Genomic DNA, 52,038 nt, shown 5'->3' with positions numbered 1-52,038 from the left:
GACAAATTGCATAAAAATCAACCGATCAATCCTTTCGAATTACAGCAGTTAGAACAATACCTCGTAGCAGAGGCACTGGGGTCCAAGGAAGAGTTTATAAAAGAATTTGGTGATCAGCCGCTAGGAACTTTTATTCGGTCCATTATCGGCTTGGATCAAGAGGCTATACAGGCTCATTTCACAAATTTTATTGGTGAAGCTAACCTTTCGGCCAAGCAGATCAAGTTTATGGACACTGTAATACGTTATTTCGTAACCAACGGTTATCTAGAAACCGTCGATCTCATGGAACCTCCTTTTACGGAGCTAGATGACAGCGGGGTTATCGGATTATTTGACGAAAACAATGTTGTCAAACTCATGAGCTTAATCAAGCAAGTTAACCAAAATGCAGATATCGGGGCCTAGATGAACATTATTCATCTACTCCCCCTGTGCATTGATTTTGTCCAATATATTCGTTAATTCATCCATCATCGCAGGACGGTACCTGTAGATCATTTTCCAGTGAAGCATTTGGGCCAAGAGTGTTTCCCTACCGGAAGGTATATCTTTAAATATAGCGAATACGATGTCCATCAATCGTTGGTACGCATTACGTTTATTGGCAGACTCAGCATGTTGATCCAATAGGAATGAGTACAATTTCATAAGTTCCGCAGGATACAATTTATATAAATGCTCATGATAGTTTAGTATGGTTTCCAGATCGGTCTGCCGTTGCACAAGTGCAAGTAATTGGTCGAACATATTCTCTTCAATATAGATAGGACCTATTTCGTTCAAAAGCCAGTAGTCTTGGTGTTTCGAATAGGAACTCTTTTCTCCGGTTGATTTTGCGCGAATCGAGTTGATTTTGTCGTTAATGACACTTCTCCATTCTTCTGAGGTATAGGTGTTTTTCCACTGGTTGTAATAGTGGCTGCTAAAAGAGTAACCTATAGCGAATTTTTCTGTAAAAGAGCGCACCATTGGAATGTCATTTTGCAGAACGGCAATATGCAAAAGGGTTTCTTCCCAGTCCCTTATTACACGAGGATGCTGTGCTTCTTCCGCTAGTCGTATTCCTTCAACCAGCAATTCCTTGGCCTCTTCAAAGCGCTCGTTTTCAATAGCTTTTTCGACCTGAACCTTCCTCATTTGTGGCAAATGGATTTGTTGTTCTATCAATTGCTGTACCTCTTCTGTCCTGTTTCCTTTTTGAAGGATGGAGGCTTTAATCTGTATAAAAAAACTACTACGGTAATCATAACGGTCTAAACGAGCTTTATGAATAGCCACATCGGCAAAGTGCAGAAAATCATCTATTTTACTTAAATCCAGACATAGCTGCGCATAAAGATCTGTCATATCATATCCGAAATCGCCATAGTCAAAGTACAGATCCTGTTGCAGCTCTTTATTCAAATACACAGCAATCTTTTCTTTCAAATCGACGGGGGACTGCACCGCAATATCTGTCAATAAGGATATACCACTATCGATAGCATCTCCTATAGATCCATTGCTATCGTCGGCGTAAGTAATCACTGGCATGACTTCCTGTATATACGCCATGCATAACAAGCTACCGTTTAGGATGTTATTTTTGGATAGATAATATTGACCTTGCATCAGAATTTTTTGTAATTCCCGTGCTAGCTTACCACTTGAACCATAATCGATAAATTCGTGTTTGCTGTAGGTCTTGATCGCTTTCCTAATCTGATCCTTTATTTGCTTTTCTATGTCAAAGTTTTCATCTTTTTCTGCAAAGAATAGTTCCAAATCAGATTTAAAGCTACTGTCCTTTTTGCTGTACTGGACAATAAATGCTTTCAGCTCGTCGCTACTGATATTGTCCAGTAGTTTTTGAAAGGATAGTTTTGTTTTTTTCTTGGTAGTTTTAGGTACATCCTCAGGAGCAATCGCTTTTTCATCCCGTATAGCATACAAGACAGCAACCACGTGCTTGCACAAATCGCCATCGTAGGGACAGTCACATCCATAATCTCCTACTGATCCTTTTTTGCTAATTTCAATCTCTACAAAATAATCGTCCGACCCTGCTACCACTGCAACCCATACACCATCTTCTGTTTCTCCAAGAGATTCAACCTGTCCTTTTTGGTAGTAGACTTTACCTCGCTGTAAAATCGTACTATTGATCTGTTTTTCAAAAGATGATAGTTCCATTTCCATGTTTTTTTAAAAATAGTAATTTATGTGTCGATAGAACAATTGATTTTCTAAAAAATTATCCTCACTGTACCAGCCGACAGATCTTTTATCAAATTACTTGGCGAGAACCAAGTTGTCGACTTCACGAGTAGCAGCAGGCACGTTAACCAAAATGCTTAAGCATACCATCGGATAGATTTATTGTTATAATTTCGTATCTTAATCGACTAAATCGAAATACATATGGCAACACTAGAAATAGGACAGAAAGCACCGGATTTTAGTGCAAAAAATCAACATGGTGAAACGGTACATCTTTCGGATTTCAAAGGGAAAAAAGTTATTTTATATTTTTATCCAAAAGACAATACACCAGGCTGCACCACGGAAGCCTGTAATTTCAGAGACAATTATCAGTCTTTGAAAAAAGATGGTTTTGAAATCATCGGCGTAAGTGTGGACAGCGAAGCATCGCACCAAAAATTCATCAGCAAACATGAGCTTCCTTTTCAGCTGCTTGTAGATGAAGACAAGAGCCTTGTAGAGGCCTATGGTGTATGGGTCGAAAAGAACATGTATGGCAAAAAGTATATGGGCACAGCACGTACCACTTTTGTGATTGATGCAGATGGCATTATCCAACATATCATCAAAAAAGTAGATAACAAAAATGCGTCCCAGCAGATCCGTGATTTAGGCATTTAAAGAATACCTCTTATCAAGAATCTTATATCTAAAATCTAAAACTAATATCTATATTTGCCACTTATGAGCAAACAGACAGACGACTTTTTCAAAAGTGTAGTATCACACGCGAAGGAATACGGTTTTGTATTTCAATCGAGCGAAATATATGACGGATTAAGTGCCGTCTACGATTACGGTCAATTAGGTTCGGAATTAAAAAACAACCTAAAGACTTATTGGTGGAAATCCATGGTGCAATTGCACGAAAACATTGTTGGTATTGATGCCGCAATTTTCATGCACCCAACAACATGGAAAGCCTCTGGTCACGTTGATGGTTTTAACGACCCAATGATCGACAATAAGGATTCAAAAAAACGTTACCGTGCCGATCAATTGATCGAAGATAAGATTGCACGTTATGAAGCAGATGGTAAGACAGCTGAAGCTGCTGCCCTATTAGACGCTTTGAATACCGCATTGAATGCAGACGATTTAGCTGGACTGAAAACCATCATTGAAGAACATAATATCGTATGTCCGGTTTCAGGTACCAAAAATTGGACTGAAGTACGTCAATTTAATTTGATGTTTGCAACCCAAATGGGTGCTATGGCAGATGGAGCTGATCAGGTTTACCTTCGTCCTGAAACTGCACAAGGTATTTTCGTCAACTTCCTGAACGTTCAAAAGACAGGACGTATGAAAATTCCTTTTGGTATTGCACAAATTGGTAAAGCTTTCCGTAACGAAGTAATTGCACGTCAGTTTATCATGCGTATGCGTGAATTCGAGCAAATGGAAATGCAATTTTTCTGCCGCCCGGGTACTGAATTGGAATGGTATAACAAATGGAAAGAAACACGTTTGAAATGGCATTTGGCATTGGGCTTCGATCCATCAAACTACCGTTACCACGACCACGATAAATTAGCGCATTACGCAAATGCTGCAGTTGATATTGAATTCAACTTCCCATTCGGATTCAAAGAAGTTGAAGGTATCCACTCCCGTACAGATTTTGACTTGAAACAACATCAGGAATTTTCTAAAAAGAAAATGCAATATTTTGATCCGGAGATCAATCAAAACTACATTCCATATGTCATTGAAACTTCAATCGGATTGGACCGCCTTTTCTTAACTGTATTATGTAACTCTTTGGTAACAGAAGATCTTTCTACAGCAGAAAAACAAGATTCGCGCGTTGTATTGAAATTTCCACCAGCATTGGCACCGGTAAAAGCTGCAATTTTACCATTGACCAAAAAAGATGGTTTACCAGAAAAAGCACGTGAGATCCTAAATACACTAAAATTGGATTACAACGTTCAATATGACGAAAAAGATGCCATTGGAAAACGTTACCGTCGTCAAGATGCAATCGGAACACCAATCTGTATCACAGTCGATTACGATTCATTGGAAGACAACACCGTAACCATCCGTCACCGTGATACGATGGCACAGGAACGTGTTGCCATTGCCGATCTTGAAAAAATATTGAATGACTTGGCTGGTTGGAATACCTTGCTAAAAAAATTGATATAGCCAATATGCTATCACAGAAAAGGTGTCCATTGCTGGACACCTTTTTGTTTTAATAGATGTAGGGCGGCTAGATGCTAAGTACAATAACTGTGCTAGTATTCTATCACAATATGATCGTCCCACTGTTCATTCTTCACGATCTGAAAACCCAAATTCCCATTGGCAGTCTCCAGCAATTTGCCCTTAAACTGTATTTGAACATTATTTCGGATTTCGCTTTCCAGTTCAAATGTACGCAGCAATTTACCTTCCTTGAAAACTTGGAACTGATATTTAATAGCGGTATTGTTGAGATAATAGCCCATAAATTGGTTGAACGAAAAACTTTGATCAGCTGCCGTAAAATGTGGGATAACCGTCAAAAGACTTTCATCAACCTGGTCGTTACTATGCGTCATAAAAGGATAATAATGAAACACAGGATGAAGCTGCTTCACCTGAATACTATCAATTGCGCTCAGATCTTCGCTGTCTGTAAAAGTCAACTTGACCTCACTGTAGATCCGACTTAAGTTTAGGACCCGTTCCATAGCCCCTTTAACCTCAAAGGTATCCCGGCTAGCAAATAACTCTGCAGATTGTTCTGAAAAAGCATTCGTCGCATAAAAGTGCTCAAAATCCACCGCCCCTGCCAGGATCAGCGGCAATGTCGAATTTTTAGCAATCAGACTTAGGTAATAGGTTCCGTTCGGCAATTCAACATCGAAAGCTTCCTGCGAGTTAAGTACGCCCGATTTGATCATAGCCTTCGATTTTGCATCAAACACATGATAGTAAAATTTGCTGGGCAAAGCGGCCGGGTTGACTTGTCCGTAAACCATCAAGTTATCCATCTTGAATGTACCAGTCGTTGGGCTGTAGCCCGCTCCTCCGTCCCTGCTACCGGCAAATAATGAAATTTTCAACCAGAGCTCCTTGCTGTTGCCAAGCGAAATATCTGCCAATGATGCACTCACAGGGATTTTGGCTGAAAGTGACACATTCGATGGATAATTGATTGTATCCGAGAGCATCAAAAAACTATTCCCCTTATCCAGGGAATAACTCAAAAGCAGTGCCCTTGGTCCTGTACTCGAACTATTGCAATCAAAGGTCCAGCTACCCAGCGAATGAATACCTGTGGCAGGGATTTTGACTAGGATCTCTTTACCACCTTTGAAACTAATGGCTTTTCCCGTTGCAGGCCAACCGCCTAAAAAATCATAGTCTGTCTTTCCATTGTTGTAATCGATCACAACGGCATCATCAAGTGCATTTTCGGGAACAACATCGCTGTTATCAAAGGTCCAATGATACAGCAATTCGTTTTCGGAAGAAGCTCCGCTCAGCGCAGCTCGTTTTGCCGTGGTTGATTGTTTTTTTAGAGGAGTAACAATCGCTTCAAAATCCTTGACTTTGAATTTTACCGCATGAATTGTTTCATCGTTTTCATCGGGAAGTTTTGCATGCTTTTTGCACGAAGGCATTGCGGCTAAAACCAGGATGAATACACATGAAAGAATTCCCCAAGTTGACTTGGATTTTCTTTTCATAAATATAAATGATTTATAAGTTAATTAACCGGCAGATTAAAATTAACTTATAAATCATTTCACTCCAATAGTATAACTAAAAAGTTACAATCCTTTTCTCACTTTTGCAAGTGGTCTCTTTATCTATTTTTTGAACGTATATCTTTCCAGAAGAGGTTGTTAATTTCATTTTGAGCACATTATTCACCCCTGTTGGACGTACATACTCGCCATTAAATTAGTCCCATTCATAAATCGGATTACCATCTTCATTCAACCAGATATAGTTATAATGCGCATCGACTTTATCTTTTACCGTCAACTGTACTGTGTTTTTCTTCTTGTCTATTTTAACCTGAATATTCTTTGGCTAATCAATTTTGTCCAAATACCAACTCCGTCTTTTCCAAGCCAGCATTTCCAGTGGACCTGCTTTGCATCTGCCGATTGCGAGCGGTTTACACACTCAATAGCATATGGATTACCAGTCCAATACTCATCGGAAAGCTGGGCAAAGGAATGTCCAATTTCGCGCATCGCGATGTCATTGCTCTTAAAATTAACAGAGACGAGTCTTTTTTCGATATTGTCAACAAAACCATTATTCCGATTTCCGCGGAGGGGAGCATACCAAAAATCAACGGTATGAGGATCCAGCTATAGCTCGGAAATCTCCATAGACTATTCCATTAAACGGCATAGTAACATCCGCCAAACAACCTAGTCGCGCATACGATGTTCCTGTACATATTCACTCGGCGACAGTTTGGTTATTTTCTTGAACACCCGATTGAAATTGACAACATTGTTAAACCCTGTTTTAAAAGCGATATTAGAAACACTTTCCGAAGATTCGTCAATCAACATTTTACAGGCGCGTTCAATCCGGATTTCATTGAGGAAGGTAACATAGGTTTTCCGGGTATGTTTCTTAAAATACTTGCAAAATGCGTGTGGTGTCATGTGTGCTACCGCTGCTATATCTTCCAAGGAAATCTTGTCTCCAAAATGCTGGAAAGTATATTGGAATATTTCATTGATTCGCAATCCTTCGGCATCTGAGAACTTCTTTTGTGGAATACCTGTATACAGCGAAGTCCATTGATCTACTTTTTTACTTAAAAAATTAATCAGCTTCACAAACGAGAGGAGACGATCTATGCCCGCGCTCACGTTAATCTGTACAAACTTTTCTTTTAACGCGACGGAATGCTCCGCATCCAATTTTTTACTGACGTTGATATGTTCCAGAAAATACTTAACATCATCAAATTCAGGGAAATCCAGAAAGGGTTTAAAATGCTCGTAGTCGAAAAAAATATGGATGGCATGAATGCCATCCTTTATATCCTCCCCTGTTTTGAACATATGCGGTTCATCCGCATCAACGATATAGATCTCGTCCTCTTCAAAATTGTGGGTAAAGTTGCCAATCATAAAGGTTCCCCTCCCCTTCAAAATGTAGGTCAGCTGGATTTCCTTGTGTCGGTGGTAGTTGCTATAGAATGAAGGCAGAATATCTTCCTGCACACAAATAGATCCTTGGTAAACAACCGGAACTGTAAATTGAACAACTTTCATTACGTATTGAAATAACAAATATTAAACAGTTAATTCAAATGTAAGATTTTTTAAGACAATAACCGTTAATTTTTAGCAAGAAATACCTTTACCTTCCCTAAAAACTGTGGCATCGCTGGATCCTCACCACTCAAGGATAAAATTTGGAAGGTCTGCGGATTTATCCATAAATAACTTGGCGTACGATCTATACCAAAATCATTTTCCATCGTTGCTTGGTCGTTATAATTCAAAAAATAGCTCTGCTTACCTAGGGCGAGATCCTTACTTGATTTGATCCATTTATCCAGATCCTTATCCAGTGAAAAATAGATAACACGTACTCCCATAGCGTTCAACTGAGATTCTTTTTTCCGTAACATCCCCATATCGGCCTTGCTATTTGTATTGGAAGCTCTCCAAAATGCGGCGATCAGCATTTTAGCCTTTGAAATATCCTTTAAATTCAAGCTATCCCGTTCTACATTCATGGGGCTAATAGCAGGAAATACTGGCATATTTTCATAGAAGTCTTTCACCCTATCGACCTTTTCTCGGGCAAATTTAAAATAAGGATGCTTCTGCAAATCTGCATTAAAACTCAACAATGCGGCATCGAATTTTTCATAATTCGTCTGATCCAAGGAGATGTATTTAAAAAAATAAGGCAATACCAAGGATGAGCGGTGGGTACTATCGAGAATAAAATCGGCATATAATGTACGTGGATTAAATGCGGCATTACCGCTTAAGCGCTGTATTTCATCCACTGCTTTTTCATAGGAACCATCCTTTCTTGCAGCCATCGAAGGCAACTGGCTCTCCAACTGCCTTATCCGTTGGCTTTTATTTGCCGTTTTATTTTTTTCCTCCTGTTCACGCTTTTGGTAGGCTGCATTGAACTGCACAAAATCGTTTGCATTCTGCGAAGAGGTTGTCAAGGTAAACTTGCCCTGATTTTCACTCAAATCATAGTCACTCCCCCCTTCGACAAATAACCTATAGGGCTCCATACCCTTTATCTGAATATCATAAAATCCGGCCATAGCCAATTCGCCTTCCAAAACAAATTGTCCATCGGCAACCTGAGTTTTTATAAATTGCTGCAATTTATTATCGTGATCGACGAGGCTCACCTGAGTTCCGTTTGCGGCAGTGGTTTTTCCGGTTATCTTATAGCTAAAGCTATTCAACAAGGCGGCTGTCTTCGCCGATTCGGACTTTTGGGTACAAGCTGTCGTCCCCAAGGCCAGCACGGAGATCAAACACAAATAGTTAACGAACCTCATAATCTCTATAGTTTCCGTTTTCAAATAGACGAATCTTTCCTTTTTTACCTTTAATCTGCAAATCGGAAACTTTTCCATTTTCCCATTTGATGTCTACGGTGTAGTTTCCGCGGGTTTTAAGCCCTTTAACTTCGCCCTTTGACCAGGCTTTGGGTAGAGCAGGTAATAGATGGATATAACCGTTATGACTCTGTATCAACATCTCGGCAATTCCGGCTGCACCACCAAAGTTTCCATCAATCTGAAAAGGCGGATGCGCACAGAATAAATTAGGGTAGGTACCTGCCCCGGCTCCTTGATACGTTGTTTCATTGGTAAAAGCGGGTTTAAGCAATTGCCTTAAAATTTCGAGTGCATGATCACCATCCTGTAATCTGGCCCAAAACAATATTTTCCATGCTATCGACCAGCCCGTTCCTTCATCGCCGCGCACAGCTAAAGTTTTACGTGCAGCTTCAGCCCATTCAGGTGTCGTCTGTGGCGAGATAAATGCCGCAGGATACAAACCATATAAATGCGATACATGTCGGTGTTTAGGTTCAACTTCCTGATAGTCTTCGAGCCATTCCATGACACGCCCGGATGGGCTAACGACTACAGGCGGAGGGATATCCTTCAGCTTTGTTTTCAAGGTACCGGCAAAACTATCGTTCATCGCCAGGATAGAATCTGCTTGAATTACTGCCTGATACAACTCCCGTACGATCTGATTGTCAATGGTAGGTCCCATCACAACTGCAGCAACTTTTCCATTGGCCATTCGGAAAGTATTTTCCGGCGACACCGACGGTGAAGTGACCCACCATCCTGTCTTAGGGTCCTGCACGAGCGTATGATCGTAGAACTCTGCCGCTCCTTTGAGTATCGGATAAATCTCTTTGAGGTAATTTTTATCCCCGGTAAACAGATAATGTTCCCAGAGATGGTTACATAGCCAGCCTGAGGCCGTACTCGCTCCCCAGGAAGCCTGCTCACCCGGAGCGGAATACCCCCAGATATTCGTCATCATATAGACCACCCAACCCGGTGCGTTATAGTAAGCCTTTGCTGTCTGCTCGCCAGTTTTTGCAATCCGCTTTATCATTTCAATAAAAGGCTTATGATATTCGCTCAGGTTATTGACCTCCACGCCCCAATGATTCATCTGTGCATTGATATTGAGATGATAGTCACCATTCCAAGGTGTATTGATCTGATTAGCCCATAGTCCCTGCAGATTTGGCGGCAGAGAATTTGTATTTTTAGGAGCAGCACTTGAAATATTCAAATACCTTCCATACTGATAATAAATCGTGGCCAGATCAGGGTCCTGAACTGCATTTTTATAGAAATTGGCAATCCGTTCATTGGTAGGGATAGCGCTATTCGCCGGATTTCCAAACAGATTAAGACTTACCCGATTAAAGATTTTTTGATAGGCAGCAAGATGGTTTTTATATATTTTCTGTTCTTCAACAGTTTTTGCTGCTGCAACAGCCGCTTTGACAACAGGCAAAGGATCCTTCCCATAATAGGAAGTACTTGCTGAGAAATAGACCGTGAGACCGCCTTTTGCAGACACCTCTAAGGTTTTATCCTTTTTGCTGATTTGCAGATTTTTACCTTTAACCTGAATTAATCCAACGAATTTCAGATTTTTACCTCCTTTTCCATCAGGCAAAAATCCCTCGATCAGAATCCCATCGTCCAACAAGGTGTAACGGTCAATATTTTCCTGGCGCTGGAATGATATGCCTAACTGCTGTACCTCATCATTATGTTGACTCAATTGGATAACACCTACATTATTGTCAAAAGAAGTATAATAACGACGTTGGACCTGTTGTCCGTTGATCTTAAATGAGGTTTGTGCCGAGGCAGTCGCTAAGTCCAAGGAACGCTTGTAATCTTCGATCGTTCCCGCGGGCAATTTATAATCCAGCAAAAGGTCACCGAATAACTGATAACAGCCATAGGGAACCTTTGCACCATTACCAAAACCAGACCCCTTGCCTTTGGTCACAAAAGTTTCATTGACCAGTTTTTCGGCTTCATCATTTTTACCAGCTTTAAGCAGTGCCTGAATAGCTTCAACATTTTTGTAGGCTTCATAATTATTGGGATCTTCTGGACTGCCCGACCACATACTGATCTCGTTGAGCACGATCTTTTCCTGACTAGGATTTCCATCTGGCATCATGCCGATGAGTCCATTTCCCAATGGCAGAGTTTCTTCCCAAACCTTCGCGGGCTTATTATACCAAAGTACGAGTGGATTTTGTTGGGCAAAAAGCAACGTGGTATGACATATACATACCACGATAAACATTAAGAATTTATTTGCCATACAATTCAAATTCCGCTATGGCCAATTCATTGCCGTCGATAAATTGTTTTGGTTCAAATTTGATAAACTTGGTTGCACTGTTCGTATCAAAAAACACCTGTTGCAAAATTGGATTTGCCTTAATATTGGAAAACTCGCCCTCTTTAACAAGGGTCCATGTTTTTCCGTCGGTACTGGTTGATATTTTATAATGTGTTGGTGTCCCTATGTTCTTTCCATCCTGACGAGGAAGGAAGCCGATACCAGAAACAGGTTTATCTGTAGCGACAACGATTACACCTTGATCAGCAACAGTCGCAAAAGTACCTGGTTTTCCGTCAGATATATAAGCATTATTATTGGATCTACCTGTCGAAATCTTAAATCCAGTCAGCTTTTTCACCTCTTTGGTATTAAATGCAAAAGGCTCGTTATACTCCTTGAACAATCCAAAATCACTGAGCGTAATCGCTACAGGAGCATAAACATGAAGACGTAATTTACTTGCAGTTTGAGGTTGCTCGAGTTTGATGAGGCGGTTTGCGCCGATACTTGTTGCTTTGGCCAAAGGCTTCCAGCTGTTATTTTCCCAACGTTCAATCGAAACACTATCGATACGTTGTCCCAACTTAATATTTTCTCTCAACTGAATAAGGTCGAACTTCGCTGGGGATTTTAATTTTATTTCCAATGTAGCCGATGTTTTGGAATCGTCTGTTGCCCAATAACTATAGCGGTCGTTATCGGTAATAAATGAAGTACCATAGGATTTTGAATCACCGTTACGGACATTGGATGCCGTGATGGTCGCTCCTTTGGCTAAATTGGTACGGAAAGTTTCCTTCACTTTTTTCCCAAAAGCCTGCAGCGACTTCACATCATTCTCATGTAATGTACCAGAAGGCATCGGTGCTAAGCCAAGATTCATGCATGCTCCTCTTCCAACGGATTTTAAATAGATCTCAAACAGCTGATTTGGTGTTTTTACACGGCTATCTTGTTCTTCATGATAAAACCATCCCGGACGTTGTGGCACGTCACATTCAGCAGGTATCCAATATTTACCATTACGGTCACCTGTTTCGGCATTATGTGATTCTGTCGCTCCGGGTACAGCGACTTTTCCGTTTAAGCCAATCGGCGTAAATGTTGCCCATGAAGTTTCAGCAGCAAATCCTTTTTCATTACCCACCCAACGCATATCGGGACCGATATCTGAGAAAATAACCGCTTCAGGCTGTAATTTTCGTACAATTGGCCAGGTTTTTTCATGCCACTCATAGTAAGTTGTTCGATCGATGATACGCTTTCCTTCATGGCCACCATAAAAGCCATCACCACCATTTGCTCCATCATGCCAGGATGTAAACAAAGGGCCATAATTGCTCATCAATTCAGTCAGCTGCTGTCTGTAGGCTTCAGCATAGGCCGGAGTACCGTAACGTTCATCGTGACGATCCCAAGCAGAAAGATATACACCAAATTTCATCCCATTTCGATGGGTCGCTTGCATAAAATCTTTGACCATATCACCTTTTCCATTTTCCCATGGCGAAGAAGCGATACTATAGGATGTTGTCTTGGTTGGCCACAAACAGAATCCATCATGGTGCTTTGCCACACTAATTAAGCCCCTGAAACCACCCGCTGCCGCTGCCTTAGCAATTTGATTTGCATCAAAAGCCGAAGGATTAAACAATGAGGGCTGTGCATCACCATAACCCCACTCCTTATTTTGGAAAGTTGTCGGCGTATAATGAATCAAACAATACGTTTCCATCTCTTGCCACTTTAATTGACGCTCGGTTGGCAGAGCCCCGTAAGCTTTTAAAGTATCTGATTTGGCTACAGGCCCGCTGGAAAGTAAAATGGAGGATAACAAGATTGTCAACATAGTCTATATTTATGTGCTAGAAAATTAGGTTGTAAAGCCCTAAGATAAGAAGTTTTGCAAAATGCTGTATGTAACATTTGCGTACAAAACCGATCGATGCTCAGCTCCAACAGAATTTATCCCTAGGTCAAATCGTATTCTTTGTTTTAATCAATCGATTGATTAAAATATGCAAAACATGAATGCTGTAATAATACTTGGCACTAGTAGAACAATTGTTCAGCACATGTGGCCCGGCCAGTTTGAACCCGCTCGCCAGTTTCAGAAATCGAAACTGTATTTTTTCTTAAATAATTGTTTGTCGACAAGGCTCGGGGGAGAAACTCTTCCAGCACTATAACTCCTTTGATCTCATTAGGCTTGGCATCATAGTCACTAAATATCTGAACAGTTTTAAAAGCTGAATTAGGATAACTTACAACGAGGCTATCTAGGTTCTTCGCTGAATTAAAATAGAACGTTTTTTAGGACCTGAGTTGCTCGTCGACGTAGCTGTACTCCCCTTTTAGCAAATCACCTATGTATTGATAAGTTCGACAATTTTCCCGCCCTCAAATAATAACTTCTGTCTGTCTGAAAATATAAGTTCCTTATTAAAACTCTTTTTTTCAAGTATCATCCGATTTCCGTTTACACGAACGTCCCAGTACACCTTATCCGTAAAAAAGGGGGCAAATCCGTTCGTGGTAGGTATCTCTAAAAATCCTCCTATAATGCGATCCAATTGTTTCCCACGATAACTCAATTTCATTTCGTTCACGTTAGACATAAATAATTCAGCGGTAGATGACTCTAGATACAAGATCGGAATTTGCATTGGTCTTTGTCAAAAGTTCCTTCCTCATCCTTTGAACAGGAAAAGCAAAGCACTAGGAATATAGTACAAGGCAAAAGCCATATTTTTTTCATAAGATGGGTTATTTCATTGCTAATTATACGAATATAAAAATTTCATCTCGTAACTTTACCCATCATGAAACAAGATCAATCTAAAATCATACGTGAACAGGTCGATCGTTCAGCACTTCGCGAACATTCGACTCCTTTATACCTTACATCAAGTTTTATCTTCGACAGCGCTGAACAAGGTCGGGCGGTCTTTGCTGGCGAAGAGGATGCAATGATTTACTCCCGCTATGCCAATCCAAATACTTCAGAATTCATCAACAAAGTTTGTATTCTTGAAGGTGCAGAAGCAGGATTGTCTTTTGCATCAGGTATGGCAGCAGTATTTGCCTCATTTGCAGGAATTATCGAAAGTGGAGACCATATCGTTTCTTCACGTGCAATATTCGGCTCTACACATCAGTTATTTACGGAACTCTTCCCACGTTGGGGTGTGACCACGACTTACGTAGACGCAGCTAATCCGGAAGAATGGGAAAAAGCGATTCAGCCAAATACGAAAATCATCTTTTTGGAATCGCCATCCAATCCTGGTCTGGAATTGGTTGATTTGGAATGGTTGGGTAAATTTAAGGAGAAATATCCCCATATCATTCTGTCGATTGACAACTGCTTTGCCACACCTTATCTTCAGAAACCGATTCAATATGGATTTGACCTGGTTATCCATTCGGCGACCAAATATATGGATGGACAGGGTCGTGTTTTGGGCGGTATTGTTGTCGGAAAACAAGAGCTTATCGATAAATTGATGTTCTTTATCCGTCATACAGGCCCCGCATTATCGCCTTTCAATGCCTGGATCATATCAAAAAGTTTAGACACGTTGGGCATCCGTATGGACCGCCATTGTTCTAACGCATTGGCTTTGGCCGAGGCATTGGAAAATCATGCGGAAATTGAGGATGTAAAATATCCATTTTTACCAAGCCATCCACAATATGAGCTGGCCAAGAAACAAATGAAAGCTGGTGGCGGTATTGTAACCTTTGTTGTCAAAGGTGGTTTTGAGCGAGCAAAAGCCTTTGTAGATCATTTGGAAATGATTTTATATACCTCTAATTTAGGAGATTCAAGATCAATCGCAACGCATCCAGCCTCCACCACACACTCAAAATTGTCGGAAGATGAGCGCTTAAACTTAGGCATCAAACCGGGCAGTATCCGCCTGTCTGTGGGTCTGGAAGATCAACAAGATATCATCAACGATATCTTGCAGGCTTTAGAGAAAACGAAATAAACATTCGCTTTGTTATAGTTAGCGAATATACATCAACTAAAAAAGCCTTTGCATAAGCAAAGGCTTTTTTATTCACTCACATCCTACTTAATTCAACGATGCGATCGCTGCAGCATAATTTGGCTCATCAGCAATTTCTGCGACTTGCTCTTCGTACAATACTTTTCCATTTTCATCCAATGTGATGACAACACGGCTTAATAAACCTGCCAAAGGTCCATCAGCGATAGCCAATTGATAAGCATCTGAAAAGTTTGAATCTTTATACTCTGATAATGTCACTACGTTATTTAGCCCCTCTGCTGCACAAAAGCGTCCTTGTGCAAAAGGCAAATCTTTCGATATACATAACACAACGGTGTTATCCAACTGAGAAGCCTCTTTATTAAATGCACGTACGGAAGCAGCACACGTTCCGGTATCTACACTAGGAAAAATATTTAATACAATTTTTTTTCCTTTGAAATCTGTAAGAGACTTATCGGAAAGATCGCCTGCAGTTAATTTAAAATCAGGGGCTTGCTCGCCAACCTGTGGTAAACTGCCTTTTGTGTTTACTGGATTGCCTTTAAAAGTGATTGTAGCCATATAATATGATCGTTTAATTTTTAGTATCCTTGCACTTAAAGGTACGAGCAAAAAAAATATTACACAACATTTATTAATTTTAGTCAAACATTTATTATGTTAGCATTGTATTTGAAAGAGGAATGTTAACCAAAAATAAACACTAGTATGAAGAAACTGCTATTTTCAATACTTTGTGCAAGTCCGTCACTCCTGTTTGCACAAGGATCTCAAGTGAATCTACAAAGTCCCAAAGCTGTGGGAATGGGGGGAGCAGGTTCTGCTTACTTTTTAGATGAGTCTTCCATTTTTTATAGTCCGGGTGCTTTAGCAAAAATGGACCATAACGCTATTTCAGTTGCCGGTAATGCCGTGATGTACAAATCTGGCTTTCAAGAGGTCGGCAGTACAGTTGTTTATCATACTAGAAATCAGATTTCAACTCCTTTTTCATTATTTGCTGCATTCGGCCCTAAAAACTCCTGGTGGAAAGCCGGTATTGGAGTATACACACCTTACGGTGGAGCCGTCGATTGGGGGAAAGATTGGGTAGGTAAATTCAGTTTGGTCAGCCTTTCGCTACGTGCAATCTATATTCAGCCCACATTGAGTTTCAAACTGACTGAAAATTTTAGTGTTGGGGGTGGTTTTGTATACAACATTGGTACCGTAGACCTCGAAAATTCTGTTCCGGTATTCTATCCAGACGGTCACGCCGGACTGGCAACCCTAAAAGGAACTGGAACTGGAACGGGGTATAACGTGGGTATTCATTATAACTTAGAAGACGACTTCGCTATATCGGTAAGTTACCGCTCTAAAGTCGTCACCAAACTTAAAAATGGAGATGCAAATTTTGACGTGCCTGAATCGGTAGCAAGCAACTTCCCTGCGGGCAACAAATTCAGTGCTGAATTACCGCTACCATCCACATTTGCCGCGGGCGTTGCCTTCCCTATTTCGGAGAAATTGAAGATGGCTCTTGATGCAACAATCATCAATTATGACATCTATAAGGCGCTAGATTTCGATTACAAAGAAAATACGCCGGTATTGCAAGATACGCATTCTCCAAAAAAATACGATAAAGCAGGATCCGTCAAAGCAGGATTGGAATATATTGCTTCCGACCGCTTGCAATTACGTATAGGTGGCGGTGTGATCGCAACTCCAGTACAGCAGAGTGCTTATGTTTATCCGGAGACACCAGATAACACCAGGTATTTGATATCAGGAGGTTTTACAATAAAACCATCACCAAAATTTGACGTCACAGGTTCCTTTGCATACCAACGCATCGTGGCTCGCCAATCAACCAATGTGGAGAGTCATCTTTCCGGGACTTATGCGACAAATATTTTTGCTCCTGGTATTGGTGTAAGCTATAAATGGTAATTAACAGCCAAATTTGACTAAGATGAAAAAAAACAAACTTTATATAGCTGCGGCGTTAGCACTTTTAGCGATCGCCTCATGTAAACCTACCTTGGACGAATATACGCCTTCGGCTGGATCGCTTAATTTTTCAAAATATGTTGCCATCGGAAATTCATTGACAGCAGGTTATGCCGATGGCGGACTCTACTTGGAGGGCCAAAAGGTGGCTTACCCCAATTTAATTGCGGAGCAATTGAAACAAGTGGGTGGAGGTGAGTTCAAATCGCCATTTTTCAGTGAAGATCAAGCCAATGGTTCTGGCTATATTACGCTTACAGCACTTGTCAATGGCCAGCCTGTTACTGCCCAGGTAACTGATAAATTGGCCTATCGCTCGGCTTCACCAAAATTGTTGACCAAATATACCGACCCGATTAACAACCTTGGTGTACCGGGTATGCGTATGGATATGGCCTTTGCTGCTGGCGTGGGATCCCAAGCTGGAAACATGTATTTCGAACGCTTACTACCTGACGCGGATGCGATGAAAACATATTTTGCCTATTCCACCACGCAAAACCACACCTTCTTTAGTTTTGCTTTAGGCAATAACGATGCTTTAGGCTGGGCGACTAACGGTGGTGTAGAAGATGGACCAACATCAACATTGACCTCTACTGCGCTCTTCACGTCTTTATTGGGCAACTATGTAACGACATTAACAGCAGGAGGTCAAAAAGGCGTACTGGCCACAATTCCTGATGTAACAGCAACACCTTATTTTACGACGGTAACCCGTGCCGCTTTATTGGCAGCCGTGAATGCAACAAATCCGCCGACACCGGTAACAAATATCTACATTGCCACAAAGTCAGGTCCTCGTGCAGCTACTGATCAAGATTATTTTGTTCTCCCTTTCTCTTCAACAGGATTATTGGGGAAACCAAATGCGGCACAAATTCCGTACGGCTTACACCCACTGAATCCTGTGGAAGACAAATACGTGCTTGATGTAAGCGAAACGGCAACAGTTGTACAACGTATCAACGAGTATAATACGGCCATCAAAGCTGCTGCAAACTCAAAAGGCCTGGCCTTGGCGGATGTACATGAGTTCTTGAATAATGTAAAAGATGGTGTTCGTATCAACGGATTAGCGGTTAGTGCCAAATATATTACTGGAAATGCCTTCTCTTTGGATGGTATCCACCTAACGCCAATTGGAAATGCCCTAATGGCCAATATCTTTATCAGTGCGATCAATTCAAAATATGGATCGAAGATCCCACAAGTTGACGTAGCAAAATATCGCGGTGTTAAACTACCTGATACTGTTTCAAAATAAACAGGGATCAATATACTGACAAAAGGCAGACGAATAATCGTCTGCCTTTTTTGTATATTTCCTCTATAAATAAGTTCCTCAATAGGCAGAGGAGAGATCGATAAATTACTTTTATATACTACGCAATTATATTGCATATAAAAGGTAATTTATCTAAGTTTGTTTAGTATAGATTGAACAGAAAAAACTCGTTTAGGCTGTAGAAAGGGTGACTTACTGTCTCACGTTCCACAGCCTAAACGAGCAAAAAAAGAATAAAATAAGATGAAAATCAAATTAAACCGTGTCAACCAAGCTGTGCATTTCGAAGCCAGCAGTGAATTATCCCCTGTCAAAGTCAACATTGATGGCTCGGAAGCTATCGGCGGTGAAGGAAAAGGTGTGCGTCCAATGGAATTGGTTTTAATGGCACTGGGTTCTTGCAGCGTCTTTGACCTCCATAGCATATTGGTAAAACAACGCCAACAAATTGACGATATCCAGGTCGAAGTAGAAGGTAAACGCCGGGAAGAAATTCCACAAGTATTTACAGATATACACATTAATTTTTTCCTAAAAGGTGAAATTGATGAGGTAAAAGCAGCCAAAGCGGCTGAATTAGCCGTTAAAAAATATTGCTCAGTACACGATATGCTTGCCGCTGGTGGTATCAATATCACGTATTCTTTGAAAATAAACTAAGAAAATACTTTCTTAGCATCTGATAATCCTCCACATGCGATGTGGAGGATTATTGTTTTTAATGAATGCTACATCCATTTCCTTTACCAATGTATTATGAATAAAATAGATACAGGGAATCGGAAGGATTTCACTTTACTAGGGTTAACTGATTTACAAACGATTCTGCTCTTCTGTTCTAGTGGGTTGATTACTGCTTTTGACTTTCTGATTTCCAAAATGATATCGCAGCGTCAGATTTACTTTTCTAGTATCCCGATAGTCCCTATAAAAATTATTTTGATCGCCGTACTTGGATGATATCGTCATTTTCTCTGTTTTGAAAATATCCATAAATGATAGATTTACTTCAAATTTCTTTTTAAAGAATTTTCGATTTGTCATCACATAGGTACTTGAATACCCTGTAATATGAAATGGCCCCTGTATCGTGGGCGATGTAAATGTATTACCCAGTTCAAGGTTCCAACCGGCATCCTTATTCAGCACATAGTTGGTGCTTACGTTTCCGTTGCCGATATACACATCATTCTTGTGCAATATGTCATCAGTACCCATAAAGTAATTCTGGTTATACATCCCCTCTAGCTGCAGATTCAATCCCCAGCGGCCGGTCAGCTGAAAACTCTTTCCTAAGTCTATCCCTGCCCCTTGTCCTTTCTTGATATTGGTATATTGGAAAATAAGTTGGTGATTGTTGTTATCTTGGCGGGAAATTTCCATATTGGGCCACTTTTCAAATCGGTAGAAGAGATCGATATTCCAGTTGTTTTTTGTCCAGGTCAGATTCAGGTTATGAACGATCGTCGCCCTTAAACGTGGGTCTCCCTGAAAATAAGAAAAACGATTGTAATAGGATTTTGCGGGATTAAGCCAAGAGTAAGAAGGTCGGCTGATACGCTTCCCATAGGAAAAACCAAACTGCTGATCGTCAGTCAAGGCATATTGCATGTAAAATGTCGGAAAGAGCACAAAATAATCACGCTTATTGATATCAGTTGGTTCGGATACAATACCTTCCAAATCGGTATATTCTCCCCTTAAACCTGCTTTCCAGCTCCATTTTTTCCAGGCATAGTCCAATGAGCCATACAAAGCCACATTACGTTCTTTGTAATCAAACACACTACTCTTATCAGGCCTTTGCTCGAGCTCTCCTGATTCATCATCAAAGAAAGCAAGGGTACTCGTCGTTTTCACATCGCTAAATTTCCCACCAAACTCCATCCCCAGCTTCCTTATTTTTCCGGTGAAATCTATCTGGGAAGAAAAAAGCCGATTTTTATTTCCATTATTACTAATAAATCGGGTATCTGTCGGTTCCTCCCCCTTAAATCGCAGCGCTGTCAGTACATCCTGATCATTTGTCGAATGATTGTCAGTGAAGTAGGATGACCAATTTATGCTCCACCTGGAATTAAGCTTCTTTGTTACCTGAAGGTAGAGGTTATTCGTTTTTGTCGATCGTTGATGGTCATTGGTGGTAAAATAACTAGACTCCTGTACATGATTTTTATCGTATATAATGGTGGGCACCTCATAAGTACCATAGGTTTTCGGTCCGTAATATCCATTTAGTCCAGCATTAACCGTCCAGGTTGTATCGGGTGTATAGTCTATCGAAAACACATAGCTGTTCTGACTGTTATTGGTATCAAATCGATCCATGACACCTTCCCATGAGGTTTGCTCATTCGGATAATAAACATAATTCGTTTCATAGCGTGCGTAAGTCCCTCGTCCGAAATTATAAGTACCTCGAAGATTGAATTTTTCATTTTTATAATACTGGGTCAGTCCAAACAGTTGCTTCCAGGTACTGCTTTTTTCGGCCAATGCAACCACCGTGCCTCTATAGCCATATAGGTTGGATTTGGAAAGTTTAATATTGATAATCGTGCTTCCCTCAGCTTCATATTTTGCAGGTGGATTGGTAATAACCTCTATCGATTGCACGTCGCTACCTGCTGTATTCTCCAGATAGATTTTCAGTTCGTCCCCCGTGAGCATTACTTTTCGATCATTAATGAGGACAACAATATTTTTGTTCCCCCGGACCATTAAATCCGCACCATTCACCATCACCAATGGCGTACGCTTCAAAATATCCCAGCTATTGAGTGCTGAAAGATTGGAATTCTGAACGTTGAACTCTAAGCGATCCAACTTGCGGATCAATCGGGGAGCTCGACCCACGACCTGTGCTTCTTCGAGTACCTTTGCTTCGGGAAGGAGCTCAAGTAACAAAGGGCGTGAAATGGTATCGCTGCGAAAAAAAAGTTCCTGAGACTTGAAGTTCAGATAGGTTGTCCGTAGATAGTATCCACTCGGATGATCCAGCGTAACTACAAATTTTCCAAAATGGTCAGTCTTCACTTCACGGATCTCTTGATAGTTGCTATCCAATAGCATAACGGTCGCACCCGCCAGCACAATTTTGTTTGCATCCTGTACTTGTCCCCCGATTTGTTTAGTCTGCGCCGAAAGCAACAGGGGGAAAGTCAGAAAAAATAGGATCAATTTCATGTACAAATAATTAGTCTTTTAATTCTAGTATAGCTTATCCGCATTATTCTATTTGACAATCGCGGCCATTTCATACTGATATGCTATGCTTCAAAAGTGTCTATAGTGACGGCAAATAATGGTTAATAAAGGGTTAATACTGGGTTAAGGTATATTATCTTAGCCCTCAGCAGTTATATTTGTATATGGAATTGAAGCCCAAAAGTTATATCGTTCTCTTTACATTATTTTTTGCCGTTCTTATCGGCATACAGAGCTATCAATTACACAACACCTATCAGCTCAAACAACGCGATATTTTTACCACGGTGAAAAATAAGCTGAGCAAGCTCCATGAAAATGATAGGCTTTTTGATGATGATTTAATGAGCAAAGACATTGCAAGAGATTACTACATCAAATTGGTTAAACATGAGATAACGGCCGAAAAACTAAAAGAGCTATACCGCACAAACGCCCATAAAACATCCCAAAAGCTTACACGATACGTCGACAGCTTATTTAAACCCTTGGGAATGGATGTTATCCTGAAAAAGGAAATTTTGGGTATCTACTTTAAGAACCTAGAAAAACAGATTGCGGCTGGTCCAATCACGGTTTACATAACGAATGGGACATTTCGTCAGCCTGTAGAACTCTCTTCAAGCGAGTGGATAACAGAAAAAACGGAAACACAGAAAGTCAAAGACAGTATCCAAAGCAGGGAGATCTTGTACACCTTTTTTGTTCACCGGAAGACTTCCTTTGAGGTGACAAATCTCAACTGGATATTGTTCAGGGAACTCACTTCGCTTCTACTGAGCACCCTATTTATTCTGGCCGCTTTTCTTTGGCTTTTTTATAGAACCATTCAGAATCTCAGAAAACAGCAGAAACAGATCACTGTACTGCACGATGTCGTCGACAATATTTCACATGAACTCAAAACACCTATTGCAACCCTGAAAATTGCTGCTAAAACACTTCGGAAATCAACAGACGAAAGCATTATAACCGTCATTGAACGACAAGTAAATCGCTTGGAACAAACCCTTGATCCACTTAACGAAAATCTTCAAACTATTGATCAGCCTCCTGTTAAAAGCACAGAACTACAAGCTATTTTCGACGATTTTCAACTGACCAACTCCGCTATTGCATTCCAATTAAGTCTCTTGCCTGACGGCAAACTATGCCTGAGCCCAAATGATGCGACAACACTATTTCAGAACCTGATGAACAATGCCGTAAAATATGGTGCAACTTGGATTAATATCTCTTTTGAGGATCAGAAAGGCAAACTCTCGGTTTATATACAGGATAACGGTTACGGCATGGAGGAGTCCGAGCTACCCTATATTTTCGACAAGTTTTACCGCATACAAAAAGACAATGTTCACGACACCAAAGGCCTGGGAATAGGTCTTTTCCTTGTAAAAAAAATCGTCGATCGTTATCACGGACAACTTACTGTAACCAGCGAACCCAATGTCGGGACTACGTTTAAAATCCAGCTGCCGCATGCGCTTGTCCCATCATCGGAAATATGACCAAAAACAAGGATAAGCTGTGAAAAGACAATAGACGGCCATAGACTAAAGTATTTATATTAACTCAACTACTGAAAACAAAAATGAATAAAATATTACTCGTTGAAGACGATCCCGATTTTGGTTTTATGCTCAAGCAATACCTTGAGCTATCCACATTTAACATAGACTGGATAGCGCAGCCCAATGATCTTACGGAAAATTTCCAGCAGCTAGCCGATTACGATCTGGTTATACTGGATGTTATGCTTCCTCAAATTAGTGGTTTTAGCCTGGCTAAAGAAATCAACGCCCTATACCCCACGTTGCCATTTATCTTTTTAACAGCCAAGGAGCAAAAAATAGATAAGCTCACGGGACTAAAAATCGGTGCCGATGATTATATCACCAAACCCTGTGATCCTGAAGAACTGTTACTTCGCATACAGAATATATTAAAGCGAAATCAGAAAAATAGTACCCCAAAATCGATTGCCATAGGTACGTATATTTTCTATCCCGAACAGTTATTATTAAGCCATGCTTCGAAACAATATAAGCTTACTGAACGTGAATCGCAACTTCTCCTATTTCTGTCGCAACACAATGGTCAACTTGTCACACGCGAAGAAATCCTTGAAAAGGTATGGGGAAACGCAGATTTCTTTACCGGAAGGAGTATGGATGTCTTTATTACCCGAATCCGAAAATACTTAAGCCTAGATCCCAAGCTTAGTATCAGTTCACATAGAGCAGTCGGATTTACGATTCAATTTTAAGGATTATCCGGCAATCTCTTCTTTCCGCTTGTTCCATAATTTCTCTGCCCAACGGCCGACAAACCAAAAGGACACGGCCAAAATTAAAAAGAACACTGCTCTATTGATATTATCCCAGAGATACTCGACATAGCGGGTATAGATATTGAGCACTAAAAATACAAAGCCTACTTCTCTGCTGACGTTATCTTTCGCTTTTAAGCCGTAGACAACCAGGAATACCGACACGGCAGTGGATAAAATACCCCAGTAGAACATATGGTATTGACGTACAGTCGTCCATTCATAGAAATCAGCATAATTTCCAAAAATAGAAAGGGTCCACAAGGATACCATCAGATAGATCAATCCCACAATATAACTGATGGGCTGAAAGATTTGTAGCCTTTCAAACCTGGGTTGAACCCAAACAGCCAACGCGGTTATCAGTGCCCCAAAAATGGTAAAACGCAGCGGATAGTTCATCCCCCAAAACTTAAATCCCCAATTGCTATGGTAGGCGGTCTCGGTCGCAAACCATACGCCCAAGGCCAAAAGCATAAACGTCCAAATCAGCTTACTCTCGAGCTTGACGGCAAGAAAGCCATAAATCGCCACGGAGAGTAAAAATAACAGGGAATAGTGCATCGTATCTTTATCCAATACTTTACCCATAAACCCGATACAGGCCGCAGTTCCGAAAACTCCAATCAGCATCATGGTTTCCGTGGATAGATTTTTATAAGGATAGCGTTTCTTATACCGAAAACCCAGCGTATAGAATAATACAGCCACGGCAGCGAAAAAGAAGCAAAATAGGATATTAGGTGCTTCGTAGAGTGTATCCACAAAGGCCAAGAATGATGCATCTGTAAACAACGAAAAGACAGCGAAGACCAGAGATGCCAAGGCAATCCAAAAGGCATATCTAGCCAGTTGTCCCCAATCAAAACTTTTCACGTCTAAACTATCCATCAGCTCGTTCGCTTTTTGCTCATCTAATAAGTTCTCTTTCTTCCAAAATTGGACAATATCGTCGATCGATTGTTTCTCTTGTTTGCTGACGTCGTATTTTCGCATAAATTTAGATTTACTGTGCAAGGTACATTATTTTTTTAAATCACTTGTATATCACATTTTGTTCCAAAAGTCAGAAAGGCTCGCATAATTCCTTTAAAATCTGTAATTTTGCATGTTTTGCATTTAATCCCTCACACGGGACCTTAAGGAGTTTTCATGGCAGTAAAAAGAAGCCCAGATTTGGGCGAACAAAGTGAAGTTCAGGTATTTGGAGCGCGTGCGCATAATCTAAAAAATATAGATGTTTCTTTTCCGAGAAATGAATTGGTTGTTATCACAGGTTTAAGTGGCAGCGGAAAGTCTTCCTTGGCTTTTGACACCATTTATGCCGAAGGACAACGTCGGTATATGGAGACATTCAGTGCCTACAGCCGTCAGTTTTTGGGAGGCATGGAACGTCCGGATGTGGACAAGATATCGGGCTTAAGTCCAGTGATCTCCATTGAACAGAAAACCACCAGCAAAAACCCGAGGTCCACTGTTGGAACCATTACTGAGGTGTATGACTTTATGCGTCTACTATTTGCCCGAGCAGGAGAAGCTTTCTCCTATGTGACCGGGAAGAAAATGGAGCGTATGTCGGACGATCAGGTTATCGAACGGATTTTGACTGAGTTTGAAGGACAGGCCCTGAACATCCTGGCACCAGTGGTTAAGGGGCGTAAAGGCCACTACCGTGAGTTGTTTGAACAAATCCGTAAGCAAGGCTATGTGAAGGTACGTGTGGATGGAGAAATATTGGACCTTGTTCCAAAAATGCAGGTTGACCGCTACAAAATACACGATATTGAAATCGTCGTAGATCGTCTGAAAGTAGAGCGTGAAGATAAAAAGCGCTTACAGACTTCAGTGATGCAGGCGATGAAAACAGCGAAAGGTATCATCAAGGTCTCCACGAAAGATAATCAGGAGCAATTCTATAGCCGTTATCTCATGGATGCCGAATCGGGCATCTCTTATGATGAGCCACAGCCAAATACCTTCTCATTCAATTCCCCATACGGTGCTTGTCCTACATGTGATGGTTTGGGCTATATTTTTGAAATTGATAAGAATGCCGTTATTCCGGATAAAAAACTAAGTATTCAAAAAGGTGGTTTGGCCCCTTTGGGACCTACCCGGGAAAATTGGACTTCGGAAGTATTGAAAGCTGTCGCAAAAAAATTAGATTTTACGATTACAACACCGCTTGAAAAACTAACTGAAGAACAGATTGATCAGCTTTTATTTGGCAATAAGGAAGAGCCTATCGTTGTCACGGTATCTTATGGAAGTTATGGCACACGTGAATATCGTGTTGAATTTGAAGGAATCTTTAAGATGCTGGAAGAGTTTTCGGGAAAATCATCGGATGAGGCGCCTTCTTTAGATGACTTCAGAACAAAAGTGACCTGTCCAACCTGTGCGGGAGCGCGTCTGAAAAAAGAGTCTTTACATTTTAAAATTGCGGATAAAAACATCCATGAGCTCTCAACGATGGACATTACATCCATCAAAGAATGGTTTGATCAGGTAGAAAGCAAACTTGATGAACGCCAGCTCATTATTGCAACGGAGATATTAAAGGAAATCCGCGCACGTTTAGGCTTCCTGCTGGATGTCGGCCTAAATTACTTGACCTTGGACCGTACAGCTAAAACACTTTCGGGTGGTGAAGCACAGCGGATCCGTTTGGCCACACAGATTGGTTCCCAACTGGTGAATGTACTTTATATTCTGGATGAACCGAGTATTGGGCTCCATCAGCGGGATAACGAACGTTTGATCAATGCGCTTAAAAACCTACGCGATATTGGCAATTCGGTCCTTGTTGTGGAACATGACAAAGACATGATCCTACATGCCGACCATGTTATCGACATGGGACCTGCTGCAGGCGTTCATGGTGGGACTGTGGTTGCCGAAGGTACACCAACAGAAATCCTAAAATCGAACTCTTTAACAGCAGCTTACCTCAACGGGACAAAAGAGGTTAAGATTCCCGAGAAACGCCGTGAGGGCAATGGAAAAACATTGTCATTACATGGAGCAACCGGACATAACTTAAAAAATCTGTCTGTCTCTTTTCCATTAGGAAAACTCATTGTTGTATCGGGTGTTTCAGGTTCGGGTAAATCAAGCCTAATCACAGGTACTTTATACCCGATTTTGAATAAACATTTTTTCAGAGCCAAAGCAATTCCACTTCCTTTCAAAAAAATTGAAGGGTTAGAACATATTGACAAAGTCATCGAGATCGACCAAAGTCCTATCGGCCGTACACCACGGTCCAACCCTTCGACCTATACCGGTGTATTTTCGGATATCAGAACCTTGTTTGTTCAACTTCCAGAAGCTAAGATCAGAGGCTATAAGCCAGGAAGATTTTCCTTTAACGTCAAAGGTGGTCGTTGTGAAACCTGTCAGGGAGCCGGGCTGAAAGTCATCGAAATGAATTTCCTTCCCGATGTACAGGTTCCTTGTGAAACATGTCACGGAAAACGCTACAACCGAGAAACTTTAGAGGTACGCTACAAAGGAAAATCCATTTCCGATGTACTTGATATGAGCATCAACGATGCTGTGGATTTCTTCGAAAATGTACCGAGTATTTACCGAAAGATCAAAACACTGCAGGATGTAGGTTTGGGTTATATCACCTTAGGACAGTCCTCCACAACCTTATCGGGAGGTGAGGCACAACGGGTAAAATTGGCTACTGAACTTTCTAAAAAAGACACTGGAAATACATTCTATATCCTTGATGAACCGACAACAGGTCTTCACTTTGAAGATGTCAATGTCCTTATGGGCGTTATCAATCGTCTGGTCGAGCGCGGGAATACCATTTTGATTATTGAGCATAACCTTGATGTCGTTAAATCGGCCGATTGGGTCATTGATATCGGTCCCGAAGGTGGCAAAGACGGCGGGCAGGTTCTATTTGAAGGAACACCTGAAAACTTAATTAAAAATAATAAAAGCGAAACAGCACGTTTCTTAAAATTGGAAATGTAATGCCTTTGAAACGGCAGCCGCGAAGTATTATGTTTCACGGCTGCTGTTTGCCCGGGATGGCTCGGTTATTGCGCAGGAATGTTTTCCAACTCCTTGGGCTTTGTCTTACAGGGGCAATAGATATCGAACACTGACGTTGACGGCCGAGGAATAGGACACAACTATTTATCAATGCCATCCATTTTCATTTGTATAAATGAACACATTAAAGGTTTTTGCTTTTAAAGAACATACGGAATGTCCAGTTGATTTTCATCAGTGTTTATACGCTGTAAATATGGATATTTCTTAACTTTGTATTATATGTCGGATATTATTCAATTACTTCCAGATAATGTTGCTAATCAGATTGCGGCGGGAGAAGTGGTGCAGCGACCAGCGTCTGCCATTAAAGAATTGATTGAGAATGCTATTGATGCTGGAGCTGACAAAATAAAACTTATTGTTAAAGATGCAGGCAAGTCATTGATCCAGGTCATTGACAATGGCTGTGGCATGAGCGTAACTGATGCTCGTCTTTGTTTTGAACGTCACGCAACATCGAAAATTCGTAAGGCTGAAGACTTATTCGCTATCCGTACGATGGGTTTCCGTGGTGAAGCAATGGCATCCATTGCTGCGATTGCACAGATAGAGCTCAAAACACGCCGCATTGAAGATGAACTGGGTACAGTTGTTGAGATAGAGGGATCAAAAGTTGTCAACCAATACCCGGAAGCTGTTGCTGCCGGAACAAATATTTTAGTTAAAAATCTTTTTTACAATATTCCTGCACGGCGGAACTTCCTAAAGAGCAACTCGGTAGAAATGCGTCATATCATTGATGAATTTCAACGTATTGCTTTATCGAACCCACAGATTTTCCTAACCTTACATAGCGACGGAAATGAGATCTACCATTTGCCGGCAGAGACACTAAAACAACGTATTGTCCATATTTTCGGGAACAATTACAATCAGCGACTTGTCCCTGTGGAAGAAGATACGTCGATCATCAAGGTAGAAGGTTTTGTTGGGAAACCTGAATTTGCAAAAAAAACACGTGGTGAACAGTTTTTCTTTGTCAACAAACGCTTTGTACGTGATCCATACCTGCACCATGCAGTCATGAATGCTTATGAAGATATTTTACAGGCCGAAACATTCCCTTTCTATGTATTATTTATCGACATAGATCCTGCACGCATCGATATCAACGTACACCCTACCAAGACCGAAATTAAGTATGAAGACGATAAGGCTATTTACGCCATTATCCGTTCAGCCGTAAAAAGATCGTTGGGACGGTACAATATCATGCCATCTTTGGATTTTGAACAGGAAACAAGCTTCACCAATCTTATTACAAAAAAGGCATTGGATGAAATTATCGTTCCAACGGTAACTTTTAATCCAGACTTCAATCCATTTGATACAGACAAATCGAAATCCAATTCGAGCTACACCCGTTCAGAAAGCTACGCTGAAGGACTTAACAAGAAAACAGGTGGCATACCTAGCAATTGGGATTCCCTGTACCAAATCGTCGAAGAGGAGGAATCTGTTCAGCTGCCATTGCATGCGGAGCCGGAATTGCATACGGATAGCTCACAGGTCATTCAGGTGGAGGATAAGTCATCCTCAAAGCTCTTTTTTCAGCTCCATAATAAATATATTGTCTCTCAGATTCACTCTGGATTTATTCTAATTGATCAACAGGCTGCACATGAACGTATTCTCTTTGAGCAATTTCTTGCGCAACTGGACCAACATAAAGGGCTGAGTCAGCAAAGTTTGTTTCCACAGACTTTGGACCTAAATGCTGCAGATAATGAATTAATGAAAGATCTCCTGGAAGACATCAATGGCTTAGGCTTTCAAATTCGTGAATTTGGAAAAAATTCCTATATTATTGACGGAATTCCTGCAGACTTAGGGACAGGGTTCGACGAAATAAAGATGATTGAGAAAATATTGGAGGATTACAAAAACAATCAATCTGAGTATAAGCTCGCTAAGCGCGAAAATCTTGCAAAAAGCCTTGCCCGTAATGCGGCCATTAAACCTGGTACCGCGTTGGACAATACAGCAATGGCAGAGCTTGTGGACAGACTATTTGCCTGTCACTCACCCAATATCTCCATCTATGGCAACCCTGTGATTGTAACATTTACACTGCAAGAGTTAGCGGAAAAATTTGGCAAAAATTAGAAGATAAAATATATGTTTCCACAACTGACACCTGTTATCAAGAATTTATTGATCATCAATATCATATTTTATATTGGATCACAACTTGTACCTGTAGCATATGATTATCTTGCGGTCTATTATCCGGACTCCCCTTATTTTAAAATTTGGCAGGTGATCACGCATATGTTTATGCACGACAAGAACAATATTAGCCATATCTTCTTCAATATGTTTTCCCTGGTCATGTTCGGTCCTATGATTGAGCAGGTCCTTGGTTCAAAACGTTTTTTAAATTTCTACCTGGTTTCGGGAATCGGTGCCTGGTTTCTTTATACAGCTGTAAATGGTATACAACTCTATAATTCGACAGGTTCTTTCGCTCCACTTCACGGCATAAGCGGAAACGAACTTATTGCCATGGCCAATACCGGAAATAATGAAGCACTAACCTACCTCATTCCGATGTTGGGGGCCTCAGGAGCCATTTATGGTGTTCTATTAGCATTTGCCTACCTTTTTCCAAACATACCGCTTCAATTTTTGTTTATTCCTGTACCAGTCAAAGCAAAGTATATGATCGGTGGATTCATCCTCATCGAAATTTATATGAGTTTGTCTAGACCAGGGGATTCTGTGGCTCACCTGGCTCATGTCGGTGGTGCACTATTTGGCTATCTACTGCTTAAACTGTGGAAGATTAGAAAAGGAATTTATTAATATCGTGCGCAATGAATAACATCGGTTTAAAAGATTTTTGGAGACAAACCTATAAAACTGGATCGCCCGTACCTTTGGTGATCAGTATTCAGGTCTGTTTATTTGTCCTCATTTATTTTTTAGACCTGCTCTTCGAATTAAAAATTGTACCACAAAGCTTTTTGGAGCCTACGGTGCGTCTATTAAGTTTACCGAGTAATTTCTCAAGCTTTATTGCACAACCCTGGTCATTGGTTACATCGAATTTCGTTTACGTCAAGCTCTGGACCATACTTTTTGATAGTCTCTGGCTCTATTGGGTCGGTCAGATCTTCTTTACCTTCTTAAACAAACGGCAATTTCTATTTGTCTATATCGCCTCATGGCTGCTCGGCAGTCTTCTTTATGTGGGCTTTGGATCACTTATTCCCGTTTCTGACAGCGTGCAGCTCATGGGCGGCTCTCTCCCCCTGGCAGCGATATTGGCAGCAATTGTTACTTTGGTTCCCAAGTACGAATTACGCTTCCTGCTTATTGGTACTGTTAAGCTAAAATTAGTGGCCATTGTTTATTTTGGGCTAGAATTTCTTGCCCTTACGATGACCAATCGACCTGCTGCCATCTCGTATTTTGCAGTTATACTTTTTGCAATGGGATTCACTTATGCGCTAAAATCGGGAATGGACTGGTCTACGATTTTTCAGAAAAAACAACAGAAGCCTGCAAAAATGAAAGTCGTTGTAGGTAACAATATTCCGACAAATCGGAAACATCGTTATGACTTACCCAATCAGGACGAAATCGATGCTATCTTAGATAAAATTTCTGTTTCTGGCTACGACAGTCTAACGAACCATGAAAAAGAAACGCTCTTTAGGGCAAGCAATAGTGGTGACAAGGTTGATGGATAAAAGGACATTTTTAAGAAGAAAACTGGGCTTTATAAGTAAAACAATGTTCCTGGCAAATATGCTTGCGATCGTTGCATTGCTTATGAGCTATTCGGCGACCTTCATTAATCCTAAATCTTTTTGGCCCATTGCATTTATGGGCCTGGGCTACCTTCCAATTCTCCTTATCAATATTGGATTTATCTTTTACTGGCTACTCCGCAAACGAAAAATTGCACTTTATTCACTCGTTACAATCCTCATTGGATGGCCTTTTTTAACTAAACATTGGAACATTCGCAAAGAGAATGCCCCTGTATCCTCCGAGACACGTACCCTTCGCATCATGACCTTCAATGCTCATTTGTTCAAAAAAGTAAACGATGAGAAAAAAAACTTTAAAGCCGACGTTGTCCGAATTATTGACAGCATATCTCCCGATGTGATCTGCTTTCAGGAATATATTAGCAAGATTAAAGGAAAACATGTGTTCTCAGAGGAATTCAAAGATAAACTGGGCTATGATTATTTTTTCTTTGAGCCTAGTTCTAAAAACGATTACGAGGCGTATGGAATGGCTGTTCTTTCGCGTTTCCCGATCTATGATTCAGGGACCATCAGAGACAACGATTACGGAATCAACCGGATTAGTTATGTAGATATCAAAAAACAGGATACACTGATCCGCATTTACAATATACATTTACGTTCTTTTGCGCTTCAAAATGAAGACAAGGAATTTATCCAAAATCTGTCGAATAATAATGAATCGGATAATTCGAGGACACGTAAATTGAGCCGTAAACTTAAGAATGCCTTCGAGCTTCGTAGCGAACAGGCGCATTCGTTAAAGAAACACATGAATGAATGTCAATATCCTTATATTGCGGTAGGTGATTTCAATGATACGCCAATGAGCTACTCGGTCAATCTAATTGGAGACAGGCTGTATAATGCATTTAAGGAGAAAGGTAATGGCTGGGGAGTAACCCATCATGCCCTGCTTCCGATATTCCAGATCGATTATATTTTTGCCAGTCCGAAATTTCAGGTAATGAACTATCAGATTGTCAAACAGAAATTGTCGGATCATTATCCTGTATGGTCTGATCTTAGACTTAAACCTTAGGCATTTGATACCCCAACGTTTTAAGACCTATTTCAATAAATTTATCTCTTCGGTTTTTGATTTTGTAATACGCTTCACGACCAAAATAATACCGACCGACCAAGGCCTCGATATCGGATTGAATTAAATCATGTAAGTTTTTTGCTTCTTTGGCTGTGACCGCGATCCGCTTTTGGCTATTAAGATATGAAATGAATAGATCAAATTCTGTTGCTGGCAAGTGATAGCCACTAATAAAATTTTCGATAGAATATGCCGGCAGATGTTTCGTGAAACGATCATAAACAAACTCTTCGATCGCATTGGAATGAAATATCTCGCGGTACTTGGCACTGGTTTCATTGGTGTCAATCGGGATAGTCACGTCCGGAAGAATACCGCCACCACCGAAGACAAGCTTTCCTTTACTGGTTGTAAACATTTCCTTTTGACTGAATTCGGTATCCATTGTCCATAGATCGAAGCCTGTCATGTATTTTGCTGCATCAAAATTAGCGCGTGTGTATTTTCGCTGAATGCATCTTCCAAGAGGGGTATAATAGCGAGCGACAGTCAGATTGATTGCAGAACCGTCTGAAAAATCAAATTGCTCTTGCACCAAACCTTTGCCATAGGACCTGCGGCCGACAATCGTTGCCCGATCCAAATCCTGAAGAGCACCGCTCAAGATTTCGCTTGCTGATGCTGTGCTTTCATTGATCAGCACAATGACCCGGCCATCACCAAAATCGCCCGCCTTCTCAGAATAGAAATCCTGGCGTAGTTCATTCGCACCCTCGGTATACATCAACAGTCTCTTTTCTTTGAAAAATTGACCAGCCAGATCAATTGCCGTATGTACAAATCCGCCACCATTATTACGTAGGTCCAAAATAAGATCTTGAGCTCCGCTTTTTCGTAAGTCAAGGAGTGACTGCCGGAATTCATCTGCTGTCTTATGTCCAAATCTTCGAATTTTCACATAAGCTGTTTTCGGAGCGATCATATACGATGCATCTAAACTCGAAACATTTACCTGATCACGAATGACTTTTATTGGATTGCCCAATACTACTCCATTGCGTTGAATGGAGATCAATACAGCTGTCCCCTTCTTTCCGCGGATCAGTTTTTCAATTTCGGATTCCGCAACCTTTCTTCCGACAAGATCCTTATTTCCGATCTTTAAAATGCGGTCGCCAATACGCATACCTGCTTTTTCAGCGGGACCAGCTGCAACCATCCCAACAACAAGTAGCGTATCTTTCAGGCGAAAGTACTCTACTCCGATACCATCAAATGTTCCCTCAAGAGTTTCTTGCTTTGCTAGCACTTGATTGGGTTTCAAAAAGGTGGAAAAAGGATCCAGGCGGGAAACAACATGCTCAATGGCTTCATCCTGCACGGTGTCTATACTGACATTGTCGACGTAATTCTCGGAAATTAACTGAATGAGATATTGTAATTTATCGGAATTGCCATTGGAGCGCAAACTTGAAAAGGTGGTTTTCTGGTTACTTCCCTGCTCCTCGGCATAATTTTGTCCCAACAGCAAGCCGAGAAGCAATACTGCAGCATATGTAGCGGCTACAAAAATATTTCGTTTAATACTTTTCTGCATGGGAAATCTTCATGAATTACCGAAGATGAGACAAACTATTCAACAATTAATTACTTTATCAAAAATAGCAAGTTTATTCGGTTAAACGAGTTTTTGAACCCATATTTTTACATTAAAAACAAAAAATTCACGACCTTGTTTTGGCTAGCAAACAAAGCTGTCCATGATTAAAAGTCTTTATCAAAAATCATAACCAAACAGCTCGTAGGAGTGCCAAACATTTAATTTCAATAGATGACAATGATCGCTATAATTTAACTTGCAAATTCGCGTAAATTTATCTTAGTTTGAATTGAAAAAGATTCCACTTTATGCACGAAATCGAACCTTATTACAATTGGCGGGACTATTACATTGCCGCTGAAGATGAACAATCCCCATTTTATGGTACAGTCTACAGCGAATTCGATTTTGACAAACAGATCTATAATTTCCTTCTGCACCCACAATGGGACGAATTCGGTTCGCTTACCTTATATCTGAAAATACTATTTGTAGACTATGAAAAACAATACTGTATTATCGAACTGATTGGTGAATGGAATGATGCAATCTACAATGACATCATGTTGCTCAAGCGAGAGATTATCGATGTATTGATCAGTCAAGGGATCAAGTATTTTATTTTAATCGGAGAGAATGTACTGAATTTTCATGCTTCAGACGACTCTTACTACGAGGAATGGTTTCAGGATATCGAGGACGGATGGATTGCGGGTATTGGTTTCCGAGAGCATGTTATTGAAGAATTCCAACAGCAAAATATAGATTATTACATTAATTTCGGTGGTACATTGAACGTAATTCCCTGGCGGACGTTAAAACCGAAACAGGTTTTCCATCATGTGAATGATTCCTTGACAAAACGTCTTGGTTTTTAAAACCTGCTTATTGTGTCTTTATGCTTTAATCCTTGTTCTTTACTGTATTATCCTGTAACTTTGTGAGTGATGTATAATGTGCTTTGCACATATGCTTTTAATTTTTACGTTTTACTTATACTTACATACTATGTCATTCAGAATTGAAAAAGACACAATGGGTGAAGTTCAAGTACCTGCAGACAAATACTGGGGTGCACAAACAGAGCGTTCACGCAACAACTTTAAAATCGGACCGGCAGCTTCAATGCCACACGAAATCGTCGCAGGCTTTGCTTATTTGAAAAAAGCAGCTGCTTATGCTAACCACGAGTTGGGGGTATTACCTGTAGAGAAACGTGATGCGATCGCTACAGTATGTGATGAGATCTTGGCAGGTAAATTGGATGATCAATTTCCATTGGTTATTTGGCAAACGGGCTCGGGTACACAATCCAATATGAATGTGAACGAGGTTGTCGCAAACCGTGCACAAGTATTGGCTGGACATAAAATTGGTGAAGGTGAACCTGTATTAAAAGCAAATGATGATGTAAACAAATCACAATCATCTAACGATACTTTCCCTACAGGAATGCATATTGCGGCTTACAAAGCTGTTGCTGAAGTTACCATTCCAGGTGTAGAAAAATTGCGTGACACATTGGCGAAAAAAGCTGAGGAGTTTAAAAGCGTGGTTAAAATTGGCCGTACACACTTAATGGATGCTACCCCATTGACTTTAGGTCAAGAGATTTCAGGTTATGTTGCTCAATTGAACCATGGTCTGAAAGCTTTAAGAAATACACTTTCGCATTTGTCAGAACTTGCATTGGGTGGTACTGCTGTAGGTACAGGATTAAATACACCAAACGGATATGACGTTGTCGTTGCTAAATATATCGCTGAATTTACCGGCCTACCTTTCGTAACCGCTGAAAATAAATTTGAGGCATTGGCTGCTCACGACGCAATCGTTGAAACACACGGTGCATTGAAGCAATTGGCTGTTTCATTAAATAAAATTGCAAATGATATCCGTATGTTGGCTTCTGGCCCACGTTCAGGTATCGGTGAAATCTTGATCCCTGAGAACGAACCAGGATCATCGATTATGCCAGGTAAAGTTAATCCAACGCAATGTGAAGCATTGACAATGGTTGCGGCGCAAGTGATGGGTAATGATGTGGCTATTACAATTGGTGGAACGCAAGGTCACTATGAACTGAACGTGTTCAAACCATTGATGGCCGCAAACTTCTTACAGTCTGCTCGCCTATTGGGTGATGCTTGTGTTTCATTTGAAGAGCACTGTGCAGCTGGTATCGAACCGAACTACAAACGCATCAAAGAATTGGTAGACAACTCCTTGATGTTAGTAACGGCACTGAACACAAAAATTGGTTACTACAAATCAGCAGAAATCGCACAAACAGCACATAAAAATGGTACTACGCTTAAAGAAGAAGCCGTACGCTTAGGTTATGTGACTCCTGAAGATTTCGATGCCTGGGTAAAACCAGAAGATATGGTTGGAAGTTTAAAATAAGCTGTGACTTTTATTTCAATAAAAAACATACGAACAAAAACATACCTATTGGCACTTGCCATAGGTATGTTTTTCTTTTTTACTGCCTGCAAATTCAATTCGGATATGCAGAACGAAGGCGCACCCTTTTTACAGGGAGAATGGGTCCAAGACAGTATTCCAGGACAACAGCAGATGATGCAATATACCTTGACCGATTTCAAGTTTACCTGTGATTCTGTTTACGCGACCATGCACGTCAACAATAAGGTACAAACAATCCCGGATAGCTGTTACAAAAATGGATCCTGGACAGAACATGCAAAGGGTATTTATGTTTTGCGTGGAGACTCCATCATTGTCGATGGTATTTATACCAAAGAGAATGGCAAGCAGAAAATTTCAGGCTGCTATCTTTCCGGCCAGTATATCCCCCGCTTTAAAGTTGTTTATCATGCTGCGGATTCGGTGGTACTGGAAAGCAGATTAGATCAACGTCAGATCATCTTAAGAAAAACTAAAAATATTACTTGTGTCCCTCAAAAAAGGTATCAATAATTTTTAGTACAATCTATTTATTATCTTCGTACCATTATCGTACAACCTCAACCTTAAAATACAATGAACAAAGGAATTATCGCTTTGGCATTTGGCGGACTTGCCATCGGAATGACCGAATTCACGATGATGGGTATCTTGCCTGATATTGCCAAAGATCTTCATATCGAGATCCCTACTGCCGCGCACCTGATTGCACTATACGCACTGGGTGTTGTTGTAGGTGCCCCAACATTAGTCCTATTTACGGGAAAATATCCGCCAAAGAAGGTATTACTTTTTTTAATGTTGCTCTTCTTTATTTTCAACGGCCTATTTAGTATTGCTCCAGGTCAATTTTTGATCAGCCTCTCCCGTTTTATGGCGGGGCTTCCGCATGGTGCATTTTTTGGTGTTGGATCTGTTGTTGCTGCTCGGTTGGCACCAAAGGGAAAAGAAGCCCAGGCTATATCTATCATGTTCACAGGAATGACCATTGCCAATTTGGCTGGAGTACCGCTAGGAACCTACCTCGGCCATCATTATTCATGGCGTTTGACGTATGGTATCATTAGTGTATTGGGGTTAATCACTTTTGCAGCAATTTATGCTTGGATGCCAAAAATTGAAGCTTCCAAAGGGAATAACATCTTTAGCCAGCTCAACTTCTTCAACAAAAAAATTGCCTGGCTATTAATGGCTATTATCGCCATCGGTACCGGTGGACTTTTTGCATGGATCAGTTACATCGCACCTTTAGTGACCAATGTGTCGGGCATCGCTGCTGATCGCGTACCGTTGATTATGGTCCTGATCGGTGTTGGTATGTTTTTCGGGAATCTTATCGGCGGAAAATTGGCCGATACAATCTCCCCAACCAAAGCTGCGATCGCTAGTTTTTCCGCCATGGCGCTATGCCTTGTGATGGTTTACTTTATATCGCCATTGGGCTGGACAGCCTATCCTTTGGCATTTATTACTGGACTGGTATCCTTCACCATTGGTTCGCCGACACAACTGATGTTAATTCGCGCTTCAAAAGAAGCTGCAACATTGGCTGCGGCAGGTGGCCAGGCTGCCTTTAACCTGGGCAATACCTTAGGTGCATTTTTAGGTGGAATTCCAATAACCTGGGGTTTAGCTTATAACACACCTTCGCTTGTTGGCGTGGGCATGGCGAGCATTGGCGCACTCCTAACGCTGCTGTATTTGAAAGCCTACGACAGTAAAAGTCAATAAAAATAGCATAATCAAATGGCGCGAACCAGTTATATCAGTGTACTACGTATTGTTGCGATATTCCTCGTTATCTTGATTCATTCCTCTTCGGGCTACCTAAACAGCAATGAATTTGAGTCATTCGACTGGAGTTATGCCAATTGGATCAATAGCTTCTCGCGCTTTGCAGTACCCCTGTTTGTCATTATTTCAGGCGCTCTGCTGCTACAGAAAGACGAAAGCACGGGACAATTTTATCGGAAACGTCTGTTAAAAATTGTCCCGCCCTTTCTTTTTTGGACGATCGTCTATCTTCTCTATTATTTTATTCGGTACATTGATTTTGACTACATTGGTTTTCCACAAGTTATTAACATTGTGTTAATTCGCTTAAAATCAGGAACGAATGCACACCTTTGGTATCTATACATGATACTTGGGCTCTACCTTGCAGTTCCTTTCATACGCAAAATTGTTGGCAACTGCAGTAAAAGGGAACTTGAGATCTTTTTGGGATTGTGGTTTGCAGCGTTATTTTTTACGAATAAATGGTTCAATAGTTACCTACCTAATTTTGACCTGACCTTTTTCTCGGGGTATGCGGGTTACCTTGTCTTGGGGCATTATTTACGTAATTATCCAATCCAAATGGTCAAATTATCAAGTTTTACGTTTTTTCTGATCTGTTGTTTAATTACGGCTTCGGGGACATCGCATCTGAGTGTTTCTCGCGGAGAGTTTGACCCGACACTTTACAACTATCTTTCGCCAAATATCGCATTGAGTGCAGGCTTTTTATTCATCTTCGTGCAAGGCCTTAAACTCTCAGAACAGCTCAACCCCTTCTGGGAATTTATCGACATTCACAGCTTTGGCATTTACTTATGCCATATTTTATTGCTGAATTATATTCATCCTTTGCTTCCATTATCCACTTTGTGGAAAATCCCGGCAGCAACAGTGATCACCCTGTTGGCGAGTGCCTTACTGACGTATCTTCTCCGAAAAGTTCCCTACGGTAAATACGTCAGCGGCTAATTCTTTCATCGGAGCTTCGTTTTACAGTTTCTCTCCTTCGACCTTATTGTACACATAGAGATGTGCATTGGGGCCATCGATCGCATGGCCTTCCTGATCTAGTCCAATCAGCTTATTTTCGCCGACCTTCAATTTCATATTTGTCTCTTTCCCCGTGAGATGAACAACGGATCCGTTGTCATGCCACATGACTTTGCCAGTATCTTCAACCTTGGTATTTTTATTAATATATTCACTGACGATGGCAAAGGTATTATCATTCTTTAAGGTGATATTGGTTTTGATACCTTCACAATCTGCACAGGGAATAGTAGCTTCATAGGTACCAGCCCAATCCAGTGAGTTTTGCGATGTATGAGCAGTATCTACTGCCGCGGTCTCATGTACTGAAGAATCTGCTGTAGCATGCGGACTCTCTTTTGAAGTTTGATTGCATGCACTTAGCGAAACTGCTGCTAAGCAAAGAAATAATACGGATGATTTCATATTTATTGTTTTTTGATGTACGACACCGTATAGCAAGCAATTTCAGCGCCAAGAAAAATCAGGCGCCCATGCTGATGCTATGAAAGAAAAAAGGCTTCTTGAAGAAGCCTTTCTATTGTAAATAACTGAATTGTTTACAGTTCAAATAATCTATTGGCTACCGCAAGGGCGATAGTGCATAAAATCCTCTTCAGATTAGAATGGTAGATCATCATCATCTGATGAACCAGCCAAATCTACAGGAGCAGGCATATCCGCGTAACCTGGAGAAGATGGTGCTGGAGCAGCATTACCTAATTTTGTTACACGCCATGCGACCAATGAATTGAAATAAGTTGTTACGCCATCTTTATTAGTCCAAGGACGACCACGAAGATTAAAAGATACTTCTACCTCTTCACCAATTGCTAGGTTATCAAAAATTGACGTTCTGTCTTGTGTTGATTCAAAACGGATATACTCAACAAATTGTGGGTTTTCGGCATAAGCTACAATCATATCGCGTTTTTTGAATGATTCTGTCACTTGTTGTGTCGCTCCTATCTCGTGTACTTTTCCTCTAATTTCCATAATCAAAAAAATAAATATTAAAGCGTAAAATTAAGCAATTTTTGAGGAAGAGTTTAATTAACTTTGTACAAAATATGATGGAAGTTTTCAACACCCCCAATAAAGTTATTATAACGTGCAATAAGCGCTTATCACCTTATTTGCAACAGGAAGTTAAAGAGTTAGGTTTTGACATTGTCAGGGCATTTCCGACAGGAGTAGAATTAAAGGTCAATATAAACGATACGATCAAGCTCAATCTGAACCTGCGCACAGCATCTCAGATTTTGTATTCGTTAAAAGAGTTTACGGCCAATAATCCGACGGAGCTCTATGACGAATTGCGTCAAATCGCATGGGAAGAACTCATTCAATTTGACGGATACTTCTCTGTCAGTTCCAATGTGGACAATGAGACAATCAGCACACCATTATTTGCAAACGTCAAGGTTAAGGATGCAATCGTAGACCGTATCAAGGAAAAAAAGGGTATGCGCCCTAATTCAGGTCCGGACAATAATAAAGCGGTTGTGCACTTGTACTGGAAAGATGACCGTGCTGAAATTTTTCTCGATACCTCAGGTGAAACACTAGCGAAACATGGCTACCGGAAAATCCCTGGAAAAGCGCCAATGTTAGAAGCCCTGGCAGCCTCAACTATTATTGCATCCAAATGGGATGGTAATTCTCCTTTTGTGAACCCGATGTGTGGATCCGGAACCTTAGCTATTGAGGCAGCTCTGATTGCTACAAACAGAAAACCTGGATTATTACGCATGAACTATTCATTTATGCATTTCATAGGTTATGATGAAACAGTTTTCTTCCAGGAGCGTCGCGTACTTAAAGATCAGATCAATAAAAAAGCGGCACCGCAAATTATCGCAAGTGATATTTCGGAAGAGGCTATCAACGTCTCCAAGATGAACGCAAGAACTGCTGGTGTAGAGCAATTAATTTCATTTGAAGTATGCGATTTTGCCGAAACACACGTTCCTAAAGAAGGAGGTGTCATTTTATTCAATCCTGAATATGGTGAACGTTTGGGCACACACAGCAAGCTAGAAATTACCTATAAGCGTATGGGAGATTTCATGAAACAGGAATGCAAAGGTTATAGAGGCTATATATTTACTGGAAATCCAGATCTGGCAAAGAAAATCGGGTTGCGTGCATCCCGACGTATAGAATTTTATAATGGTAAATTAGATTGTAGATTATTAGAATACGAATTATACGAGGGTACTCGCGAAAAAACAAAAGTATTGTATGAATAACATTATTGAGCGCACAGTAGCATTTGTGCAAGACCGGTTGAAATTTGCAGAAGCAGGCCACGATTGGTCGCATATTCAACGCGTATGGAACAATACGAAGTTAATTTTAGAAGATGAAGAAGCAGATGTTATGGTGTGCGAACTGGCGGCGCTATTACATGACATCGCTGACAGTAAATTCCATGATGGCGACGAAACAATCGGCCCTCGTGTTGCCGGAGAGTTTTTGGCAAGTCTAGAAATTTCGCCTGAGATCATTGACCATGTCAAGAAAATCATCTTCAACATGTCTTTCAAAGCAAGTTTAGGTGAAGTTTCATTCCATTCAAAAGAGATGGAGATCGTGCAAGATGCTGACCGTCTAGATGCTATTGGCGCAATAGGTATTGCCCGCGCGTTTAGCTTTGGCGGAAACAAAGGCCGTGAGATGTATAATCCCAATGTTCCCGTTCAGGAATATAAGGATAAGGAAGCGTACAAGCATTCGGAAGCTCCTACAATCAATCACTTCTACGAAAAGCTACTATTGTTAAAGAATAAGATGAATACAGAAGCCGCGAAAAGAATCGCAGCGCATCGCCATGATTATATGCTCAGCTTCCTAGATGAGTTCATGGCCGAATGGAACGGTAAAAAATAAATTACACTTAACAATTCCTAAATATAAAAGTGGTACTTTAGATCTTGTACATCGAGATAAAAAGTACCACTTTTTTTGTTCCATGTAAAATCAGCTTTTAAACAGCTTTGTAAGAAACGATCCTATCATTAGGGGTCGATTTTTTACCATAAACATCTTAATCGGTAATATAATGCCCAAAAAGAGAAATAGAATAGGAATAAATCAACGAGTGAAACGTGCAAATTATGCCGTTGAAAACAAACACTCATACATAATTATCACATGAAAAAACATATTTTTAGCTGTCTGACACTAGCCATGGTGATCTCATCGTCGGCATTATTTGCACAAACTAAGGCCATTGCACATCGTGGCGTATGGAAAAACAGCCATCTTCCACAAAATTCCATTGCTTCTTTAACAGCAGCCCACGACCTTAAGCTCTTCGGATCCGAATTTGATGTGCATTTGACCAAAGACAATATTCTTGTGGTCAACCACGATAATGATTTCTATGGTATCGATATTGCCACAGCAACGTACAAGGAGCTCTTAGAAAAGAAGCATCCTAACGGTGAATCTATTCCCACTTTGGAAGAATATCTTAACGCTGGTAAAAAATTGAAAGGTTTACGTCTTATCCTTGAATTGAAAATCAATAAACTCGGCGTAGAGCGTACACTTGAAGCGACAACAAAAACGGTGGAAATGGTTAAAAACTTGAAAGCAGAGAAAGTCACTGATTATATTTCCTTTAGCTTTGAGGCTTGTCAGAAGATTCACGAACTGGCGCCTAAGGCCAATATTCAATACCTCACAGGCGATAAAACTCCTGCTGAGGTGAAGGCCGCAGGAATAAATGGTTTGGATTATCACTTTTCGGTTTTCAAAAAGAACGCGACATGGCTGAAAGATGCACATCAACTTGGCATGAAAGTGAACGCGTGGACAGTAAACACAGAAGAGGAAATGACAAATCTAATTAATCAGAAAATTGATTTTATTACAACTGACGAACCTGAATTGTTGCTCCGTGTATTAAAGAAATAACAATACCGTTGAAATAGTCATGTATTCTAATCAGTCGACCACTTATCAGGCCGACTTCATGAGCATGACCGTTTCAGTACCTTTTTAAAAACTAGATTCTAAATGAAAAAAAGTATTATTCTCGCTTTAGCGCTCTGCCTATCCTATCTATCTTATGCACAGGAATTTATTGCAGCAAGCTATAATATCCGTCAAAGAAATACCGTCGATGTTGACAACATGTGGAACGACCGCAAAGTTCCGCTAACCAATCTGATTAAATACCATGGCTTTGATATCTTTGGTATCCAAGAAGGTTTTTTTGATCAGGTTCAAGATCTTAAAAAGCTCCTTCCTGGATTTGATTATGTGGGTGTTGGTCGCGACGATGGTGCACAAGAGGGCGAACACTCGGCTATTTATTACAATACAAATCGCTTTAAAGCAATAAAGAGCGGAACTTTCTGGCTTTCGGCAACAGATACCGAACACCCGAATAAAGGCTGGGATGCAGCACTACCTCGGATCTGTACCTGGGGTATTTTTGAAGACAAGGCCAACAAAAAACGCTTCATCTTCATGAACACGCACTTTGACCATATCGGCCGTACTGCACGCACCGAGAGTGCCAAGTTGATTCTAGAAAAAGCAAAAGAGTTTGCCAAAGACCTACCTTTGATTTTAACCGGCGACTTCAATGTGGATGAAAAAGATGAGGCTTATTTCACATTAGCCAATAGCAAAGTAGTCACTGACGTACATGAACTGGCAACATTCAAATATGAACCCAATTCTTCCTTCAATGGCTGGGGCAAAAGCATCAGACCAACGGGCCGCATTGATCATATTTTTATTACCAAACCTTTCCAGGTTAAAAAATATGGTATCCTGACGGACACGTATATGAATAAATTCCCCTCAGATCACTTTCCAGTAGCAACGACGCTCTCCTGGAAATAATATCATGTTAATTACAACAACCCTATAACACAAACAGCAGGTTCGCTTAGAATCTGCTGTTTTATTTTGTGGGACAGCTTTTTATTTATACCGCATCTGGGATAGCGATTCAGCACAATGTAGCGCATCTGCTACGATTCTTGACAATAGCTATGGTTCCTAGCAATTGCTTTAAACTTTCACATAAATTAACAGTCGATATGTTTAATTTTGACAACAAAACAATAACATGATGAAATTTCCACTATTATATTGCACACTATTTGTCTCAGGACTACTTTACTCCAATGCAAGTGAAGCACAGATTTTTAAGAAAATCAGTGAAACATTGACAAAAGCAAATCAGGGCCAAACTGACAGTACTAAAACGACCACAGCATCAAATACTAAAGCAACAGCATCCAAATCCAATACCTTGACGTCTTTATCCAACAAAGATGCTTCATTGGGGATCAAACAGGCTTTAAGCAATGGTTTAAATCTGAGTATCGAATCTTTAGCCAAGAAGGATGGTTTTTTGGGCGATGCGGCAGTAAAGATTTTGATGCCTGCCGAAGCACAGAAAGTAGAAAAAACGCTTCGCGCTGTTGGTATGGGAAAATTATGCGATCAGTTTATACAGAGCATGAACAGAGCTGCTGAGGGAGCCGTTAAAGAGGCTGCCCCCGTATTTGTCAATGCACTTTCAAAGATGACAATTACAGATGCGACCAATATTCTTCTAGGCAGCAAAGAAGACGCCGCGACAACGTTTTTTAAAACAAATACATCGACAGAATTAACGAGCAAATTTAGTCCAGTTATCAAATCTGCCATGGGTACAAACAATGTGGACCAGTATTGGACACAATTGACTTCAGCTTATAACAACCTCCCTTTAGGCAATAAAGTGGAGACAAATCTTACTGCCTACGTTACGCAGAAAGCAATAGATGGTCTTTTCATTAAAGTTGCCGACCAGGAGTCAAAAATTAGACAGAACATAGGCGGCAGCAGAAATACCAATATTTTACAGAAAGTATTTGGTTACGCAGACGAAAAGAAATAGAGAACAATACAATAAAAAAGGACCTGTCAACGATTTGATAGGTCTTTTTTTTAATGTGGGATCATCCAAGATTTATGTTCACATAGCTATGGGTAAAACTTTACTGTTCAAAAGCGCTACAACACATTGTATGTAGCAATAAATTATAGGTAACAATAAATTCCTTGCAGCGGGAATTGGGGTTGTGCTCCCTCCTATGAGTTTCAGTTATTGTCAGTTTGTTAACAAATAGAATTAAACCTGTGGAGTAGGGACAAATTGTTTGTAAATGCAACCAAATTAAATTGCAAATAAAAAGCAATTTATCTAAGTTTGACCACCCTTATCACATTAAGGCTATTAGAAAATGAGCACATTTGAGATCAACAACATAAGTGATTTTTCGGTATCCGAAAGATTTCAACGCTATGTACAGATTGACACACAATCTGATGCAAATTCACCAACATGTCCTTCTACGGAAAAGCAAAAGAACCTTGGAAAGTTACTTGTAACGGAGTTGCTAGCATTGGGTATTTCAGACGCAGCAATGGATGAAAATGGATATATCTATGCAACTATTCCATCCAATACTGCAAAGCAAGTTCCTGTTATCTGCTTCTGTTCTCATATGGATACATCTCCGGACTCTTCTGGAAAAGATGTTAAACCACTGGTTCATCCTAATTATCAGGGCCAGGATCTTGTGCTTCCTGACGACAAGAGTATTATCATCAAATACGCCGAACATCCCGATCTAGCCAATCAAATTGGCAATGATATCATTACAGCGAGTGGCACCACTTTGTTGGGTGCAGATGACAAAGCAGGTGTGGCCGAAATCATGGATGCTGCCCGTTTATTAATGAAACATCCTGAAATCAAACATGGTGATATCAAAATTCTTTTCACACCAGATGAGGAGATTGGCAGAGGTGTTGATAAAGCAGATTTGAAACGTTTAGCAGCAGATTTTGCTTATACAATGGATGGCGAAAGAGCTGGAACCATTGAGGATGAAACATTTTCAGCGGATGGAGCTACATTAACGATTCATGGTGTGTCCGTACATCCGGGCTTTGCTAAGGGTAAAATGCAAAGTGCCATCAAAATCGCCAGTGCGGTAATTGATGCACTACCAAAAGATCGACTTTCACCTGAAAGTACCAATAAAAAAGACGGCTTTGTACACCCTGTTCATATCAGTGGATCTGTGGAAAAAGCTGAAATTCAATTTATCGTACGCGATCACGTTACAGCCAATCTAAAGAAACATGAAGATGAGCTGGAAGGCATCGCAAAATCGATTGTCGAACAATATCCAAACTGTACCTATACTTTTGTCGTAAAAGAACAATACCGTAATATGAAAGAAGTGCTAGATCAGCATCCTGAAATTATGGAAATCGGTATGGAAGCCATCAACCGTGCAGGAATGGTGGCCGAAAGAAGAAGTATCCGCGGTGGAACAGATGGCTCCCGCCTTTCGTTTATGGGCTTACCTTGTCCAAATATTTTTGCTGGAGGGCATGCCTTCCACGGAAAACAAGAGTGGGTAGCTGTACAAGATATGGAAAAAGCCGTCAAAACAATTTTGCATGTTGTATCTTTATGGGAAGAAAAAGCATAAAGGAAAAATAAATTATAATGAAAAACGACGTATTAAAAGCAATACACTACAGAAGATCCGTATTTCAAGCTTCCTTTACTGAAGAAGAAGTCAGTAAAGAGGATATCTTGAGTATCTTGGAAGCGGCCAATGCTGCTCCAACACACAAAAGAACACAACCTTGGCGTTTTGTGATCTTCCGCAAAGAAGGATTAGAACGTTTAGGCATTGAATTATCACGTATCTACAAATCGGTAACACCTACAGAGAAATATACTGAAGCAACAGAAATAACAATGGGCAAAAAAGCAACACAGTCAAACGTTGCCATTGCGATTGTTGTCAATTATACGGGTGAAGTTCCTGAATGGGAAGAATTGGCTTGTACAGCTGCTGCAGTTGAAAACATGTGGTTGGCTGCACACTCGCTAAATATCGGGGGATACTGGGCGACTCCAGGTTTAATCAATCACTTGGGTGGTTTCTTAAATCTCGAAGAAAATCAAAAATGTATCGGTCTATTCTACTTAGGACACCACCAATCTGAGGCGCGTGAACCTATCCGTACACCCATTGCAGATAAAATTCGTTGGGAAGAGTAAATCTCTATATAGAAATACAGAGCGGTCTAGCCACACTTCCAGGCCGCTTCTGATTTTTTCTTGCTACCATTTGCATCAAATAGTATGCTATTAATCAAATAGTATGCTATTAATATAAAAAGCCAAACAACCATAGTGGGACCTTATTTTGATGACCAAACTCAATGTCATCTGCTGCAATGTAGGCATTGTTTATTCCTTTAATTTGTTTATTGGACTTGTCTCTCCCTCCTACCTCAAAGGTGTACTTTTCATCAACAATAAAATCTCCTTGCTCCGCATAGTTCACCTGATGTTGAAATGCAAGTTGGTTAACAAAAAATGTTTCCCTTAGATTTCCAGGGTTAACATTCTCATGTGCAAATAAGAAGGAAAGGTTGGTATTGTCTAGAAAAATTTTAGATGGTTTTTGTAACTGACTTATACCTTCACCCACCTTATAGAGATTATGCGTTAAACTAATTTCATCCAAATAGTAGAGATAAGACAACAGAGTTGTCCGGCTAATACCAATCTTTTCACTGAGCTTACTGATGTTAGGCACAAAAGGGACAGATTCAGCAATGATAACAAGCAATTGCTTAATCTTAGTAACATAAGCGATATCTACATTTCGTAAGAGCGGCAATTCAATTTCCAGAATCATATTAATGACCTCCATTACTCGCATCTCATATAAATCAAGCTGTTCTCGGTAATAAGGATAATACCCATATTTCAAATATTTCTCAAAATACTGAAAAGGTTTAACCATGGCATTGATTTTATAGTCCACTTTGCTATGCTCTTCTAAAATTTGATCCAGGCTAAATATTGGGAAAGTAGTTTTTGTTTCCAATGAAAGAAATTCACGAAAGGAAAATCCCTGCATTTTGTAAACTACTGCCCTACGACTTAAATCAACACGGGCATTCAGAATTTCTAAAAGGGAGGAGCCAGTAAAGATGATCTTCATCTCAGGGTAGTCGTCATAAATATTTTTTAATATTTGGGCCCAGCCTTCATATTTATGTACTTCATCCAAAAACAGATACTTTCCTCCTTTTTGATCGAATTCATATACTAAATCCAGCAAAGACTTATTATTGAACCACACTGCATCCAAACTGACATAAAGCACTTCGTCCAACCTGTCGAACAAATTTAGCTTAATGTATTGAAGCAATAAGGTCGTCTTACCAATTCCCCTTGCTCCTTTAATTCCAATTAAACGAGCGGACCAATTAATTTCATACATTATATTTCGTACAAAATTCATATCCACAAACCGTATACGTCGTTTAAATTGTTGAACTAGTTCTTCCATGTGATAATGTTTATTTTGTTTGAAAAATACCTATTTTGTTTATTATAAAAAACAAAAATATAAAAAATCGTTCACTGCACTGAACAAAAGAAACAAATATTTATCTATTTAAAGATATTTTAATAGCAAACCGCTCGGTTTCTTCCGAGCCGCCCGCTCTGTGTATAGGTTAATTAATTATACGCAATAGGCAACCTAAATCCATTTTTATTAAATATTTAATAATGAGCCCTTAACCATTTAACAATCTTGCAGGGATAATTTCGCAACATACTTGTGACAGACACTAATCAACTAAAAAGTGAAATTATTATGCAAAGACAGATCATTTGGTTAATCTCATTGACCATCATTACATTTTTTCAAATTCCAACCAACAGCTGGGCTCAGGGTACGGAAGCAACCATTACAGGTCGTATCATGGACAACAATGGCCCCGTAAAAGGAACGTCTGTATCGGTAAAAAATGAATCTACCGGGTTTAAACAAACAACACTGACGAATCAAAATGGTATCTATACCTTTCCACAATTACCTTTAGGGTCACCGTACAGCATATCAGTAAACCATGTTGGCTATGCCGAACAAAAAAAGACCGACTATAAATTAAGCTATGGTGACGAACTCAATGTAGATTTTACCTTATCATCAGCCGAAAATAAATTGGATGAAGTCATCGTTCAGGGAACTGCAGCTGATCTAAAAAACAAGATCAAGACATTGGGTGCATCCACAGCTATTACGGCCAATGATCTCAAAAAAATGCCTGTAAATGGACGTAATTTCTCCTCGCTAATTGATTTATCACCTGTTAGCAGTGGAACAAATCTAGCCGGACAACGAGCATCTTCGACCAATTTTACGGTAGACGGCATGAATTCACGGAGTACCGTCGCTGGCGGGAACAGCGGTGGCGCCTATTCAATCTCCATGGAAGCGATTCGGGAATTCAAGGTAGTGACCAATGACTACGATGTCACGTTCGGCCGCAGCGGTGGCGGAAGTATTACCACAGTAACCAAATCAGGCACCAACACCTTAACGGGAAGTGCGTTCACTTTTGCTCGTGCGGGCTGGCTTTCGAGCAAGTACAACCTGAATGGAACGGCACGTAAACAAAAATTCTCCACCTATCAATATGGATTTTCACTTGGTGGGCCAATCATCAAGGACAAAGCCCATTTCTTTGTAACCTGGGACCGTCAAATGGATACCCGCCCACTTCAGATCGCTGATATTCAAACAACCGAGGATATTGCACGTTACAAAGTAACGCAGGCTACTTTAGATGAGTTTACCCGCATTGCTGTGGGCAAATATGGCGCTAGCGCCGATCGTCTGTTTGGCTCTTTCGACAAAAAGAAAAAGACCGATGCTGCCTTTGCCCGCATTGACTGGCAGTTGAACGATAAAAACCTATTGACAATTCGTAACAACTTTGTCTACGATATGGACAATCAACAGGAAGGGGACAATACAGGGATCAATGTTTTTGAATCTTATACCAACAGAAGATACATAAACAATAGCCTAATGGCCTCCTTGCGTACGTCTATCAACTCCAAACTGACCAACGATTTGAAGGTACAACATTTCTATGAACGCTCAGAAGCACAGCATAATGTTGCTGGATTTGATCAATCACACAGTATTCCGCGTGCGATCGTCGAATCCGTTCAATCTGTAGACGGTACAAATAAATATACCAATTCAATACAGCTTGGTGGTCAGCGTTACGCGCCAGAATGGTTCAACGGAAATATGTTACAATTGGTCAACAACCTATATTATAATACAGATAAAATCAAATATACCTTCGGTGCAGATGTCATGTATACCAACATGGACTTCCGCTACGGCAGCGAAATGAATGGTCGCTTTTATTTTACCGGTCTGCAAAATTTCGACAACCTGACTCCTTATCGCTATGCCCGTGATGTATATATGACCGACAAAGAAAACACCCTGGTCAACAATCTGGCTGTAGGCCTTTATGGACAAATGGAAGCTAAAATCGCAAGAGGTCTTGATGTTGTCGGCGGCCTACGTCTAGACAACACGAAATACCTAAAGAAGGCAACATTCAACCAAACGGTCTATGACGAACTGGGTCTCTCGACCGATAATGGGATCAATACTTTTCAGATACAGCCCCGTGTGCAGTTCAACTGGGATATCAATGAAGAAAAGAAAAATATCATCCGTTTTGGCGCTGGTATATTCGGTTCGGCCCTCAACCCCTATTCTATGTTAAACAATATGTTGTTTGATGGTTCACGCATTGCCGGTGTAGATATTACTGACCCGACCTTAATTCCCAAGCCAAATTTTGCAGGATATCGCAAGGATCCCGATACAGCTCCGGGACGTGAATTGTTGGACAATCCAAAGATTGAAAAACTTGTCACCATCAATACCAATAGTAAGGATGTGAAAGTGCCGACGGTATATAAAGCCAATATCTCCATCAATCACTTTTTCACACCTTCATTACGTATCGGATTAAGTGCTTACGGAACTTGGGGACGCAACAATTATATGTATGTAGATCGCAATATGGTGGAGGACCCTTACTTTAGACTTACTGCCGAAGGTAACCGTGGGGTGTATGTTCCTGCATCGAGCATCAACACGACAAATGGTGCCGCCAACTGGACCAATAGCCGTAAAACCAAACAAATAGGCCGTGTATTAGAAATGAACAGTGAAGGGAAAAATAATTCTTACACCGTTGTACTGGACGGAACTTATCGTTATTATAAGGACGGTCAGATCACCATGTCTTACACTTGGAACGATACAAAAGATAATACCTCCTATAACGGTAATGTTGCCAACTCCGCCACCCTTTCCCTGATGGTCAAAGATGATCCACGCGACTTGAGTACGATGACATATTCGGACAATCAATTCCGCCATAAAGTCGTCTTTTATGGTACCATGCCATCATTATGGGGTGTT

The 52,038-nt window shown here is 40.5% G+C and carries 41 protein-coding genes; 27 read left to right on the top strand and 14 right to left on the bottom strand.

Annotated elements, in window-relative coordinates; genetic code table 11:
* On the top strand, positions 1–408 hold a 408-nt coding region (locus tag B2X72_RS03730), incomplete at its 5' end, for a type I restriction-modification enzyme R subunit C-terminal domain-containing protein (protein ID WP_286848313.1).
* A gap of 15 nt (positions 409–423) precedes the next feature.
* On the opposite strand, the gene B2X72_RS03725 is transcribed toward B2X72_RS03730, so the two are convergent.
* A complete protein-coding gene (locus B2X72_RS03725) occupies positions 424–2,175 on the bottom strand; it encodes an SWIM zinc finger family protein (RefSeq protein ID WP_286848311.1) in 1,752 nt (583 codons plus the stop codon).
* A 228-nt stretch (positions 2,176–2,403) separates the two neighbouring features.
* Between B2X72_RS03725 and bcp the strand changes: the two genes are divergently transcribed.
* Both bcp and B2X72_RS03715 read left to right on the top strand, forming a co-directional pair.
* Entirely contained in the window at positions 2,404–2,865 is a 462-nt protein-coding gene (bcp, locus tag B2X72_RS03720) for a thioredoxin-dependent thiol peroxidase (RefSeq protein ID WP_145327507.1), read from the top strand.
* Between the two features lie 63 nt (positions 2,866–2,928).
* On the top strand, positions 2,929–4,398 hold the full coding sequence (locus B2X72_RS03715) for a glycine--tRNA ligase (protein WP_075994392.1): 1,470 nt from the start codon (positions 2,929–2,931) through the stop codon (positions 4,396–4,398).
* Positions 4,399–4,490: 92 nt separating this feature from the next.
* Here B2X72_RS03715 and B2X72_RS03710 read toward each other — a convergent pair whose 3' ends face one another.
* The 6 genes from B2X72_RS03710 to B2X72_RS03685 all read right to left on the bottom strand — a co-directional run bounded on the left by B2X72_RS03710 (position 4,491) and on the right by B2X72_RS03685 (position 13,774).
* Positions 4,491–5,930, bottom strand: coding sequence for a hypothetical protein (locus B2X72_RS03710; protein ID WP_286848310.1), 1,440 nt, complete (start codon positions 5,928–5,930; stop codon positions 4,491–4,493).
* A gap of 699 nt (positions 5,931–6,629) precedes the next feature.
* Positions 6,630–7,490, bottom strand: coding sequence for a helix-turn-helix domain-containing protein (locus B2X72_RS03705; protein ID WP_112374998.1), 861 nt, complete (start codon positions 7,488–7,490; stop codon positions 6,630–6,632).
* Positions 7,491–7,555: 65 nt separating this feature from the next.
* Positions 7,556–8,758: a DUF4369 domain-containing protein gene (locus B2X72_RS03700; RefSeq protein ID WP_172462412.1), complete on the bottom strand. Its 1,203-nt coding sequence runs from the start codon at positions 8,756–8,758 to the stop codon at positions 7,556–7,558.
* Entirely contained in the window at positions 8,745–11,084 is a 2,340-nt protein-coding gene (locus tag B2X72_RS03695) for a glycoside hydrolase family 95 protein (RefSeq protein ID WP_286848308.1), read from the bottom strand. Before B2X72_RS03695 ends, B2X72_RS03700 begins: the two co-directional genes overlap by 14 nt.
* The gene (locus B2X72_RS03690) at positions 11,074–12,957 is read right to left on the bottom strand and encodes an alpha-L-fucosidase (protein WP_286848307.1); all 1,884 of its coding nucleotides are present in this window, start codon (positions 12,955–12,957) and stop codon (positions 11,074–11,076) included. Before B2X72_RS03690 ends, B2X72_RS03695 begins: the two co-directional genes overlap by 11 nt.
* 517 nt (positions 12,958–13,474) lie before the next feature.
* Positions 13,475–13,774: a hypothetical protein gene (locus B2X72_RS03685; protein ID WP_145327499.1), complete on the bottom strand. Its 300-nt coding sequence runs from the start codon at positions 13,772–13,774 to the stop codon at positions 13,475–13,477.
* A 156-nt stretch (positions 13,775–13,930) separates the two neighbouring features.
* On the opposite strand from B2X72_RS03685, the gene B2X72_RS03680 reads away from it, so the two are divergent.
* The gene (locus B2X72_RS03680; RefSeq protein WP_075994398.1) at positions 13,931–15,103 is read left to right on the top strand and encodes a trans-sulfuration enzyme family protein; all 1,173 of its coding nucleotides are present in this window, start codon (positions 13,931–13,933) and stop codon (positions 15,101–15,103) included.
* Between the two features lie 87 nt (positions 15,104–15,190).
* On the opposite strand, the gene tpx is transcribed toward B2X72_RS03680, so the two are convergent.
* Positions 15,191–15,691 carry a thiol peroxidase gene (gene tpx / locus B2X72_RS03675; RefSeq protein WP_070570237.1) on the bottom strand — a complete coding sequence of 167 codons (501 nt, stop codon included), beginning with the start codon at positions 15,689–15,691 and terminating at the stop codon, positions 15,191–15,193.
* Positions 15,692–15,838: 147 nt separating this feature from the next.
* Between tpx and B2X72_RS03670 the strand changes: the two genes are divergently transcribed.
* The 3 genes from B2X72_RS03670 to B2X72_RS03660 all read left to right on the top strand — a co-directional run bounded on the left by B2X72_RS03670 (position 15,839) and on the right by B2X72_RS03660 (position 19,073).
* The gene (locus B2X72_RS03670) at positions 15,839–17,065 is read left to right on the top strand and encodes an OmpP1/FadL family transporter (protein WP_070570239.1); all 1,227 of its coding nucleotides are present in this window, start codon (positions 15,839–15,841) and stop codon (positions 17,063–17,065) included.
* 22 nt (positions 17,066–17,087) lie between these two features.
* Positions 17,088–18,392, top strand: a complete 1,305-nt coding sequence (locus B2X72_RS03665) for an SGNH/GDSL hydrolase family protein (protein ID WP_286848306.1) — start codon at positions 17,088–17,090, stop codon at positions 18,390–18,392.
* A gap of 264 nt (positions 18,393–18,656) precedes the next feature.
* On the top strand, positions 18,657–19,073 hold the full coding sequence (locus B2X72_RS03660; protein WP_070570243.1) for an OsmC family protein: 417 nt from the start codon (positions 18,657–18,659) through the stop codon (positions 19,071–19,073).
* Positions 19,074–19,226: 153 nt separating this feature from the next.
* Here B2X72_RS03660 and B2X72_RS03655 read toward each other — a convergent pair whose 3' ends face one another.
* Positions 19,227–21,599, bottom strand: coding sequence for an outer membrane beta-barrel family protein (locus B2X72_RS03655; RefSeq protein WP_286848304.1), 2,373 nt, complete (start codon positions 21,597–21,599; stop codon positions 19,227–19,229).
* Between the two features lie 185 nt (positions 21,600–21,784).
* On the opposite strand from B2X72_RS03655, the gene B2X72_RS03650 reads away from it, so the two are divergent.
* Together B2X72_RS03650 and B2X72_RS03645 are read left to right on the top strand one after the other, a co-directional pair.
* Positions 21,785–23,128, top strand: coding sequence for a sensor histidine kinase (locus tag B2X72_RS03650; protein ID WP_286848302.1), 1,344 nt, complete (start codon positions 21,785–21,787; stop codon positions 23,126–23,128).
* Positions 23,129–23,211: 83 nt separating this feature from the next.
* Complete coding sequence (locus tag B2X72_RS03645; RefSeq protein ID WP_046673688.1) at positions 23,212–23,886, top strand: response regulator transcription factor; 675 nt, start codon at positions 23,212–23,214, stop codon at positions 23,884–23,886.
* A gap of 3 nt (positions 23,887–23,889) precedes the next feature.
* On the opposite strand, the gene B2X72_RS03640 is transcribed toward B2X72_RS03645, so the two are convergent.
* The gene (locus tag B2X72_RS03640) at positions 23,890–24,945 is read right to left on the bottom strand and encodes a DUF2157 domain-containing protein (protein ID WP_070570250.1); all 1,056 of its coding nucleotides are present in this window, start codon (positions 24,943–24,945) and stop codon (positions 23,890–23,892) included.
* Between the two features lie 156 nt (positions 24,946–25,101).
* Here B2X72_RS03640 and uvrA point away from each other — a divergent pair, with 156 nt between their 5' ends.
* The 5 genes from uvrA (at position 25,102) to B2X72_RS03615 (ending at position 32,829) form a co-directional block, all read left to right on the top strand.
* A complete protein-coding gene (gene uvrA / locus B2X72_RS03635) occupies positions 25,102–27,942 on the top strand; it encodes an excinuclease ABC subunit UvrA (protein WP_070570252.1) in 2,841 nt (946 codons plus the stop codon).
* Between the two features lie 303 nt (positions 27,943–28,245).
* Entirely contained in the window at positions 28,246–30,132 is a 1,887-nt protein-coding gene (gene mutL / locus B2X72_RS03630; protein ID WP_286848300.1) for a DNA mismatch repair endonuclease MutL, read from the top strand.
* Between the two features lie 12 nt (positions 30,133–30,144).
* Entirely contained in the window at positions 30,145–30,831 is a 687-nt protein-coding gene (locus B2X72_RS03625) for a rhomboid family intramembrane serine protease (protein WP_286848299.1), read from the top strand.
* 11 nt (positions 30,832–30,842) lie between these two features.
* Positions 30,843–31,721 carry a rhomboid family intramembrane serine protease gene (locus tag B2X72_RS03620; protein WP_286848298.1) on the top strand — a complete coding sequence of 293 codons (879 nt, stop codon included), beginning with the start codon at positions 30,843–30,845 and terminating at the stop codon, positions 31,719–31,721.
* A complete protein-coding gene (locus B2X72_RS03615) occupies positions 31,666–32,829 on the top strand; it encodes an endonuclease/exonuclease/phosphatase family protein (protein ID WP_244294384.1) in 1,164 nt (387 codons plus the stop codon). Before B2X72_RS03620 ends, B2X72_RS03615 begins: the two co-directional genes overlap by 56 nt.
* Here B2X72_RS03615 and B2X72_RS03610 read toward each other — a convergent pair.
* Positions 32,819–34,429, bottom strand: a complete 1,611-nt coding sequence (locus B2X72_RS03610; protein ID WP_286848296.1) for a S41 family peptidase — start codon at positions 34,427–34,429, stop codon at positions 32,819–32,821. The genes B2X72_RS03615 and B2X72_RS03610 overlap by 11 nt on opposite strands.
* A 311-nt stretch (positions 34,430–34,740) precedes the next feature.
* On the opposite strand from B2X72_RS03610, the gene B2X72_RS03605 reads away from it, so the two are divergent.
* From B2X72_RS03605 to B2X72_RS03585, 5 genes are all read left to right on the top strand, one after another.
* On the top strand, positions 34,741–35,310 hold the full coding sequence (locus B2X72_RS03605) for a hypothetical protein (RefSeq protein ID WP_075994411.1): 570 nt from the start codon (positions 34,741–34,743) through the stop codon (positions 35,308–35,310).
* 130 nt (positions 35,311–35,440) lie between these two features.
* Positions 35,441–36,838, top strand: a complete 1,398-nt coding sequence (gene fumC / locus B2X72_RS03600) for a class II fumarate hydratase (protein ID WP_088163154.1) — start codon at positions 35,441–35,443, stop codon at positions 36,836–36,838.
* 105 nt (positions 36,839–36,943) lie between these two features.
* Complete coding sequence (locus tag B2X72_RS03595; RefSeq protein WP_227550058.1) at positions 36,944–37,375, top strand: fumarate hydratase; 432 nt, start codon at positions 36,944–36,946, stop codon at positions 37,373–37,375.
* Between the two features lie 63 nt (positions 37,376–37,438).
* Positions 37,439–38,593 (top strand): MFS transporter, encoded by a 1,155-nt coding sequence (locus B2X72_RS03590; RefSeq protein ID WP_286848294.1) that lies wholly within the window; start codon positions 37,439–37,441, stop codon positions 38,591–38,593.
* Positions 38,594–38,608: 15 nt separating this feature from the next.
* Positions 38,609–39,610: an acyltransferase gene (locus B2X72_RS03585; RefSeq protein ID WP_286848292.1), complete on the top strand. Its 1,002-nt coding sequence runs from the start codon at positions 38,609–38,611 to the stop codon at positions 39,608–39,610.
* A 21-nt stretch (positions 39,611–39,631) separates the two neighbouring features.
* On the opposite strand, the gene B2X72_RS03580 is transcribed toward B2X72_RS03585, so the two are convergent.
* A complete protein-coding gene (locus B2X72_RS03580; RefSeq protein WP_286734455.1) occupies positions 39,632–40,096 on the bottom strand; it encodes a copper resistance protein NlpE in 465 nt (154 codons plus the stop codon).
* A 195-nt stretch (positions 40,097–40,291) separates the two neighbouring features.
* The gene (locus tag B2X72_RS03575; protein ID WP_075994416.1) at positions 40,292–40,666 is read right to left on the bottom strand and encodes a DUF3127 domain-containing protein; all 375 of its coding nucleotides are present in this window, start codon (positions 40,664–40,666) and stop codon (positions 40,292–40,294) included.
* 77 nt (positions 40,667–40,743) lie between these two features.
* On the opposite strand from B2X72_RS03575, the gene B2X72_RS03570 reads away from it, so the two are divergent.
* The 7 genes from B2X72_RS03570 (at position 40,744) to B2X72_RS03540 (ending at position 47,771) form a co-directional block, all read left to right on the top strand.
* Positions 40,744–41,922, top strand: coding sequence for a THUMP domain-containing class I SAM-dependent RNA methyltransferase (locus B2X72_RS03570; protein WP_286848315.1), 1,179 nt, complete (start codon positions 40,744–40,746; stop codon positions 41,920–41,922).
* Positions 41,915–42,562, top strand: a complete 648-nt coding sequence (locus B2X72_RS03565; protein WP_088163158.1) for an HD domain-containing protein — start codon at positions 41,915–41,917, stop codon at positions 42,560–42,562. Before B2X72_RS03570 ends, B2X72_RS03565 begins: the two co-directional genes overlap by 8 nt.
* Before the next feature lie 264 nt (positions 42,563–42,826).
* Positions 42,827–43,594, top strand: coding sequence for a glycerophosphodiester phosphodiesterase (locus B2X72_RS03560; protein WP_088163159.1), 768 nt, complete (start codon positions 42,827–42,829; stop codon positions 43,592–43,594).
* Between the two features lie 102 nt (positions 43,595–43,696).
* Complete coding sequence (locus B2X72_RS03555) at positions 43,697–44,533, top strand: endonuclease/exonuclease/phosphatase family protein (RefSeq protein ID WP_088163160.1); 837 nt, start codon at positions 43,697–43,699, stop codon at positions 44,531–44,533.
* 229 nt (positions 44,534–44,762) lie between these two features.
* A complete protein-coding gene (locus tag B2X72_RS03550; RefSeq protein ID WP_286848289.1) occupies positions 44,763–45,581 on the top strand; it encodes a DUF4197 domain-containing protein in 819 nt (272 codons plus the stop codon).
* Between the two features lie 346 nt (positions 45,582–45,927).
* A complete protein-coding gene (gene pepT / locus B2X72_RS03545) occupies positions 45,928–47,190 on the top strand; it encodes a peptidase T (protein ID WP_286848287.1) in 1,263 nt (420 codons plus the stop codon).
* Positions 47,191–47,207: 17 nt separating this feature from the next.
* Entirely contained in the window at positions 47,208–47,771 is a 564-nt protein-coding gene (locus tag B2X72_RS03540) for a nitroreductase family protein (protein WP_286848285.1), read from the top strand.
* A gap of 109 nt (positions 47,772–47,880) precedes the next feature.
* Here B2X72_RS03540 and B2X72_RS03535 read toward each other — a convergent pair whose 3' ends face one another.
* Positions 47,881–49,077 carry an ATP-binding protein gene (locus B2X72_RS03535; RefSeq protein ID WP_286848283.1) on the bottom strand — a complete coding sequence of 399 codons (1,197 nt, stop codon included), beginning with the start codon at positions 49,075–49,077 and terminating at the stop codon, positions 47,881–47,883.
* Positions 49,078–49,389: 312 nt separating this feature from the next.
* Here B2X72_RS03535 and B2X72_RS03530 point away from each other — a divergent pair.
* Positions 49,390–52,038 (top strand): TonB-dependent receptor (locus B2X72_RS03530; RefSeq protein WP_286848282.1); only part of this gene is annotated, 2,649 nt, incomplete at its 3' end.

It is taken from the genome of Sphingobacterium sp. UBA7253, assembly GCF_002472745.1.
Lineage (GTDB): Bacteria > Bacteroidota > Bacteroidia > Sphingobacteriales > Sphingobacteriaceae > Sphingobacterium > Sphingobacterium siyangense.
Note: the sequence above shows the minus strand (reverse complement) of the source record. Positions and strands in the feature narration are given on the sequence as shown.

Excerpts from the sequence above, each read along its gene's own strand:
- B2X72_RS03620 (WP_286848298.1), top strand. The coding sequence starts at position 30,843 with ATGAATAACATCGGTTTAAAAGATTTTTGGAGACAAACCTATAAAACT.
- B2X72_RS03590 (WP_286848294.1), top strand. The coding sequence starts at position 37,439 with ATGAACAAAGGAATTATCGCTTTGGCATTTGGCGGACTTGCCATCGGA.
- B2X72_RS03580 (WP_286734455.1), bottom strand. The coding sequence starts at position 40,096 with ATGAAATCATCCGTATTATTTCTTTGCTTAGCAGCAGTTTCGCTAAGT.
- B2X72_RS03715 (WP_075994392.1), top strand. The coding sequence starts at position 2,929 with ATGAGCAAACAGACAGACGACTTTTTCAAAAGTGTAGTATCACACGCG.
- bcp (WP_145327507.1), top strand. The coding sequence starts at position 2,404 with ATGGCAACACTAGAAATAGGACAGAAAGCACCGGATTTTAGTGCAAAA.
- B2X72_RS03570 (WP_286848315.1), top strand. The coding sequence starts at position 40,744 with ATGGAAGTTTTCAACACCCCCAATAAAGTTATTATAACGTGCAATAAG.
- uvrA (WP_070570252.1), top strand. The coding sequence starts at position 25,102 with ATGGCAGTAAAAAGAAGCCCAGATTTGGGCGAACAAAGTGAAGTTCAG.
- B2X72_RS03565 (WP_088163158.1), top strand. The coding sequence starts at position 41,915 with ATGAATAACATTATTGAGCGCACAGTAGCATTTGTGCAAGACCGGTTG.
- B2X72_RS03705 (WP_112374998.1), bottom strand. The coding sequence starts at position 7,490 with ATGAAAGTTGTTCAATTTACAGTTCCGGTTGTTTACCAAGGATCTATT.
- B2X72_RS03655 (WP_286848304.1), bottom strand. The coding sequence starts at position 21,599 with ATGAAATTGATCCTATTTTTTCTGACTTTCCCCCTGTTGCTTTCGGCG.
- B2X72_RS03680 (WP_075994398.1), top strand. The coding sequence starts at position 13,931 with ATGAAACAAGATCAATCTAAAATCATACGTGAACAGGTCGATCGTTCA.
- B2X72_RS03575 (WP_075994416.1), bottom strand. The coding sequence starts at position 40,666 with ATGGAAATTAGAGGAAAAGTACACGAGATAGGAGCGACACAACAAGTG.
- B2X72_RS03540 (WP_286848285.1), top strand. The coding sequence starts at position 47,208 with ATGAAAAACGACGTATTAAAAGCAATACACTACAGAAGATCCGTATTT.
- B2X72_RS03640 (WP_070570250.1), bottom strand. The coding sequence starts at position 24,945 with ATGCGAAAATACGACGTCAGCAAACAAGAGAAACAATCGATCGACGAT.
- B2X72_RS03560 (WP_088163159.1), top strand. The coding sequence starts at position 42,827 with ATGAAAAAACATATTTTTAGCTGTCTGACACTAGCCATGGTGATCTCA.
- B2X72_RS03710 (WP_286848310.1), bottom strand. The coding sequence starts at position 5,930 with ATGAAAAGAAAATCCAAGTCAACTTGGGGAATTCTTTCATGTGTATTC.
- B2X72_RS03605 (WP_075994411.1), top strand. The coding sequence starts at position 34,741 with ATGCACGAAATCGAACCTTATTACAATTGGCGGGACTATTACATTGCC.
- B2X72_RS03725 (WP_286848311.1), bottom strand. The coding sequence starts at position 2,175 with ATGGAACTATCATCTTTTGAAAAACAGATCAATAGTACGATTTTACAG.
- B2X72_RS03550 (WP_286848289.1), top strand. The coding sequence starts at position 44,763 with ATGATGAAATTTCCACTATTATATTGCACACTATTTGTCTCAGGACTA.
- B2X72_RS03670 (WP_070570239.1), top strand. The coding sequence starts at position 15,839 with ATGAAGAAACTGCTATTTTCAATACTTTGTGCAAGTCCGTCACTCCTG.
- tpx (WP_070570237.1), bottom strand. The coding sequence starts at position 15,691 with ATGGCTACAATCACTTTTAAAGGCAATCCAGTAAACACAAAAGGCAGT.
- B2X72_RS03535 (WP_286848283.1), bottom strand. The coding sequence starts at position 49,077 with ATGGAAGAACTAGTTCAACAATTTAAACGACGTATACGGTTTGTGGAT.
- B2X72_RS03695 (WP_286848308.1), bottom strand. The coding sequence starts at position 11,084 with ATGGCAAATAAATTCTTAATGTTTATCGTGGTATGTATATGTCATACC.
- B2X72_RS03650 (WP_286848302.1), top strand. The coding sequence starts at position 21,785 with ATGGAATTGAAGCCCAAAAGTTATATCGTTCTCTTTACATTATTTTTT.
- B2X72_RS03700 (WP_172462412.1), bottom strand. The coding sequence starts at position 8,758 with ATGAGGTTCGTTAACTATTTGTGTTTGATCTCCGTGCTGGCCTTGGGG.
- B2X72_RS03690 (WP_286848307.1), bottom strand. The coding sequence starts at position 12,957 with ATGTTGACAATCTTGTTATCCTCCATTTTACTTTCCAGCGGGCCTGTA.
- mutL (WP_286848300.1), top strand. The coding sequence starts at position 28,246 with ATGTCGGATATTATTCAATTACTTCCAGATAATGTTGCTAATCAGATT.
- B2X72_RS03585 (WP_286848292.1), top strand. The coding sequence starts at position 38,609 with ATGGCGCGAACCAGTTATATCAGTGTACTACGTATTGTTGCGATATTC.
- B2X72_RS03610 (WP_286848296.1), bottom strand. The coding sequence starts at position 34,429 with ATGCAGAAAAGTATTAAACGAAATATTTTTGTAGCCGCTACATATGCT.
- B2X72_RS03625 (WP_286848299.1), top strand. The coding sequence starts at position 30,145 with ATGTTTCCACAACTGACACCTGTTATCAAGAATTTATTGATCATCAAT.
- B2X72_RS03595 (WP_227550058.1), top strand. The coding sequence starts at position 36,944 with ATGCAGAACGAAGGCGCACCCTTTTTACAGGGAGAATGGGTCCAAGAC.
- B2X72_RS03685 (WP_145327499.1), bottom strand. The coding sequence starts at position 13,774 with ATGCAAATTCCGATCTTGTATCTAGAGTCATCTACCGCTGAATTATTT.
- B2X72_RS03555 (WP_088163160.1), top strand. The coding sequence starts at position 43,697 with ATGAAAAAAAGTATTATTCTCGCTTTAGCGCTCTGCCTATCCTATCTA.
- pepT (WP_286848287.1), top strand. The coding sequence starts at position 45,928 with ATGAGCACATTTGAGATCAACAACATAAGTGATTTTTCGGTATCCGAA.
- B2X72_RS03660 (WP_070570243.1), top strand. The coding sequence starts at position 18,657 with ATGAAAATCAAATTAAACCGTGTCAACCAAGCTGTGCATTTCGAAGCC.
- B2X72_RS03665 (WP_286848306.1), top strand. The coding sequence starts at position 17,088 with ATGAAAAAAAACAAACTTTATATAGCTGCGGCGTTAGCACTTTTAGCG.
- B2X72_RS03615 (WP_244294384.1), top strand. The coding sequence starts at position 31,666 with ATGAAAAAGAAACGCTCTTTAGGGCAAGCAATAGTGGTGACAAGGTTG.
- B2X72_RS03645 (WP_046673688.1), top strand. The coding sequence starts at position 23,212 with ATGAATAAAATATTACTCGTTGAAGACGATCCCGATTTTGGTTTTATG.
- fumC (WP_088163154.1), top strand. The coding sequence starts at position 35,441 with ATGTCATTCAGAATTGAAAAAGACACAATGGGTGAAGTTCAAGTACCT.